Genomic DNA, 57,182 nt, shown 5'->3' with positions numbered 1-57,182 from the left:
CGCGTTCATCGGCTTCATCGGCGCGTATGTCGTCCTGTTCGCGGTCACCTTCCTCGTCTACTTCCGCAAGAACGCGTCACTCGCCGGCCAACGACTGTGAGCCGTCGCTCCACCCGCTCCTGACCGAAGGACCACGCATGCCTCGTCCCACCGCCCCGGTGACCGACACCCACTGCCCGTACTGCGCGTTGCAGTGCGCGATGTCCCTCACCCGAACGACGGCGGTGGACGGGGTCGCTCCGAGGCTCCCGGTCGACGTCGCCGGGCGGGACTTCCCGACGAACCGGGGCGGCCTCTGCAAGAAGGGGTGGACGTCGGCCGAGCTCCTCGCGCGGGGCGATCGCCTCACGACCCCCTTGGTGCGCGACGCCACCGGTGAGCTGGTCGAGACGAGCTGGGATGCGGCCCTCGACCTCGTCGCATCGACCATCCTCCGCATCCGTGGTGAGCGCGGGGCGGACGCGATCGGAGTCTTCGGAGGCGGTGGCCTCACGAACGAGAAGGCCTACCAGCTGGGCAAGTTCGCCAGGATCGCGATCGGGACGAGCCGGATCGACTACAACGGCCGGTTCTGCATGTCCTCCGCCGCGGCAGCGGGCAACCGTGCGTTCGGGATCGACCGGGGGCTGCCGTTCCCACTGGAGGACCTCGACGGTGCGTCGACCGTCCTCCTCCTCGGATCCAACGTCGCGGAGACGATGCCCCCGTTCATCGGTCATCTCGTCGGTGCTCAGGCCTCCGGTGGCCTCATCGTGGTCGATCCGCGCCGCTCGGCCACCGCGCGACTCACCGAGACCGGTCGTGGACTCCACGTGCAGCCCGCGCCCGGGACGGATCTGGTCCTGCTCCTGGGGCTCACGCACATCGTCCTCGCCGAAGGGCTCGCAGACGAGGCCTACCTGGCCGAGCGCACGACCGGGCTGGACGGCCTGCGCCGCAGCGTGAGCGCGTGGTGGCCGGAACGCGTCCAATCCGTGACCGGCGTGCCGGCGCCGGTCCTCCGAGACGTGGCTCGTCGGCTCGCCGCCTCGGACGGCACCTACATCCTCACCGGTCGCGGCGTCGAGCAGCATGTCGACGGCACCGACACGGCCACCGCCGCCATCAACCTCGCACTCGTGCTCGGACTACCGGGCCGGCCGGGATCGGGCTACGGCACGCTCACCGGCCAGGGCAACGGCCAGGGCGGTCGCGAACACGGTCAGAAGTGCGACCAACTGCCCGGGTACCGCAAGATCACCGATCCGGAAGCCCGCCGTCACGTCGCCGAGGTATGGGGTGTGCCGGTCGAATCGATCCCCGGTCCCGGGCTGCCGGCCGTCGCCCTCCTCAACCGCCTCGGTGAACCGGAGGGCGTGCACGCCCTCCTGGTCCACGGCTCGAACGTCGTCGTATCCGCTCCGAACGTGCAGACGGTCCGGGACGGACTCGGCCGCCTCGAGCTGCTCGTCGTCTGCGACTTCTTCCTGTCGGAGACCGCCGCGCTCGCAGACGTCGTCCTCCCGACGACGCAGTGGGCGGAGGAGGAGGGCACCATGACCTCGCTGGAGGGGCGCGTGATCCGCCGCCGGCGGGCGCTCGATGCTCCGGTCGGCGTCCGCAGCGAGCTCTGGATCATGCACGAACTCGCCCGTCGTCTCGATGCTCCGGGCCGATTCGAGCTGGACCCGTCGATCGTGTTCGACGAGTTGGCGGCCGCATCCGCCGGAGGCCTCGCCGACTACTCGGGACTGAGCCACGCCCTCCTCGACACCGGGCTCGCCGCGTACTGGCCGTTCCCCGTCGGCAGCGGCGGCACGCCCCGGCTGTTCACGGAACGGTTCGCACACGACGACGGTCTCGCCCGGATCATCCCGGTCCGCCCCGCGACGGTCTCGGAGTCACCGGAGACCGGGGAGGAACTCACCCTGACGACCGGACGCCTCCTCGAGCACTACCAGTCGGGCACCCAGACCCGCCGCGTCCCCGAGCTCGACGACGCCCGTCCCGAAGTCTTCGTCCAGGTCCACCCCGCGACGGCGGCACGACTCGGGATCGTCGAAGGCGGACTGGTCGAGGTCTCGAACCGTCGGGGCACGCTGACGGCTCGAGCCAGTGTCGACGGCGACATCCGTCACGACACCGTCTTCCTGCCGTTCCACTACCCGGGCGACGCGTCGGCGAACCTCCTGACGCAGGACGCGGTCGATCCGATCTCGGGGATGCCGGACTTCAAGCGCGCGGCGGTGCGGCTGCGCCCGGCCGCTGGCACACCGCTGCCGGAAGCCACAGCGACCGGAGCCCTCCGATGAGTCCGCGACCAGGTCGCGCACTCCGCATCGTCGTGGTCGGATTCGGCCCGGTCGGTGCGCGATTCGCCGAGGAGGTCGCCCCTGGCGTGCGGAACGGCTCGATCGACGTGACCGTGGTCGGGCAGGAACCGGTCGACGCGTACAACCGGGTGCTGGTCGCCGATCACGCGGTCGGCTCGACCGGACTCGCCGACATGACGCTCGTCAGTGCCGAGGACCTCGCCCTGGACGGTATCCGTGTCCTGCGCGGCACGACCGCGATGCAGATCGATCGCGAGACGCGGACCGTCGAACTCGACACCGGGGAGACGCTCCCCTACGACCGCCTCGTCTTGGCGACGGGTGCGCGCGCGAACGTTCCGACACTCGACGGCGTCGATCGACGGAAGCGGGACCTCCCGGCGCTCGAGAAGTATGGACGGTCGTTGCTGCTGTCCGACCACGACCTCCCCCGCGGCGTCTGCACCCTGCGTGACCTCGCGGACGCCGACACCGTCGCCGGGGTCGTCCGATCCGGCGGCCGGATCGTCGTCCTGGGTGCCGGTGTCCTGGGACTGGAGCTCGCGCTCTCCGCCGCGCGCGCCGGCGCCGACGTGGTCGTCGTCCACCACGGCCCCACCCCGATGCCGCGGAACCTCGACCGCGGCGGCGGCTCCGTGCTCGCCGCGGCGCTGCGGGCAGCAGGCGTGGAGGTCATCGCACACAGCCGCGCCGAGGCGATCGGTCATCGGGACGACCCCGCGGGCGGGAGGCACTTCGATGCGCTGATCACCGCTGACGGGAAACGGATCACCGGCGATCTGCTCGTCCTGTCGTGCGGGGTGAGCGCACGCGCCGATCTGGCGATCCTCGCCGGGGTCCGTGTCGGCTCCGGCGTGCTCGTCGGCGAAGACCTCAGCAGCTGGTCGGACGAACGGATCTTCGCCATCGGCGACTGCGCGCACGTGCTGGCGCCGACACCGGAGCTGCGCAGCGAGCGCATCGTCCCCGGCGGCCCGTCGGGGCTCATCGGCCCAGGATGGCGGCAGGCCGAGTGGCTCGCCGCTCGATTCCTGATCGAGGCCGCGGCCGGCGGACCACCGCTCGAGCTGGGTCCACCACCGGTCGAGCGGGCGAGCACCGTCGCACTCAAGGCCGAGCGGGTCGACGTCGTCGCGGTCGGCGACGTCCAGGCCGAGCCCTGGGACGTCGAGTCGACGACCGCTGACGGGTGCAGCGTGCATCCGGCCGCTCCGCGCAGCGTCTCGGTGTGGGCGGACCCCGACCACGGCCGCTACGTCAAGATGATCACCCGCGCCGGGGTCCTGACCGCCTTCGTCTGCATCGGTATGCCGCGAACTGCGGCCGAGCTGACGCTCCTGTACGACGGGGGCGGCGAACTGCCGGCGGATCGCTCGGTCCTCCTCCGGCTCGACGGGCCGGACGCGATCGGTGGTGCCTCCGCCGATGCGTTCGCCCCCTCGACGACCGTCTGTACGTGCAACGGCGTGACGGTCGGCAGGATCATGGATGCCGCGCAATCGGGCAGTACCACGGTTGCCTGCATCGGCAAGGCGACCCGCGCCGGTACCGGCTGCGGTGGGTGCACCGGCCGGATCGCCGCGGTCCTCGAGCGGGTCGCGGACGGTGATCGTCAGAGCGAGCCGGTACCGGCGTGATCTGCCGGAGACGACGACGGAGGCGCCGGTTGCACGCAACCGACGCCTCCGTCGTGGGTGTTCCGAGCCGGGAGAACCGACTCGGAACGCGATCTACTGCTCCGGCTGCGACGCTCCGGTGTCGTCCTGAGCCTCGTCGGAGGCCTCGGATTCGGCTGGGCCGGCCGTCGTCGTCTCGGGGGCGTCGTCGGCCTCCGGGAGTTCCTCGAACAGGCCGGTGGGCGGCGTGACCGTGACGATCCCGGCGGCGATGTCGACCGTGGGGACGATCGCCTTGACGAACGGGACCATGACCTCGCCGTCGCCGGTCTTCACGATCAGGAGGTCCTGAGCCGGGAAGTGGTCGACGCGAGCGACGGTACCGACGGCGACGCCGTCGCGGTGCACGGCCAACCCGACGAGCTGGTGGTCGTACCACGCGTCGTCGTCGACCGGTAGCTCGGTGGGGTCCTGCTCGACCCAGAGGATCGCCTTCACGAGGGTCTCCGCCTCACTGCGATCGGAGATGCCGACGAAGAAGGCGACCGGCTGGCTGTTGTACCAGCGCAGTTCGATGAGCTCGAGCGTCTTGCCGCGCCACTTCGATCCTGCGGGGACCTGGAGCGTGAACGTCGCGCCCGGGGTGAACCGGTGCTCCGGCTCATCCGTGTAGAGCTCGACCTTCAGGGCGCCCTTCAGGCCATGGGCTTTCGTGAGCCGACCGACCCGCAACTGGGTCTTCGGCTCCGTCTCGTCCGCCACCTACGCGCTGGCGCCGGAGGCGTCCGTGTCGACCACGTCGACCCGGACCCGCCGACCGTCTGCCAGCGCTGCCACGAGGGTGCGCAGGGCTTTGGCCGTCCGGCCGGCACGACCGATGACCCGGCCGAGGTCCTCGGGGTTCACACGAACCTCGAGGACCTCGCCACGGGCGGAGTTCTGTGCCGTGACGCGAACGTCATCCGGGTGATCGACGATCCCCTTGACGAGATGTTCGAGCGCGGGAGCGAGCAAGACTACGCCTGCTCTGCTTCAGCGGCGTCGGCAGCGGGCGCCTCGGCCTCGGCCGGAGCAGCCTTGGCCGCGGGGGCCTCAGCCTTCGGCTTGAGGACGGGCTTCTTCTTCTCGTCGGCGACGAAGGCGGCCTTCGGCTCCTTGACGCGGACGGTGCTCACGGCGTCCTTGTCGCCCTTGAACTTGCCCCAGTCACCGGTGAGCTTGAGGAGTGCTGCGACCTGCTCGGTCGGCTGGGCGCCGACGCTGAGCCAGTACTGCGCACGCTCGGAGTCGACCTCGATGAACGAGGGCTCCTCGGTGGGGTGGTACTTGCCGATCTCCTCGATGACACGACCGTCGCGCTTCGTGCGCGAGTCTGCGACGACGATGCGGTAGTACGGCGCACGGATCTTGCCGAGACGCTTGAGACGGATTTTGACAGCCACGATTCTCCTGAATGATGTGATGTTTGATGTGCTCGCTGCCGAAAGGTGGGGCCACACGCTCGACGCGAAAACTGTGGTTGCTGCGGGCGTCGGATAGAGGGTCGAACTCCGCGCAGACTCAACTCTCTATTCTGCCAGACATCGGGCGATCTGGGTAATCCGGCGACACCGATACCGGATGACCCCTCCACCCCGTGTGAAGATGGGCTGGCGCGTGGCATCCGGCCGCGCCCTGCGGGAGGTCGACGCCAATGCCCATCGAGTTCGCCAGATCCGAGCGTTCGACCGTCGGCCTCGAATGGGAGGTCGCCCTCGTCGACCGCGACACCGGCGATCTCGTCGGCGCAGCGGACACCGTCCTGTCGGAACTCCGCACGAGCGACGGTTCCGATCATCCGCAGATCACCAACGAGCTGCTGCTCAACACCGTCGAACTCGTCTCGGGTGTGCACCACACGGTCCCCGAGGCGATCGCGGACCTCGAGGGCCAGCTGGCCGAGGTGCGGGCGATCACGGATCCGATGGGCGTCGAACTCATCTGCAGCGGTTCGCACCCGTTCGGCCAGTGGTACGACCAGCAGGTCACCGACAAGCCCCGCTACCACAAGCTCATCGACCGCACCCAGTGGTGGGGTCGCAACATGATGATCTGGGGCGTGCACGCGCACGTCGGCGTCGAGACGGTCGACAAGGTCCTCCCGATCATGAACGGGCTGCTGACCTATCTGCCCCACCTCCAGGCGCTGTCGGCGTCCAGCCCCTACTGGGGCGGGGTCGACACCGGGTACGCGTCGAACCGCGCGCTCATGTTCCAGCAGCTCCCGACGGCGGGCCTCCCCTACCAGCTCTCGGACTGGGAGCAGTTCGAGGCCTACGTCGACGACATGACGGTGACCGGCATCATCGAGGACCACACCGAGGTCCGCTGGGACGTTCGACCGTCGCCGCAGTGGGGCACGGTGGAGATGCGCGCGTGCGACGGAGCGTCGACCGTCGCGGAGTTCGGCGCCCTCGCCTCGCTCATCCACTGCCTCACCGAACACCTGTCCGACCGCCTCGACGCCGGAGAGCGCCTGCAGACCCTGCAGCCGTGGTACGTCCGCGAGAACAAGTGGCGTGCGGCGCGGTACGGCCTGGACGCCGAGATCATCCTCGACTCCTCGGGCCACGAGCGCCTCGTGACCGACGACCTGCACGACCTGCTCGACACCCTCGCGCCGGTCGCTCGCCGGCTCGGCTGTGCGGACGAACTGGCGAGCATCGCCACGATCATCGAGCACGGCGCGAGCTACCAGCGACAGCTCGCCGTCGCCCACGCGAACGGCGGCAGCCTGCAGGCGGTCGTGAGCTCGCTCGCGAAGGAGCTGCGACACGGGGTCCAGCCCTCCGCCTGACGAGGCGGCGTCACTCAGCGCGGTCGAGCGTCCCGATCCGCGTGCCGGCGTCGTCGGTCACGGTCAGGCGCCCGCCGTCGTCCGAGAGCGTCGCCTGTGCGATCCCCCGCAGCCAGGTGTCGACGCCCGGGCACGCCATCAGGGTGCTCGCGACGTCGGAGACGACGACCGCGTCGTCCTCGGCGCGCCAGGAGCCGGAGAGGCTGTTGCAGCCGTCCGAACCACTCACGCGACCGTCGTCGGTGAACACCAGGTGCGGGTCGGCCGCGCCGGTCCCCTCACCCCAGGTGCCCAGGACGCGTTCGCCCGGAGACGGAGCGGAGCACCCGGCGAGCATGCCCGCGGCCAGGACGACTGCGACGACCGAAGCCGCTGTCCTCAGCGCGCGCATACCACCTCCGCTCGACTCAGCGACCCAGGAACTTCTGCAGCTCGGCGAGCTCCGCCTCGGTCGGGGCTGCCGATCCCGACGACGAACCGCCGCCGAGGCCGAATCCAGCGCCCGTAGCGGCAGCCTGCGTCTCGACGGCACCGGCGTTCTCCGCCGCGCGCTTGGCCGGGTTGCCTGAGCGGGAACCCTTCTTCTTGGCCTGCGGCTTCGGTCGGTTCGTCCGCGCACCGGGGACCGGACCCATCCCGGGGATGTTCGGCACGCCACCCTTGGCGACGGTCTTCATCATCTTGGCCGCCTGCTCGAAGCGGTTGACGAGGGCGTTGACCTCGGTGACGGTCATGCCGGAACCCTTGGCGATGCGCAGGCGCCGGGATCCGTTGAGGATCTTCGGGTTCGTGCGCTCGGCCGTGGTCATCGACTGGATGATGGCCTCGGTGCGGACGATCTCGCGCTCGTCGAAGTTCTGGAGCTGCTCCTTCATCTGCCCCATGCCGGGGAGCATGCCCATCATCTTCTTGATGGAACCCATGCCGCGCAGCTGCTGCATCTGCTTGAGGAAGTCGTCGAGCGTGAAGGAGTCGGTCGCGAACTTCTCCGCGACCTTGCGCGCCTCCTCCTCGTCGAAGTTCTGCTGCGCCTGCTCGATGAGGGTGAGGATGTCACCGAGGTCGAGGATCCGGCTCGCCATGCGGTCGGGGTGGAACGGCTCGAAGTCGTCGAGACCCTCACCGGTCGACGCGAACATGATGGGGCGTCCGGTGACCGAGGCGATCGAGAGTGCCGCACCACCGCGGGCGTCGCCGTCGAGCTTCGAGAGCACCACACCGGTGAAGTCGACGCCGTCGAGGAAGGCCTTGGCCGTCGCGACCGCGTCCTGACCGATCATCGCGTCGATGACGAAGAGGACCTCGTCGGGATCGACCGCCTTGCGGATGTTCGACGCCTGCTTCATGAGCTCGGCGTCGACGCCGAGTCGTCCGGCGGTGTCGACGATGACGGTGTCGTAGAGCTTCTGCTCGGCGAACCGGACGCCGTCGCGGGCGACCTTGACCGGGTCGCCGACCCCGTTGCCGGGCTCGGGAGCGTAGACGGGGACGCCCGCCTGCTCTCCGACGACCTGGAGCTGGTTGACGGCGTTGGGGCGCTGGAGGTCGGACGCGACGAGGAGCGGCGTGTGGCCGTCCTTCTTGAGCCACTTGGCGAGCTTGCCCGCGAGTGTCGTCTTTCCGGCGCCCTGGAGCCCGGCGAGCATGATGACGGTCGGCGGCTTCTTCGCGAACTCGAGACGGCGCTGCTGTCCGCCGAGGATCGTGACGAGCTCGTCGTTGACGATCTGGACGACCTGCTGCGCCGGGTTGAGGGCCTTGCTCACCTCGTCGCCGAGGGCGCGCTCGCGCACGCGACCCGTGAAGTCCTTGACGACGTCGAGTGCGACGTCCGCGTCGAGGAGGGCGCGACGGATCTCGCGGACGGTGCCGTCGACATCGGCCGCGGAGAGCTTGCCCTTGGTGCGGAGGTTCTTGAACGTGTCCGCGAGGCGGTCAGAGAGTGTGCCGAACGTTGCCATGATCCCTCCAGTTTAGGGCAGACCGCGGCGCGACCCGGTCGATCGCCGCCACGGCTGGAAGATGAGTATTTGGACGGCGTCCAACAATGCTATCGTGGCGGCCATGACACAGCTCCTCATCGCCGGGCTCGCGCCCGCATTCGTCCCGTACCGCGAGGGTTGGGCGCTGCAGCGTCGGGTCCATGAGGCGGTCGTCAGCGGAGCAGGGCCGGAGCACCTCATCCTGTGCGAACACGAGCCCGTGTACACGGCGGGCAAGCTGACCCGGCCGCATGAGCGTCCCGACGACGGCACACCGGTCGTCGAGGTCGACCGCGGCGGCCGCATCACCTGGCACGGACCCGGACAGCTCACCGGCTATCCGATCGTCCGCCTCCCGGAGCCGGTCGACGTCGTCGCGCACGTCCGCCTGCTCGAGGAGGTCATGCTGCAGACGATCACCGAGCTCGGCGTCATCGGCCGCCGCATCGACGGACGGTCGGGTGTCTGGGTCGACCCCGTCGCCGGCGGACCGGCCGCGAAGATCGGCGCCGTCGGTGTCCGGGTGCAGGCGGGGGTCACGCTGCACGGCTTCGCGCTCAACTGCGACAACTCCCTCGAGCCCTTCGGCCACATCGTCGCGTGCGGTATCGCCGATGCCGGGGTCACCACGATCAGCGCCGAGCTCGGTCGACGGATCACGCCGAGCGACGTCGCCGAGCGCGTCTCCGAGATCTTCGAAGCGCTCCGGCCCGGTTGGACGGCCGCGTCCGTGACCACGATCGGAGCGGCCGCGTGAGCGGCTGCGGCGCACCGGCACCCGTTCCCACGGCGGACACCGGCGGACGGAAGCTCCTGCGACTCGAGGTCCGGAACGCCCAGACCCCCATCGAGCGGAAGCCCGACTGGATCAAGACCCGCGCGACGATGGGACCCGAGTACCGGCAGCTCCAGGCGCTCGTGCAGGAGGAGGGCCTCCACACGGTCTGCCAGGAAGCCGGCTGCCCGAACATCTTCGAGTGCTGGGAGGACCGCGAGGCGACCTTCCTCATCGGAGGGTCGCAGTGCACGAGGCGCTGCGACTTCTGCCAGATCGACACCGGCAAGCCGGCCGACTACGACCGTGACGAGCCACGGCGGGTGGCCGACTCGGTGCAGCGGATGCGGCTGCGTTACGCGACCGTCACCGGTGTGGCGCGCGACGACCTCCCCGACGAGGGGGCGTGGCTGCACGCCGAGACCGTCCGGCGCATCCACGAGACGAACCCGGGGACGGGGGTCGAGATCCTCGCGACCGACTTCTCCGGCAACCCCGACCTCCTCGGCGAGGTGTTCGCCTCCCGACCGGAGGTGTTCGCACACAACGTCGAGACGGTCCCACGCATCTTCAAGCGGATCAGGCCCGCCTTCCGCTACGAGCGCTCCCTCGACGTCCTGACCCAGGCGCGTGCCGCCGGCCTCATCACGAAGTCCAACCTCATCCTCGGGATGGGCGAGGACCGGAGCGAGATCAGTCAGGCGCTCGAGGATCTGCACGAGGCCGGCACCGACATCATCACCGTCACCCAGTACCTCCGGCCGACGCCTCGACACCTCCCGGTCGACCGCTGGGTCAAGCCGCAGGAGTTCCTGGAGATCAAGGAGGAGGCCGAGGAGATCGGGTTCCTCGGTGTGCTCGCGGGACCGCTCGTCAGATCGTCCTATCGCGCCGGACGCCTCTGGGCGCAGTCGATGACGGCGAAGGGCCGCGAGGTCCCCGAGGGACTGCAGCACCTCGCAGACGCCTCACTCGGCTTCGCCCAGGCGGTCTGAGGCCGACGCCTCGACCTGTCGGGCTCAGTCCTCGCTCGTGACCCCGGTGACCTCGCCGTCGGAGCTGTACGCGACCATGAGCACGCCGTCGAGCTGGTCCGCGTCGAGCGAGTACTCGAAGATCGCGAACGCCTCGTCGCCGTTGTGCTGGTGCGGCGCGAACCCGACGCTCAGCAGCGTCATCGACCGGATGACGTCGACGTCGCGGTCTCCGGACTCGTCGACCAGGACGTCCGGCAGGGACTCCCCCAGCTCCTCGACGGCTTGGATGATGTACTCGGTCACCTCGGAGGTGCGGTCGTCGACCTCGCTCAGCATCGCCTCACGCGAGCGCAGGTCGAAGCCCTCCAGGGCGAGGATCATCGCCGCCGCCAGGTCGAGTGCGTCGGCCGGGATGTCGTCCTCGTCGGGGGCGCTCAACGAGATGGAGACGGACTGCTCCCCGACGTCGATGTTGTCGGACCAGTAGACGCCACCGCCAGGCTCGGTCGCGATGATGCCGAAGTAGTCGTGTTCGATCGCCATCAGCTGCCCACCAGGTTCTGTGCGAAGACGTGCGGCGTGAAGCCGGTGAGGTCGCCGATGCCCTCGCCCTGACCGACGAGCTTGATCGGGATGCCGGTCTTCTCCTGCACGGCGAGGACGAACCCGCCCTTCGCGGAGCCGTCGAGCTTCGTCAGGACGAGCCCGGTCACCCCGGCGTGCTCGATGAACGCCTGCGCCTGCGACAGACCGTTCTGACCGGTCGTCGCGTCGAGCACGAGGAGGACCTCGGCGATGGGCGCCTGCTTCTCGACGACGCGACGGATCTTGGACAGCTCGTCCATGAGCCCGCCCTTCGTCTGCAGCCGACCGGCGGTGTCGATGATGACGATCTCGGTGCCGGTCTGCTTGGCGTACTCGATCGTCTGGAAGGCGACGGAGGCCGGGTCCTGCCCCTGCTGCTGGGGGCGGACGATCTGTGCGCCCGCGCGCTCAGCCCACGTCGCCAGCTGCTCGACGGCAGCGGCGCGGAAGGTGTCCGCTGCCCCCACGACGACGGTGCGGTCGTAGTTGCGGAGGAACTTCGCGAACTTGCCGATGGTGGTCGTCTTGCCGACCCCGTTGACGCCGACGACGAGGACGACCGCCGGACGCTCGCTGAGCTTCAGCGTCGTGTCGAACTTCGACAGCCGCTCCTCGACCTCCTCGCGCAGCATGCGCTGGAGGTCGCGCGGGTCGGTGGTCCGGTAGCGGTCCACGGAGGCGTGCAGGCCCGTGACGATCGACTCGGTGACGTCGGGGCCGAAGTCGGCGCCGATGAGCGCGTCCTCGAGGTCCTCCCAGGTGGTCTCGTCGATCGTCGGACGTTGGAACATGCCTTTGAGGGCACCGGAGAGTGACCAGGGTGTGCGTGCAGCCATGGTCTCAGCGTAGCCGTCGGCGACGCGGTCCCGTCGCGTGGGGACGAGACCGGATCAGCTCGCGCGTTCCGCTGCCACGCGCTGACCGACGACGGCCGACACCCCGTCCTGGCGCATCGAGACGCCGTAGAGGGCGTCGGCGATCTCCATGGTGCGCTTCTGGTGCGTGATGACGATGAGCTGGCTCGTCTGACGGAGGTCCTCGAAGATGGTGAGGAGCCGCCCGAGGTTCGCGTCGTCGAGGGCCGCCTCCACCTCGTCCATGATGTAGAACGGGCTCGGTCGGGCTTTGAAGATGGCGATGAGGAGGGCGACCGCGGCGAGCGAGCGCTCCCCGCCCGACAGGAGCGACAGGCGCTCGATCTTCTTGCCGGCGGGCTTGACCGACACCTCGATGCCCGTGGTGAGCATGTGCTCGGGGTCGGTGAGCGAGATGCTGCCCGTGCCGCCCGGGAACAGGATCGGGAACACCTCGGTGAAGGCGGCTTCGGTGTCGGCGAACGCCGAGGCGAAGATGACCTCCATCTTCCCGTCGATGTCCTCGATGATCGACAGCAGGTCGGCGCGGGTGCTGGTGAGGTCGGCGAGCTGTTCGGTGAGGAAGCGGTGGCGCTGTTCGAGTGCCGCGAACTCCTCGAGCGCGAGCGGGTTGACCCGCCCGAGTTGGGCGTAGGTGCGCTCCGCTGCTGCGAGACGCTTCTGCTGCTCGGCGCGGACGTAGGGCGTCGTCGGCACGTCGTCCGACTCCTCGGTGGGTTCCTCCTCCGGCTCGGCGTCCGGCGTCACGGAACCGTCGGCAAGCGCCTCGGGCGCCTCGTCCGAGTCGGGCGTCGCCGTCTCGGGTGAGACCTCCGGACCGGTGTCGTCGGCCGTTCGCACAGCCGAGCGGGCGGTCGCGCGGGGTGTCGGAGGGTCGACGGGCACCGGAACCTCGGGCCCGTACTCGGCGACGAGCACGTCCTCGACGAGCCCCAGCTCCGACCCGGCTCGCTCGAGCAGACCGGACAAGTGGAGCTTCTTCTCGTAGATCTGGAGTTCGAGGCCGTGGACGCTCTCGGTGACGACCTGCAGCCGCTGCCGGAGCGTGTGCTCCTCGCCGCGCAGTCGCACGAGCTCGGCGTTCCGGCTGGACCGCGTCGCCTCGGCTGCCGCGAGCGCGACGCGGGCCTCGGTGACCGACCGGTCGACCGAGTCGAGGACGGGCGGGAGCGCCTCCGTCACGGCGGTGGCGGCCGCGGCCTGGCGCGCACGGATGACGGCACGCCGAGCCGCTTCCTCCGCTGCCGCCTGGTCGGCCTGCCGCTGCCGCTCGAGGTTCGCGACCGCGAGCTCCTCAGCCCGCACGCGTTCGCGCGCGGTCTCGAGGAGGAGGCGGTGCTGCACTTCGGCCTCGCGCGCCGCGTCCAGTTCGGCGGAGAGCCCATCGCGTGCCGAGACGTCGAGGAGCGGTCGTGGACGCGCGCGAGCGGTGTCGTGGTCCAGCTTGGCCCGCTCCACGGCGGCAGCGGCGTCGGCGACGGCCGCCTCCGCCGTCCCGGCAGCGGCGAGCAGGCGGTCGTGTTCGGCCTGCGCGGATTCGTATCGGACCGTGACCCGGTTCACGCGCTCGGCCTGTGAGGCACGGTTGGCGTCGAACTCGCGGAGGGCGCTGAGCGCAGCCTGCGCGGTCTGCTTCGCCTCCTGCAGGATCGTGCGCTGCTCGGCCAGTGCGAAGCGCGCCCGTTCGATGAGCGACTCGACCTCGCCGTGTCGATCGGCTGCCGCATCACGTTCGGCCAGCAGTTCGATGCGGCTCTGCGCTCCGCCGCTCCCCCCGCGGACGATGCTGTCCGTGACGACCGCGCCGTCACGGGTCACGAGGGTGAACGCGCTGAGCGACGAGCCGAGTCGGTCGTACGCCGCGATCGCGTCGTCGAGCGAGTCGACGACGAGGACCGAGGCGAGGATCCCCAGCACGCCAGGAGGGGCCTCCACCAGCTCGGCAGCCGAGGTGAACCCGGCGGGCACGTCCGGGACGTCTCGCGCACCGTCGGCGATGACGATCTCGACCCGGCCGAGATCCTGATCGGCCGCGTGATCGAGCGCCCGCCGGGCAGCGTGCCGGTCGACGGCGACGGCGGCCTCCGCGAGCGTGCCGAGCGCTGCGGCCACAGCCGACTCGTGGCCGGGTCGGACCTGCACCCGGTCCGCGACGATCCCGTCGATCCCGTCGAGACCGCTCGATGCGAGTTCGGCCGAGCCGGTCTTGAGGTCGAGGGCGCGCGAGAGTGCACTGGTCTTGGCACCGAGCGAATCGCGTTCACGTTCGAGGGTGTGGAGCTGCTCGCGCAGGCCCTCGATCTCCCCTTCGGCCTCCGCCGCGCCGCGTTGGGCCGCCTCGTAGGCGTCGTCGAGTCCGGAGTCGGCGGCGTCCGCCAGGGTCGGGTCGTCCTCGAGCGCCTCGTACTCCAGCCGTGCCGCGTCCAGACGGAGGGCAGCGGCGTCGATCGCGTTCTGCTGGCGCAACGCCTCGCCACGGACCGCGGCGAGTTTGGACCCGGCGGCGTCGACGGCGCCCGCGAGCTTGGAGAGCTCCAGGTCGTGTCGTGACACGAGCGCGCTCTGCGCTGCGATCTCGACGTCCACCGCGTCGAGTGCGGCACGCTTCGCGCGGGTGTCCGCCTGCGCCTCCTGCAACGCGCGCTCCGCGTCGGCGACCGCCACCCGCAGTCCGTCGATCTCCGCGGTCGCGTCGGCGACCATCTGCTTCGTGATCCGCGGTTCGGCGGCCGTCGTGTCCGTCGATGATCCGAGGAGCGCGAGCCGCTGGTTGGCGAGCGTGTACAGGTTCCGGAGGCGCTCCTGCACGCTCTCGAGCTCGAAGGTGATCCGGCGGGCGTCGTCGACCGCGTCGCCGAGTTGCGCCTGCTCGATCCGGTTGATCCGCAGTTCCGCCTGTTCCAGCTGCTCCTGGAGGACGAGGCGCTCGCTGTGGCGCTCGCTCTCCGAGCGGTTGTGCTCATCGAGGGAACGCCGGAGGCCCACGACGTCGTCCGCGAGGATCCGAGCGCGGGCGTCGCGGACGACCGCGGCGATCGTCTGCGCCTCCCGGGCGATCTCCGCCTGACGACCGAGCGGCTTCAGCTGCCGGCGGATCTCGCCGGCGAGGTCGCTCAACCGCGTGAGGTTGGTCTGCATCGCCTCGAGCTTCCGGAGCGTCTTCTCCTTGCGTCGGCGGTGCTTCAGGATGCCGGCCGCCTCCTCGATGAAGCCGCGGCGCTCCTCGGGCGTCGCCCGCAGCACCGCGTCGAGCTGTCCTTGCCCGACGATGACGTGCATCTCGCGGCCCAGCCCGGAGTCGCTCAGGAGCTCCTGGACGTCGAGCAACCGGCACGTGTCGCCGTTGATGGCGTACTCGCTCCCGCCGTTGCGGAACAGGGTGCGGCTGATCGTCACCTCGGTGTACTCGATGGGCAGTGCGCCGTCGCTGTTGTCGATGGTGAGCGTGACCTCGGCTCGACCGAGCGGGCCCCTGGTCGACGTGCCGGCGAAGATGACGTCCTCCATCTTGCCGCCGCGGAGGGTCTTCGCCCCCTGCTCGCCCATCACCCAGGCGAGCGCGTCGACGACGTTCGACTTGCCGGAACCGTTGGGACCCACGACGCAGGTGACGCCCTGCTCGAACGCGAAGGTGGTGGGGTGCGCGAAGGACTTGAACCCTTTGAGCGTCAGGCTCTTCAGGTACACGCGCACCTCCTCTCCCGCGTCGCGGATGCTGTGCACTACGGTAGCGAATCCGCGGACGGACGAGGGACACCACGCTGTGCCGGCCCGCCGGGGCGGTCGTAGCATGGACCGCATCACCCAGGACGGTCTGGTGTGGGAGGGAGGCGACGATGCGCGTCACGATCGACGAGGTCGAGATCCCGGCGTCCGGGAGCTCAGCCGTGTTCGACGCGGTCCAGGAGGTCGCGAACACGCTCGAAGCGGAGATCTGGTCCACCGACGACTTCGCTCTGACCTCCGCAATGACCCTGCCCGAGTACCGCGACCAGCGGTTCCAGCGACGCGTCCTGCTCGCCGCCGCCCTCGACGGCCGTGTGGTCGGTCGCGGCTGGCTCGGGTACGGCACCGAGGCCGACGCGGTGACGGCCTCCCTGGACGTCGGTGTCCTCCCCGACGCGCGTCGTCGTGGGATCGGCACAGCGCTCCTGTCGGAGCTGGAGCGACGGGCCCTCGCGGCCGGTCGCCCGACGGTGACCGCCTTCACCCAGCACGCCGTCGACGACATCCCGGCCGGCGAACCGCTCCTCGGTGCGAGCGTCGGCGAACGGGCGATCCCCGCGAACGCCGCGGCCAGCCGGTTCATGCTCGATCGTGGATACGCCCTCGCCCAGGTCGAGCGGACCAACCGCTGCGACCTCGCCTCGATGCTCGGGGAGCTGCCGGACATCGTCGCGACGTCGACCGCCCGAGCCGGGCACGCAGTACCGCCTCGTGCACTGGGTGGACCGCACCCCCGACGAGCTGCTCGGCTCGCTCGCCACGGCCCGCGAACACATGGCGACCGACATCCCGGCCGCCGATCTGGAACTCGACCCCGAGGTCTGGACGCCCGAGCGGGTCCGCGCCCGCGAGGCACAGCTGGCGGCGTCTGGCGACCACGCGATCGTCGTCGCCGCCGTCCACCGCGACAGCGGCGCGGTCGCCGGGTACAGCGAGCTCGTCCTCGGCGAGGGCAAGGAACACGCGGAGCAGTGGGACACGCTCGTGCTCGCCGACCACCGGGGACACGGCCTCGGACTCTGGATGAAGGCGGCGAACCTCCTCGCACTCGCCGATCAGGCACCCGAGCGGTCCCGGATCTACACCTGGAACGCCGACGAGAACGCGCACATGCTCGCGATCAACGACCGACTCGGGTTCCGCATCGTCGGCTACTCCGGAGAGTGGCAGCGCCGACTCCCCCGCAGACGACTGATCGTCAGGTGCGGCGCTGGCACACGGGACAGCGGTGCGAGCCCCGGTTCATGAACTGCTCGCGGACGATGAGCGTGCCGCAGCGCGCGCACGGTTTGCCCTGCCTGTCCGTAGGCGTTCAGGCTGTGGGCGAAGTACCCCGCCTGACCGTTGACGTTCACGTACTGGGCGTCGAAGCTCGTCCCGCCCTCGGCCAGGGCCTTGGCGAGCACGGCACGGACCTCCTCGAGCAGCCGGCCGGCGCGTCCGAGCCCGAGACGGGCGGTCTCCTGCTCGGGGTGGATGCGCGCCGCCCAGAGCGACTCGTCCGCGTAGATGTTGCCGATCCCGCTGACCAGGGTCTGATCGAGGAGCGCCCGCTTCACACCGGTGCGTTTCTCGCGCAGTCGTCGGAGGAAGCCGGCGTCGTCGAAGGCCGGGTCCATCGGGTCGCGGGCGATGTGCGCGACCTGGTCGGGCACCATCGCGACCTCGTCGCCGAACCCACCTGCGGCTCCGTCCGTCGTCGGGACGAGCGCGGTCACCGCCATGGAGCCGAAGATCCGCTGGTCCACGAAGTGCAGCCAGAGCTCGCCGTGCTCGGGATGCTCCAACTGCAAGCGGATGCGCAGGAGTCGGTCGGCGTCATCGCCAGGTGACCGGAGCAGCATCTGCCCGCTCATGCCCAGGTGACCGACGATCGCCTCATCGTCGTCGAGGGGGAACCAGAGGAACTTCCCGCGTCGGACGGCAGATCGGATGGTCCGCCCCGTCAGCCGTGCGGTGAAGTCGGCGACACCACTCGCGTGGCGGCGCAGGGAGCGTTCGTCGAAGACCTCGACGCCGGCGATCGTCGCGCCGCTGACGGCGGGCTCCAAGCCGGCGCGGACGACCTCGACCTCAGGGAGTTCCGGCACTGATCCTCGACCAGGCTTCCAGGGCCGCCGCCATCTCGGCGTGCTTCTTGCTCGTGCCGGAGCCCGTCGCCGTGACCGCGGTGCCCACGGTGACCGTCGCGACGAACCGTCGGTTGTGGTCGGGGCCGGAGCTGGCGATCTCGTAGACGGGCGCCGGCGCACCGATGGCCGCGGCGGCCTCCTGGAGGCTCGTCTTCGGGTCCATCGCCGCGCCGAAGCGCTCAGGGTTCTCGAGGAGGGGGTTCACCAGGCGCAGGACGAGTGCCGTCGCGGCGTCGGGTCCGGCCGACAGGTACGTCGCGCCGATGACGGCCTCCATCGTGTCGGCCAGGATGGACGCCTTGTCGCGGCCTCCGGTCTGGTCCTCGCCCTTGCCGAGCTTGATCCGCTCGCCCAGACCGATCGAACGCGCGACCTCGGCGAGCGCGATCGTCGAGACGAGGCTCGCCCGACGCTTCGCCAGCTGCCCTTCGTCGAGGTGCGGGAAGTCGCGGTAGAGCATGACGGTGACGGCCTGCCCGAGGATCGAGTCGCCGAGGAACTCGAGGCGCTCGTTGTGCGGGAGTCCACCGTGCTCGTACGCGTACGAGCGGTGCGTCAGCGCCAGGTCGAGCAGCTCGTACGAGACGTCGACACCCAGTTGCCGTGCGAAAACGACCACACCGGGATCGGTCTCCGATGCGGAGCCGATTCCGGTGTGGTCGGAATGATTCGTGTTCACGCTGTTCGAACGCGGACGTTCAACGCGCGGATCAGACGTCTGCGACCTTGCGGCCCTTGTACTCGAGGTACAGGGCGGTGCCCTGCGAGTCCTCGACGACCTTGGCGCGGTGCGGCAGGCTGTACGTGACGCGGCCGTTCTCCACCGTCTTCACGAGCGTCGGCACGGCGGCCTTCCACTGCGAGCGACGCGAGCGGGTGTTCGAGCGCGAGACCTTCCGCTTCGGGGGGTTTCCAGCCATGATCTATCTCTCTTCTGTGTCTGCAGCGGCGCGCTGGGCGCTACTGGCGTCTGTGTCAAGTACGGAGTCTGAGGACAAGCCCGCGAGCGCAGACCAGCGAGGATCTGCGACGTCGTGAGGGTGTCGTTCCGGACGTTCGGCCAGCCGCTCACCGGTCTCGGGGTCGAGTCCGGGGCAATCCGGCTGGCACACCGGCTGAAACGGTAATGCGAGAACTACCGCATCTCTGACCAGAGGTTCAAGATCCACGTGGTCGTCGTGAACCTCGAAGTCAGACGCTTCCGAATTAGGATACGCGAAAAGTTCCTGAATCTCGACTTCGACAGGCAGTTCGATGTCGCGGAGGCAACGGCCGCACTCGCCGGTCGCCAGTGCGTCGACGTCGACGGTCACGAGGATCCCCTCGTGCACGGACTCGAGACGCACCTGCTCGGAGAGCGTCGTGCCCTCCTGGACGGCGACCAGACCCTCGCCCCAGCGCTCGGCGAGCACCACCTCGAGGTCGTGCTCGCGCATCTCCCCGGGACGGTTCACCAGATCGCGCACATTGACGCTGAACGGCGAATTGTTCGTTCTCTTCCTAGTCACGATCGACGATTCTACGCCGAACCCGACCGGGAGGACGCCCTAGCCCTCCTGGAGGAAGGTCGCCACCACCTGCGGGACGTACGGGCTGACATCGCCACCGAGCGCGGCCACCTGCCGGACGAGTGAACTGGAGACGTGCGCGTGCGCGGGATCAGGCAGGAGGAAGACCGTCTCCACGCCGGCGAGGCTGCGGTTCATGATGGCCATGGGCGTCTCGTACGCGACGTCGACCTGCGAGCGGATGCCCTTCACGAGCACGCTCGCGCCGACGTCCGTGCAGTAGTCGACGAGCAGGCCGACGTTCCACTGCGCGACGACGATGTTGTCGGGCAATCCGCCGTCGGCGATGGAGCGCTCGAGCAAGGACACCCGCTGCGGCATCGGCAGCAGCGCGGACTTGTCGGGGTTGTGCACGACCAGCACGTGCAGTTCGTCGAAGATGCGCGCCGCCCGCTCGATGACATCCAGGTGACCGAGGGTGACTGGGTCGAACGATCCGGGGACGACGGCGATCCGCTTCATGCCGCCAGCCTATCGGTGCTCAGTTCTTGGCGAGCGCGGCGCGGTCGGATTCGTCGAGGCGTCGGCGGAGCGCTTCGGCCAGCACCGGGTGGTCGGCGAGGTCGGGATCGGTGTCGAGGAGCTCGGCGGCATCCGCCCGCGCCTCGATGATGACCTCGCTGTCGTGCACGACCCGGAGCAGCTTGAGCGAGGACCGCCCGCCCGACTGCATGCTGCCGAGGACGTCGCCCTCGCGCCGCAGCTCGAGGTCGACCTGCGCGAGGTCGAAGCCGTCGAGCGTCGCGGCCACCGCGTCGACGCGCTCGCGTGCGGTGCTCTCCGCCTCCGCCGCGGTGACGAGCAGACACAGCCCCGGGACGCCGCCTCGACCGACGCGTCCGCGGAGCTGGTGGAGCTGCGACACCCCGAAGCGCTCCGCGTCGAGCACGACCATCGTCGAGGCGTTGGGGACGTCGACGCCCACCTCGATGACCGTCGTCGCCACGAGCACGTCGATCTCACCGGCGGCGAAGGCCCGCATCGTCCGGTCCTTCTCCTCCGCGCTCATCCGGCCGTGGAGGACGTCGATGCGTCGCGACGCGAGCAGCGGGTGGGTACGCAGCTGCTCCACCGTGGTGAGCACGGACGCGATCGGGCGCGCCGGGTCGGCGTCCTCCTCGAGTTCCTCACCGGGCTCGACCTCCTTGGCGTCGATCGCCGGGCACACCACGAACCCCTGCCGCCCCTGCGCGAGTTCCTCGGCGAGGCGCTCCCAGACGCGGGAGATCCACCGCGGGTGATCGGCCAGGGCGACCACGAAGCTCTCGATCCCCTGCCGCCCGCGTGGCAGCTCCTTGATGATGCTGACGTCGAGGTCGCCGAAGACGGTCATGGCCACGGTCCGTGGGATCGGCGTCGCGGTCAGCACGAGGACGTGCGGCGGTGTGCGTCCCTTCTGGCGGAGCTGGTCGCGCTGCTCCACGCCGAAGCGGTGCTGTTCGTCGACGACGACCATCCCCAGATCGGCGAAGGTCACGGCGTCACCCAGCAGAGCGTGCGTCCCGATCACGATCCGGGCCTGGCCGGCGACGATCCGCAGCAGCGCCCGTTTGCGATCGGACGTCGGCAGCTGGCCGGTGAGCAGCGTCGGCATGAGTTCGGCCGAGAGGTCGGGGCCGAGCGAACGGACGATCGACCGCAGGTGCTGCGCCGCGAGGACCTCGGTGGGCGCCAGCAGCACCGACTGTCCCCCGCTGTCGGCGACGGCCGCCATGGCCCGGAGGGCGACGAGCGTCTTGCCCGAGCCGACCTCGCCCTGGACGAGCCGGTTCATCGGATTGGGCTGCGCGAGATCGGCCGCGATCTCCGTGCCGACCGTCTGCTGGTCGCCGGTCAGCTCGAACGGGAGCGCGGCATCGAGGCGCTCGAGGTAGCCGCCGGCTTTCGGCACGCGGGGTTCGGCCGCCAGCGCACGGGTGGCGGCGCGCTGCTGGAGCAGGGCCGTCTGGAGGAGGTACGCCTCCTGGTACCGCAGGCTGCGGCGACCGCGCTGCCAGTCACGATCGACCGTCGGGCGGTGGACGGCACGGATGGCGGCGTCGAAGGAGAGCTCACCCCTCGCCGCCCGGACCGACCGCGGGACGGGGTCCTCCTGCGGCGGCAGGGCGTCCAGAACCAGCTCGACGGATTGTCTGAGGTTCCAGCTCGTGATCGTGCTCGTCGCCGGGTAGATCGGGATGGGGGCCTCCGACCACGCCTTCGCCTGGGCGTCGGCGAGCGCCGGGGCTTCAGCGTCGTCGGGGAAGATCTGGTACTGCGGGTGGGCGAGCTGATAACTGCCGCGGTAGTCGCCGACCTTGCCTGCGAAGATGCCGCGGAGTCCCGGCCGGAGTTCGTTCGCGCGCCAGGGCTGGTTGAAGAAGGTGAGGTTGAGCCGACCCTGACCGTCGGAGATGACGACCTCGAGGATGGAACCCTTGCGTTGCTTCATCTGGCGGTCGCGGACCTCGAGGACGTCGGCGACGATCGTCACGTCCTCGCCGAGCGGCAGCAGGCCGATGACCGTCAGCTCGCCGCGCTTCGCGTAGCGACGCGGGTAGTGCTCGAGGAGGTCGCCGACGGTCTCGACGCCGAACGCCTTCTGGAGTGCCGTCGCGGTTCGGCCGCCGAGGACACCGCCGAGCTTCGTGCCCAGCTCGATCCCCGTCATGCCGTCGATTCTATTCCGGACCTCGGACACCGCGGTTCGCTCGGCTTCGCGCAGCCTGCGAGGATGGGACCATGGCCGGCATCAGGATCATCTCGGGTTTCGCCGGATCACGCACGATCCGGGTCCCGGGCAGCGGGACACGACCGACGAGCGATCGCGTCCGCGAGGCGCTCTTCTCCGCGCTGGAGGCCCGCGACGTGCTCGCCGGAGCCGAAGTGCTCGACCTGTACGCAGGGTCGGGGTCGCTGGGGCTCGAGTGCGCCAGCCGGGGTGCCGCCGTGGTCACCCTCGTCGACCGCGGGTCTGAGGCCGCGAAGCTGTGTCGGGACAACGCGAGGATCGTGACCTCGGCAGCACCTCGCGGTGCGGCACCACGCATCACGGTGCACGCCAAGTCGGTCGGCGCCTACCTGTCCGGGGCGACGGTCCCGTCCGACCTCGTCTTCATCGATCCCCCGTACGACCTCCCCGAGGCGGAGCTCACGGCCAACCTCGCCGCGCTCGTCGGTCTGGTCACCGACGACGGGCTCGTGCTCGTCGAGCGGAGCTCCCGCTCGCCCGAACCGACCCTTCCCCCAGCGCTCGAGGTCCTGCGGAAGAGCACCTACGGCGAGACCGTCGTCTGGTGGATCACGCCGGTCTGAGTCACCGCGTCACCGTCACCGCGTCACCGCACGGTCCTCGCGCCACGGCGGCCGGGCACACCGCTCAACCGGACGCGTCGTCCCAGTCGCGGTAGGGGTCCCAGCCGGCGCGGCCGTCGTAGGCCACACCGTCGACGAGGACTCCGGCACCGGTCCGGGCCGTGCCGATGGTCCGGAAGCCGGCGGGGATCGTGGTGGCGGCCGGGAACGTCGCCAGGAGGGAGTGGTCCTCGCCGCCGGCGAGGGCGAGCGCCACGTCGGCACCCAGGTCCTCGGCCCGGAGGTCGATCGCGACCCCACTCGCCCGCGCGAGGCGACCGGCGTCGAGCGCGAGCCCGTCCGACAGGTCGAGCATCGCCGTGGCACCGGCGACGGCGGCGACGACACCGGCGGCGATCGGTGGCCGTGGTGCGAGTTGTGCCTCCACCTCGACCCGGTGATCGCGTCGCAGGCCGGCCGCTGCCTCGGCCGAGGGCACGCCGTCGGCGTCGACCCCACGTGAGAAGAGGAGTCGCAGGCCTGCCGCAGCCGAACCCAACTCCCCCGCGACCGCGACCACGTCGCCGGGTCGCGCTCCGTCACGTCGGACGGGGGCACGACCCTCCAGGTCGCCGAACGCCGTCACCGCGATCATGAAGACGTCGGACACGGCCAGATCGCCGCCGACGACACCGCAGCCGGGCGCGAGCTCGGCACAGGCGTCGCGCAAGTCCGTCTGCGAACCCGTCGAGCACGGCGACCGGCAGGTGCTTGGGCATGGCGAGTGCGACGACGAGTGCCGTCGGACGCGCCCCCATCGCCGCGACGTCCGCCAGGTTGCTGGCCGCAGCCTTCCACCCCAGGTCGTGGGCGCTCGACCACGCCAGCCGGAAGTCCGGCCCGTGGATCATCGTGTCCGTCGTGACGACGAACCGACCGTCCGGCGCCAGGACGACCGCGGCATCGTCACCCGGCCCGAGGAGTTCGGCGTCGGCGTGCGGCAGGCGAGGGAAGATGCGCTCGAGCAGCTCCCCCTCGGCGAGGTCCCCGACACAGGGCCCGACCGTTCCGTGATCGTCGGACGCGCTCCCAGACTCGTTCATGGGATCAACGGTAGCCTGGTGGGCGATGTCCCCGATTCGTGTGCTCCTCGCCACCGCCCTCGCCGCAGCCGCAACCCTGGCCCTCGCCGGCTGCGCGCCCGCCGTCGCGCTCGAACCCGCCGCCGATGCGAACAACCCGCAGTGCGCTGAGGTCACGGTGCGTCTGCCCGACGTCGTCGCCGAACTGCCCGAGCGAGGGACCGACGCCCAGGCCACCGGCGCCTGGGGCGATCCCGCGACGGTCCTCCTGCACTGCGGCGTCGCGATCCCCGGCCCGACCACGCAGCAGTGCCAGTCGGTGAACGGCGTCGACTGGATCATCGACGACGCCGACGCGCCGAACTACCGGTTCACCACCTTCGGGCGCACGCCCGCGGTCGAGATCGTGCTCGACGGCGACGCCGTCGCCAGCAGCACCGTCCTGGCCGATCTGGCGCCTGCCGTGTCCGTGCTCCCCGTCACCGGGAAGTGCACCGCCCTCGGCGACGCCGAGCTCCCGATCCCCACCGACGGCTGACCGTTCCCGGCGCCGCTGCCGTTCAGGAGCGGGCGCGCGCGACCTCGATCAGCTCGGTGATGAGCTCGGGGTAGCTGAGCCCCGAGGCCAACCAGCAGCTCGGGAACATCGAGATCGGGGTGAACCCCGGCATGGTGTTGACCTCGTTGACGACGAAGCCGTCCGCGGTCAGGAAGAAGTCGACCCGGGCGAGCCCCGCGCAGCCCAACGCCTCGAACGCCCGACGCGAGAGGTCCTGCATCTCCGACAACTGCTCGGGACGAAGGTCGGCGGGGCAGACGAGCTCGATACCGGGTGCGTCGAGGTATTTCGCCTCGAAATCGTAGAAGTCGCGTCCGGTCACGACGACCTCGCCGGCCACCGAGACCCGAGGTGCCTCGCCGGGGAGGGACTCGAGGACCGCACATTCGACCTCTCGGCCCACCAGACCGGTCTCGACGAGCACGGTCGAGTCCTCGGCGAGGGCCAGTTCGATCGCTGCACGGAACGCGTCCGGCGTCGACACCTTCGACACGCCGACGCTCGAACCGGCTCGCGCCGGCTTCACGAACGCCGGTGACCCGAGCGATCCGAGCGATGCGAGCACCTCCTCGGGTGCCGTGGCCCACTCGTGGGCGGTGAACCGCACCCACGGCGCGACGGCGATCCCGGCGGCCTGGAGCACCGTCTTCGTGAAGTGCTTGTCCATACCGAGGGAGGACGCGAGGACGCCGGAGCCGACGTACGGGAGGTCGACGAGCTCGAGCATGCCCTGCACGGTGCCGTCCTCGCCGAACCGACCGTGGAGGATCGGGAAGACGATGTCGATGGGACCGAGGGTGAACGGGACGCCGTCCTCCCCGACCACGGTCAGCTCACGGCTGCCGACGCGCTCAGGCCAGCGCACGGCCGGCCGCGAGGGGTCGACCTCCGGCAAGTGCGCGGGGTCGAGCGCGTACCGGCTCGGGTCGTCGACCTCGAGGACGTACGAGCCGTCGTGGGCGATCCCGACCGGGTAGACGTCGTACCGTTCGCGGTCAATCGCGGCGAGGACGCCGCCCGCCGTTGCGCAGCTGATCGAGTGCTCGCTTGAACGGCCTCCAAAGAGCACCACCACTCCGGTCTTGTGCGTCATCGTTGCTTCTCTCCCCCTGGGGTTCGTCGTCGTCGGTCGTGAGGTGCGGTGCGATGTCCTTCGGGTCGAGCGTGCCGTCGAGCACCTGCTTGACCTGTTCGACGATGGGCATCGCGACCCCCTTCGCCTTGGCCAGCTCGAGCACCGGTGCAACGGACGCGAGCCCCTCCGCGGTCTGCTGCATCTGTTTGACGACGTCGTCGAACTGATACCCCTGGCCGAGCAGACGCCCCGCCGTGTTGTTCCGGGACAGCGGCGACTGGCACGTCGCGATGAGGTCGCCGAGCCCGGCCAGGCCTGAGAGGGTCTCCGGCTGCGCGCCGTGGGCCACCGCGAAGTCGGTCATCTCGACCAGCCCGCGGGTGATGATGGAGGCCTTCGTGTTCTCGCCGTAGCCGACACCGTCGACGATGCCGATCGCGACGGCGATGAGGTTCTTGAGCACACCACCGAACTCGGTACCGATGACGTCGGTGTTCACGAAGCTGCGGAAGTACCGGTTGCGCGCGAGGAGCGCGACCGTCTGCGCCGTCTCGAGGCTCTCCGAGGAGATCACGGCGGCCGTCGGCTGCTCGCGGGCGATCTCGAGCGCGAGGTTGGGGCCGGAGGCGACGGCGATGCGTGACGGGTCGATGTCGAGGGTCTCGCGGATGACCTCGCTCATCCGGGATCCGCTGCGACGCTCGACGCCCTTCATGAGCGAGACGACGATGGTGCCGTCCTCGAGGTGCGGGCGGAGCGCGATGAGGTTGTCGCGCAGGGACTGGCTCGGGACGGACAGGAACACGACCGAGGCACCGCGCACGGCGTCGACCATGCTCGCGGTCGCCGTCATCCGCATCGGCAGGTTGATCCCGGGCAGGTAGTCACTGTTGCGCTTGGCTTCGGTGATCTCGCGAGCGAGCTCGGGCCGTCTGGCCCACATGACCACGTCGGAGCCACCGTCCGCGAGGATCTTGCCGAACGTCGTGCCCCAGCTGCCCGCTCCGAGCACGGCGACCCTCGTGGCGGCCGGTGGTTGCGGAACGTTCCTAGGACTCAAAGCGGCCTGTCTCCTTCTGCTGGTGTTTCGAGGGATCCCAACGCTCCGTGGGAGCTTGAGCACCGCGGAGTTCCTCGCAGAGGGCGGTGATGGCCTGCATGACGACCTCGGTCGCCTCGTTCAGCGTCTTCGAGTCTAGCTGCCGCCCGGCGAAGGCCGAGAGGTCCACCGGCTCGCCGATGGCGACCTCGACGCGCTTCCGCAAGGGGAACACCCGCAGCCTGCCGTACCGTGGCATGACCTCCTGCGTGCCCCAGTGCGCAGCGGGGATGATCGGCAGGCCGTGCGTGAGGGCGATCCGGACCGCGCCGGTGCGCCCGCGCATCGGCCACAGGCCCGGGTCGCGGGTGAGCGAACCCTCGGGGTACACGACGACGCCCTGCCCGCGTTCGGTCAGGTGTGCTGCGGCGCTGACCGGGTCCATCCCGCGGGCGGAGCCCTCGCGCTCGACGGGGATCTGTCCGGACTTCCGCAACAACCACCCGACCACCGGGACCGTGAACAGACTGCCCTTCGCCATGAAGCGGGGCTGTCGCCCGAGCCGCCAGACGGCCACGCCCATGATCAGCGGGTCGAACTCGCTGTCGTGGTTGGGCGACAGGATGAACGGCCCCTCCTGCGGCAGGCGTTCGCCGTGCCGGACGCGGAGCTTGACGAGAGCACTGAACGGCGGGATCGCGATCGACGACAGCAACCAGTAGATCGACGGCCTCGACCGTTCCACCCCCACGGCGGACTACTTCGTTTCGAGGACGAAGTCAGCACCGAGCTGCTGGAGCTTCACGATGAAGTTCTCGTACCCACGGCTGATGATGCCGACGTTGCTGACCGTCGACTTGCCCTCGGCGGTGAGCGCCGCGATGAGGTGGCTGAAGCCACCGCGGAGGTCGGGGACCTCGATGTCGGCACCGTGCAGCGGCGTCGGGCCGTTGATCACGGCGGCCTGCTCGAGGTTGCGCCGCGGCACGCGACGAGGCGTACCCGACAGCCCGTTGGGGTGCACGACGATGTTCGCGCCCATGGTGTTGAGCGCGTCCGTGAAGCCGAACCGGTTCTCGTAGACGGTCTCGTGGACGATCGACTCGCCCGTCGCCTGCGTCAGCGCGACGATGAGGGGCTGCTGCCAGTCCGTCATGAAGCCGGGGTGCACGTCGGTCTCGATGACCACGGGCTTCAGCTCCTCCTTGCGGTAGAACCGGATGCCGTCGTCGGTGATGTCGAACCCGCCACCGGCCTTGCGGAAGATGTTGAGGAACGTCATCATGTCCTGCTGCTTCGCGCCGCCGACGAAGACGTCGCCGTCGGTCGCGAGCGCGGCCGACGCCCAGCTCGCTGCCTCGTTGCGGTCGCCGATGGCCGTGTGGTCGTACCCCTCGAGCTTGTCCACGCCCTCGATGAGGATCACGCGGTTGGGCTCGTAGGAGATGATCGCGCCCATCTTCTGGAGGACGGCGATGAGATCCATGATCTCCGGCTCGATCGCCGCACCCTTGAGCTCCGTGGTGCCCTTGGCGCGGACCGCCGTGAGCAGGACCTGCTCCGTGGCGCCGACGCTCGGGTACGGGAGATGCACCGTCGTCCCGTGCAGACCGTTCGGGGCCGAGAGACGGATGCCCTGCGGGAGCTTCTCCACGACCGCGCCGAACTTGCGGAGCGCGTCGAGGTGGAAGTCGATGGGGCGGTCGCCGATGCGGCAGCCTCCGAGGTCGGGGATGAACGCCGCCCCGAGGCGGTGGAGCAGCGGCCCGCAGAACAGGATCGGGATCCGGGAGAAGCCGGCGTGTGCGTCGATCTCCTCCATGTGGGCGGACTCGACGTTGGTCGGGTCGAGGCGGAGCTCGTTCGGGTTCTCGCCCTCCGTCACGTCCACGCCGTGGATCTCGAGCAGGGAGCGGACGACCCGGACGTCGCTGATGTTCGGCACGTTGCGCAGGACGCTGACGTTCTCGCCGAGCAGCGACGCGACCATCGCCTTGGTCACGAGGTTCTTGGCACCCTTGACCTCGATGCGGCCTCTGAGCGGGATACCGCCGTTGATCGTGATGCGGTCGACATCGAGTCCGACCGACGAGCCTGCCGCCTGTGACGCCTGGACGAGTGAATTCAAACCGGTACCTACTGCCTTGCTACTTGACGGGAATGGTGCGGGGCAGCCAGTTCGGCCGCCGGGCCTCGAACGCGGTGATCTGCTCTTCGCTACGGAGCGTCAGCCCGATGTCATCGAGTCCTTCGATGAGCCGCCACCGAGTGTAATCGTCGACCTGGAACGAAACCGTGAGATCGCCGACCGTGATGGTGCGGGCGATGAGGTCGACGACGGAATCGGACGCCGGGAGCGGCCTCGATCGCAGCCCAGAGCTGCTCGAGCTCCTCCTCGCTGACCTGGGCGGCGAGGAGACCCTGCTTCCCGGAGTTCCCGCGGAAGATGTCGCCGAAGCGGGACGACACGACGACCTTGAACCCGAAGTCGCGCAAGGCCCACACGGCGTGCTCACGCGACGAGCCGGTGCCGAAGTCGTGCCCCGCGACGAGGATGCTGGCACCCTGGTAGACGGGCTGGTTCAGGACGAAATCGGGGTCCTGACGCCACCCCGCGAAGAGCGCGTCCTCGAAGCCGGTCTTCGTGACCCGCTTCAGGTAGACGGCGGGGATGATCTGGTCGGTGTCGACGTTGGAACGCCGCATCGGAGCGGCGACGCCGGTGACGGTCGTGAACTTGTCCATCAGGCGTGCACGCCTTCCTGCTCGGTGGCGGCGTGTCTGCCGGGCTCGACCTCGAGATCGGCAGGGCTGGAGAGTGTTCCGCGGATGGCGGTCGCCGCGGCGACGAGCGGCGAGACGAGGTGCGTGCGGCCGCCCTTGCCCTGGCGACCCTCGAAGTTGCGGTTCGACGTCGAGGCGCAGCGCTCCCCCGGAGCGAGCTGATCGGGGTTCATCCCGAGGCACATGGAGCATCCGGCGAACCGCCACTCCGCACCGAAGTCGGTGATGATCTTGTCGAGCCCCTCGGCCTCAGCCTCGATCCGAACCCGGGCGGAACCCGGGACGACCATGACCCGCACACCCTCGGCCTTCGTGCGGCCCTCGATGACGGATGCGAACGCCCGCAGGTCTTCGATGCGGCTGTTCGTGCAGGAGCCCATGAAGACCGCGTCCACCGGGATCTCCTTCATCGGGGTGCCGGCTTCGAGCGCCATGTACTCCAGGGCGCGCTCGGCGGCGGACCGCTCGTTCGGGTCGGCGATGGCCGCGGGGTCGGGCACGTTCTCGCTGAGCGAGACGCCCTGGCCCGGGTTGGTGCCCCAGGTGACGAAGGGTTCCAGCGTGTCGGCGTCGAGGAAGACCTCGGCGTCGAAGGCGGCGCCTTCATCGGTCGCGAGGGTGTCCCAGTAGGCGACGGCCTCGTCCCAGTCGGCTCCGGTCGGAGCGTGCGGGCGGCCCTGCAGGTAGTCGTAGGTGATCTGGTCCGGGGCGACCATGCCGGCCCGGGCCCCGGCCTCGATCGACATGTTGCAGATCGTCATGCGGCCCTCCATGGAGAGCGCACGGATCGCCGAGCCGCGGTATTCGAGGACGTAGCCCTGCCCACCGCCGGTGCCGATCTTCGCGATGACGGCGAGGATGATGTCCTTCGCGGTCACGCCCGGCCGCAACGTGCCCTCGACGGTGATCGCCATGGTCTTGAACGGCTTCAACGGCAGCGTCTGCGTGGCCATGACGTGCTCGACCTCGCTGGTGCCGATGCCGAAGGCCATGGCCCCGAAGGCGCCGTGGGTCGAGGTGTGCGAGTCGCCGCAGACGACCGTGATCCCGGGCATCGTGAGGCCGAGCTGCGGACCGACGACGTGGACGATCCCCTGGTCGAGGTCGCCGAGGGAGTGGATCCGCACCCCGAACTCCGCGGCGTTGCGACGGAGGGTCTCGATCTGTGTGCGGCTCGTGAGGTCGGCGATCGGCTTGTCGATCGCGAGCGTCGGGGTGTTGTGGTCCTCGGTCGCGATCGTCAGGTCGACGCGACGCAGCGGCCGGTCGGCCAGGCGCAGACCGTCGAAGGCCTGCGGGCTCGTCACCTCGTGGACGAGGTGCAGGTCGATGTAGATGAGGTCGGGCGTGCCGTCCTCGCCCTTGACGACGAGGTGGTCGTCCCAGACCTTCTCGGCGAGCGTGCGCGGGTGCTCGGGAATGCTCGGGACGGACGGATCGGCGTTCAGCTGCGACATGTCGTGGAATTCCTTCAAACGATGAGTGGTCAGGCGTCAGCGACCTCCGCGACGAGGGAGCCTGGAACTAGGCCTCGTCGCGGCTGGGAAGGAGGAGCAGCCCGGACAACATTCGCCCAGCGTACCACCCGGTCCGTGGCGAAGCCGTCGGCACCGTCGTCGCTCGAGGGGACGCCGGTGCCGACACCGTGCTACTTCGGCGCGTCGATCCCGACGCGGTACTGCCCCTGGTCGTTGATGACCTCGACGGCCACCGGGTAGCTCTTCGCGTTGTACGAGAAGGTGCACTCGAACTGTGTCCCGGTCGTGGCCGGCTGATCACTCGGGCACTCGACCTTCTCGACGTCTGCGAGGCCGAAGTCCTGCTTGAGCACCTCGGCCACACCGGTCTGCACCGAGCCGCGGTCGAGCATCGGCGTGAACAGGCGACCGACCGAGAGGAGGGTGAGCGGGACGGCGATGAGCGATGCGGCGACCGCACCGATGAGCACGCCGATCCAGAGCTTGCGCCCGAGCGGCTTGCGGGCGGCCTTCGGCTCCGAAGCAGGCTGCTGGCCGGTCGCCGCCGTACTCGGGGCCGGGACGGAACGGACCGGTCTGCTGTGGGCCGGACTGCGATCCATGCTGCTGTGGACCTGGCTGGAACGGGCCGTTCGGGTGCTGCGCCTGTCCCGGACCGAAGGGCTGTGGCCCGGTCGGGCGTGCCTGACCGTAGGGCGGCTGACCCTGCGGCCCCTGAGGCTGGCTCTGAGGCTGGCCCTGCGGCGCGCCGAGCGGACGTCCCTGTGGAGCCTGGCCGGGGGCCCGACCCTGCTGAGGACCCCCGGGCGCGTGACCGGGCTGACCAGTTCGATGTCGGGGGCCGGAACCCGTCCGGACCGCCTGGCCGCCCCTGCTGCTGCGGCTGCTGGTTCGGAGCCTGCGTTCGAGGGCCGCTGCTGCTGCACCCACGGCTGCCCACCGGGCGCGCCGGCGAACGGCGCTCCGGGCTGGGCGGGCGGTTGCGGCGCAGGACCGTTGGGCTGCTGCCCTGGGGCGCCTCCCTGCGGACGGGGCCCTCCGCCGGTCTGACCAGGTGCGGACGGCTGAGACGGGCCGTTCTGCGACGGGACGCCCTGCGGTGGTCCGTTCTGACCCTGCGGCGCGCCGTTCTGGGGTGCACCGTTCTGCGGCGGCGTCTGACGCTGCGGGCTTCCCGGTCCGAACTCCAGGCGGGGTGCGTTCGGGTCGGGGAATCCCGGCGGCTGCTGGTCGGGGCGCAGGGGGCCGCCGACCGGGGGCTTTCCGAGGTCCTCGGGTTTCTGGTCGTCGGTCATTTCCTCAACTCCTCGATCCGATCCCAGAACGCGGCCTGATCGGCCGCCGGGATCACCGTCACGTCGAATCCTGATGGTGCGGTCGGCAGGTCTTCGAGCGTCGACGTACCCGACACCTCGAAGCCGGCCTGCAACTGCAGCTTGGTCTCGCTCTCGACCGTCCCGCTCAACTCCATCTTCACGAGGCCGCCCTCGGCGTTCTGGAAGATCGTCACCGGCAGGAGGGTCGCCAGGTCGTCCTCGCTGAACGACGACACGAGGTCGTCCGGGAGGTCGAAGAGCGTCCCGACGGCCAGCACGCTCTCGAGGCTCGCGCTCGTCGAGATCTGTGAGGAGCCGTCGTTCCGCATCGAGACCACGACGCTGCTGAGCGACGCCGTCCCCCGAGCTGCGGGTCGTTTCGACCGCGGAGTAGATGTCGCAGGCGATGGAGATGCCCGGGTAGACGCAGGCGGGTCCGAGTGACCCCTCCGCGTCCTCCTCGGCCACGTACTGCGTCTGGACGGCCACCCACTCCGTCGGCGCGAGCTCCTTGAGTTCACCGCCGAGCAGCAGGAGGTCGTAGTCGACTCCCGCCTGGTGATAGATGTCGACGGTGTCGCCGTCGGCGGAGCCCTTGTCCTGGCTGAACGAGGCGGTCGGGTCGCCGAAGAGGACCACCGAGTCGTTCTCGTGCGACTCGAGGTCTCCCGAGACGGCGTGGACGTATGCCGACCCGATCACGTCCGGCGCCTGGCCGATCTGGGCTGACAGCAGCTCGAACCTCGCCTCGGCGAGATCCTGCATGTAGCCTCTGCTGGGCGGCGGCGTCGGGGAACGCCGATCCGGGCGTCGTGCAGGCGCTCAAGGCGAGTGCGGCGCTCCCGGCCAAAGCCAGGACACCGATCCGCCGACGGTGTCGCGTCATGCTCGTGCGGGCGGTCATGACCCCTCCGCCAGAGCGTCGTTGTACAGGGTGAGCGCCCGCTGTCCGAGGACGGGGCCCTCGAGCCAGGAACCGTCGCCGCGCGAGGTGACCGAGGTGACGTACCCGGCGCCGGTGGCTGGATCCAGCCGGGTGAGCCAGCCGCCGCCCGAGCAACCCGGGGTCATGAGGCAGTCGACCCGGTAGCCGGCATAGCCCTTGGTGGCGGCCTGGCTCGCGCAGTAGCGCTGCGACTGACCGTCGAACGGGGCGGCCGACGGGTAACCGATCACGGTGATGCCCTCTGGCGGGGTACCGAAGGAGATGCCCTGACCGCCGGTCACCTCCTGGATCTTCTGACCCGCACGCGTTCGGGGCGAGTCGGATGAAGGCGAAGTCGTAGGCCCAGCCGTTGCCGCTCGTCGCACCACTGGCGTCCGACGTCGCCTCACTGGTGAACTCGTCGGGGACGTAGGTGCTGACCCCGGCCCACTGCCCGTAGGGCTGGGTCTGGCCGTTGGCCGCGTCGGCCGGGATGAAGATGATGTTCTCGGCGAGCTGTTTGCCGTACGTGTCCCAGACGCAGTGGCCCGCCGTCAGGACGAGGTCCATGGTCGGGGCGTTGACGACGCTCGCGGAACAGACGTAGGTGGCGCCACCGATGGAGAAGTAGAGACGTCCCTGCGTGGCCGCCGCCAGTCCGGTCGCCGGGTACGGGTCGCCGGCTGCTGTCGGGGCGATGGCCTTGACGTCGACGTCGGGACCGACACCGGTACTGGGGTGCACGACCACGCCGGTGGCCTGGTCACCCGTGAGCGTGTCCTCCCCCGGCTTCAGGTCCGGTGCCGTCGCTCCCCCGAACTTGTCGTCGGTCCAGTAGTCGTTGACCTCCTGGGGACTCGCGTCGAAGTCCTTGCGCAGGGTGTCGTCGGTGCCGCCGGCGACGTCGACGACGGGGCCTGCACCGCCGGCTACGGGCTCCCCCGTCACCGGGATGGAGCACCCCGTCAGCAGGGCGGCGAGGATCAGGACTGCGGCTGTCGCCGGAGCGCGGCGCTTCTGCTTCACGGTCACCCGGCCAAGCTAGCACGCAGCGGCACTCGGCGAGATCGGTGCGGGCCCTGCCTTCCGCGCACCCCGGAGGGCCTGCGTGGACATCCCGGGGCACGTTCGAGCCGCCAAATGAACGAAGCCCCGCTCCCTGATGACTCAGGAAAGCGAGGCTTCGTTCGGTGTTGTGACCCCAACGGGATTTGAACCCGTGCTGCCGCCGTGAGAGGGCGGTGTCCTAGGCCGCTAAACGATGGGGCCGTAAGCAACGGATATGAGTATGCCATACGATTTCGAGCCGTACAAATCGAGGCCACCAGCGGCATCCGACGGGCGTGTCGCGCGGTGGTCGCGGTCGGCCGGACAGGCTCAGGCGAGCACGCGGAGGGCACCGGGGACCACATCGATCGTGACCGGCAGCGGACCGATGCGCTCCCCGTCGGCATAGGCCGTGACGCCGTCCGCGGCGATCGAGACCGAACGGACCCGCGACAGTCGCACGATGTCGAGATCCGTGTGGGCACCCGAGAAGACCTTGGGGAACAGCCGGAGGAACCGGAACCGTGACACGGGTGCGACGACGAAGAGGTCGAATCGGCCGTCGGCAAGGTCCGCCTGTGGCGCGATGAGCATGCCGCCACCGATCGAGGTGTTGTTCGCGACGGCGAGGAGGACGGCGTCGACCGTCTCCGGCGCCCCGTCCACGGTCAGCTCGTATCGACGCGCGCGGAGGGCGAGGAGCTCACGGAGGATCGCGATCGTGTACCGACTGCGCCCGCGCGGCCGTCGCATGCGGTTCGCCCGTTCGTTGACGAGGGCGTCGAAGCCTGCGGACACCGCACCGACGAACCAGGTCGTCCGCTCGCCGTCGGTCACCGTGCCGGCGTCGATCACGCGCGGCTCGCCCTCGAGCGCACGGAGCAGGGACGCGATCGCGGCTGTGGGATCCCCCAGCGGGATCCCGAGTCCCCTGGCGATGTCGTTGCCCGTACCGGACGGGACCACGCCGAACGGCAGGCCCGAGTCACGTACCGCCTCGACGGCCAGACTCACCATGCCGTCGCCACCGACGACGACGAGCGCGTCCAACCCGGCCTCGATCGCAGTCTGCACCGCACTCCGGAGCTGTCCGACGGTCTGCTCCTGCAGGCGGACGGCGCGATGCCCGGCTTGCTCGAGGGCGTCGAGCACCATCGGGCCCACGGCTCGGGTCGAGCCGAACGACGCGGTCGGGTTGATGGCGACGCCGATGCGTCGGGGCTGCGTGGTCACCTGCCGATTCTGACAGGCCCACGGCGGGTGGATACCCGGACGACCGGGTTGCCCCCGGCGCTCCCACGGTATTCACTCGTCCTATGAGACTCACGAAGTTCGAACATGCAGCATTCCTCCTCGAGACGGACGGCGCCAAGCTGATCGTCGACCCGGGCGCGTTCACGTCCCCGATCGCCGATGTGGAGCACACCGCGGCGGTCCTGATCACGCACCTGCACCCCGACCACTGGACCGCGGAGCACCTCGACCGCATCCTCGCCGCGAGCCCGGAGGCCGTCCTCTACGGACCGGCCGGTGTGGCCGCCGCCGCGGACGGGTACGACATCACCGTCGTCGCCCCGGGAGACGTGGTCGAAGCGGGGCCCTTCACGCTCCGCTTCTTCGGCGGGACCCACGCGGTCATCCATTCGTCGATCCCGGTGATCGACAACGTGGGCGTCCTCATCAACGACCTCGTGTACTACCCCGGCGATTCCTTCGCCGTCCCCGAGGGCGTCGAGGTCGACGTCCTGGCCGCCCCGGCGGGTGCACCGTGGATGAAGATCTCCGAGGGCATGGACTTCGTCACCGCCGTCGCGCCGAAGCGCGCGTTCGGGACGCACGAGATGGTGCTCTCGGGGCCGGGACAGAGCATGTCGCACGACCGCCTGCAGTGGGCGACCGAACAGGGCGGCGGGACCTACTACCCGCTCGCCCCGCTCGACACGCTCGAGGTCTGAGACCGGTCGACTACCGGCGGCGGAAGTTCGCCGCCGCCGGGCAGTCGAACGGGTCGCGGGCCGAGAGGCCGACCCGGTTGAGGTACTCGATGACGATGGCGTAGGACTGCAGCAGGGTCGTCTCGGTGTACGGCACCTGCTGGGTCTCGCAGTGCTCCCGCACGATGACGCGAGCACGAGCCAGAGCCGGGCGAGGCATGCTCGGGAACAGGTGGTGCTCGATCTGGTAGTTCAGGCCGCCCATGAAGGTGGCCATGCCGAAGCCGCGGACGTTGCGCGAGGTCAGCACCTGCTTGCGGAGGAAGTCGAGCTTCATGTCGGCCGGGATGATCGGCATGCCCTTGTGGTTCGGCGCGAAGGACGCACCCATGTAGACGCCGAAGACCGCGAGCTGGACGCCGAGGAACGCGAACGCCATGCCGACGGGCAGGAAGAGGAAGATCGCGGCCAGGTACAGACCGACGCGGGCGACGATCATGCTGATCTCGGCGGCGCGGCCGTCGACCTTGCCCGGACCGAAGAGGGTCTTGAAGGACAGCGCGTGGAGGTTGATGCCCTCCAACATGAGGAGGGGGAAGAAGAGGTAGCCCTGCTTGCGGGTGATGAGGGCCTGCAGGCCCTTGGCCTTGGCAGCGTCCTCCTCGATGAAGGAGATCGTGTCGATCTCGATGTCGGGGTCCTTCGTGACCTGGTTCGGGTTCGCGTGGTGGCGCGTGTGCTTCGTCATCCACCACGAGTAGCTGATGCCGACGATGCCCGCCGCGAGGAACCGGCCGGCGCGGTCGTTCGCGCGGCCCGACTCGAAGACCTGGCGGTGCGAGGCCTCGTGGGCGAGGAAGGCGAACTGGGTGAGGATGATGCCGAGCGCGCCGGCGATGAGCAGCTGGAACCAGGACTCGCGGAGCAGGACGAACCCGGTGACGCAGCCGAGGAGCGCGATCACGAGGAACGAGAACGTGAGGATGTAGAACGTGCGGTGGCGGCGGAGGAGTCCCGCTTCGCGAACCGTCTTCAACAGCGACGAGTAGGAGCTGGTGACGTTCGCAGCGCCGGGCTTGCGGGGGCTCGTGGCACGAACCGGGCCGAGGATGGCTTCAGTTGACATGGGCACTCCGGAGGAATCGTGTCGACTTCCCAGCCGGGGCGATGAGCGGATGCTCGGACGAGCGCGAGCTCTGCAGATGGCCACAGCCTACGGTCGGTGTCTGAAGAATCACCCCACATCACGACATCCGACCCCAGATCAGGCCACTCACCCGCCAGTTGTCGAGAAAAGACGCAGAATTGGCCAATCCGTTACGTGTTCGGCTGCCGTTTCGAGCCGAGATGGGCTAACGTGGATCGAAGTTGTTGTGTTGCGCAGGTATTTCAAGCCGCGTTTCCACCGATGGATACGCTGCTTTTCTGAGGAGCGAGCAAAGAACACCGCGACGAACGGGCCCGAAAGTCGGGAACGGTCACTCATGAAAGAGGAAATACATGTCAACTGGAACTGTGAAGTGGTTCAACGCCGAAAAGGGCTTCGGATTCATCACTCCTGACGACGGCAGCGCCGACGTCTTCGCACACTTCTCCGCCATCGCGACGAGCGGCTACCGCTCGCTCGAGGAGAACCAGAAGGTCGAGTTCGAGACCAACCAGGGCCCCAAGGGCCTGCAGGCCGAGAACATCCGCCCCCTCTGATTCTCTGATCAGTCGGAGCTGACGATCCGAGCGGCCGGTCATTCCAGCCCTCGCGTCTGAGACACCGAGAACCGCCCCTGACGTTCGCGTCAGGGGCGGTTCTGTGTGTCCGGGGTGGGTTTCGTGTTTCCGGGGCGGTTCCGTTCCGCGCCTCCGGGCGACTCTCCTGCGGCTACTCCTGGACGGGGAGGATGAGCTCAGGACCATCGCCCTGCAACGGCGCCACCCGGTGGAAGACGAGCTGCTCCGCGACGTCGGTCGCTGCGGACACCATCTCGTCGACCTCGTCCTGGTCGGCCTCGTGGTGCGGATCGAGCCAGGCGTCCCAGCATTCCGGAGGCAGCGTCACGGGCGTCCGTGGGTGCAGCTCCTGCAAGGGACCGACCGCCGGCCGCGTGAGGATGGTCGCGCTCAGCACCCAACGCCGTGGGTCGTCGTCCGGTAGCGAGCGGTCGCGCCACCACGAGTAGAGGGCCGCGAAGACGATCGGTTCACCACCAGCGGTCTGCACGTAGTACGGGGTCTTCGTCGCACCCTCGGTGTGCCACTCGTAGTACCCGGCGGCAGGGACCAACGCGCGCTTCTGCTTGACCGATGGCGCGAACGTGGGCTTGGTGGTGACCTCCTCCGCGCGAGCGTTGAAGGTCGGGTACTGACTCTTCAACTCGGTGGCGAACGACGGCACGAGTGACCACCGCGCCGATTCGAGCCGGCGGACCACCGGCCCCGTCTTCACCGAGTCGAGGATGATCGGGATCTGCTCGGTCGGGCGCACGTTGTACGAGGGCCCGGGCAGCTCGGCAGCCGCGTGGTCGATGTCGAAGAGCTCGATGAGTTCCTCGGTGGATTCGGTCACGACGAAACGTCCGCACATGGGCCCAGCGTACCGGGCGCTGCTGACACCGCGGACCGCGTGTCGGTGGGATGCAGGACCATGGTCGAGTCATCCGTCAGTCGTCGTCGAGACCGGATCGAGCCGGTTGACTTGTTCGAAGATATGTTCGAATATTGAGCCATGGCCCTCCGCGCACTCGTCGACTCCCCCGTCAGGGCGGACACCGCGACCGAGCTGCACGAACTCCAGGGGCGCATCAAGCGGATGCAGGGGACGCGCCTCGACACCCGATCCCTGCCGACCGCTCCTGAGCTCTCCCGGCTCCTGCCCGGTGGCGCCCTCCAGGCCGGAGGCAGCTACTCCGTGCTCGGCTCCACGGCACTCGCCATGTCGCTCATGGCCGGACCGTCCGCAGCCGGGACCTGGTGCGCCGTCATCGGTCTCCCGTCGTTCGGCGTGGAGGCGGCGGCCTCCATGGGCATCGACCTCGAACGACTCGTCCTCGTCCCCCAGCCCGGTCCGGACTGGCTCACGGTCACCGCGGCCATGGCCGACGTCGCCGGCGTGCTCATCACAGCGCCTCCCGGACGGATCGCCCCGAGCGACGCCGCCAGACTCGCGGCTCGCCTCCGGCAGCGCGAGGCCGCACTGATCGTCCTCGGTTCCTGGCCGCAGAGCGATGCGACGTTGCGCGTGACCGAGAGCTCCTGGAGCGGCCTCGGGGCGGGGCACGGACATCTCCGGCATCGGCGGCTCACCGTCAGCTCGATGCTCGGCCAGGGGGCTGCGGGCCGGCCCAGGACCGCACACCTGACGCTGCCCCTGGGATCGACCGAGGGTCGCACCGCGCCGCTCGCCGGCTCCGGCCTCCTCGACGACGACACGGTCGTCCGGCTCCCGATGGTCGTGAACCGATGACGACCGAACCGCCTGCGGGACCGGTCGAGCGCACCATGGTCCTCTGGTGCCCCGACTGGCCGATCGTGGCGGCACGACTCTCCGGGACGCTGTCCGAGGACACGACCGACGCTCCGCTGGCCCTGGTCGAGCATGGTGAGGTCCTGGCCTGCGACGCCACCGCACGTCGAGCAGGAGTGCGGCGAGGACTCCGTGTCCGCGAGGCTGAGGCCCGCTGTCCGGAACTGGCGACCGCCGACTACGACCCGGTCGTCGACACCCGCGCCTTCGAGCCGATCCTCCTCGGCATCGAGGAGCTCATGCCGGGCGTCCAGCCCTTCCGGGCCGGGCTCTGCGCCATCCGATCCCGAGGACCGAGCAGATACTACGGCGGCGAGTCGGCTGCGGCGGAGGTCCTCCTGGCCCGCCTCGACGAGCTCGGTGTCCCCGATGCACGGATCGGCATCGCCGACGGCCCCTTCGCCGCGGAGCAGGCCGCGAGGTCCACCGCGTTCCAGCAGGACGGTTCCCGGATCATCGTCATCCCCTCCGGAGCCTCTCCCGCCTTCCTGGCCCCACTCCCCCTGTCCACACTCGGGCGCCCCGAACTCAGCTCACTGCTGCACCGGCTCGGGATCAGCACCCTGGGGGCGTTCGGCGCACTGCCCGCGACCGAGGTCCGCGACCGCTTCGGCCCCGACGGCGCCCGAGCGCACCGCCTCGCAGCCGGCGCGGACGCCCGAAGCGTCGTCCCTCGCGTGCCGCCGACGGAGCTGGCCGTGTCGATCGCCTTCGAGCCCCCGCTCGACCGCATCGACCAGCTGACCTTCGGGTTCCGGCAGTCCGCGGAACGGTTCATCACCGGCCTGGCCGAGGCCGGCCTCGTGACCACCGCGATCACGATCAGCATGCGGAGCGAGCGCGGGGAGCGCTCCACCCGCACCTGGCTCCACCCACGCTGGTTCACCGCCGGCGACGTCCTCGATCGCGTGCGCTGGCAGTTGCAGGGCGCGTCCAACATCGATCACGGACTCGCCTCCCCCGTCGAACTCGTCGAGGTCGTCCCGGAGACCCTCGACGACGCCGCGGAACACGAGGAAGGGCTCTGGGGCAGCGGACCGGATGAACGCATCCACAGCGGACTCGCCCGCGTCCAGAGCATGCTCGGTCACGACGGCGTCGTGACCGCGGTGCCGTCCGGCGGACGCCTCCTCCTCGACCGCCGCATCCTGGTCCCCTGGGGCAGTGTTCCACCGGGTGGTGAGGCGGCCGTGGCCGAACGCAGGAACCGGCCCTGGCCCGGGACCATCCCGGGAGCGGCTCCGTCGACCGTCTTCGACACCGCCGTGCCGGTCGAGGTCGTCGACGCGACGGGACTGGCCGTGGCGGTCGACGAGCGCAGCACCGTGAGTGCAGCGCCCGCACGGTTCTTCGCCCTCTCGGACTGGCACGTCATCGACGGCTGGGCCGGCCCCTGGAGCATCGACGAACGCTGGTGGGACGACGACGGCCACCATCGCGTCCACCGTCTCCAGGTCCTCGACGACTCGGGTGAGGCCTGGCTCCTCCTGCTGGAGGAGCAGCACTGGAGGGCCGAGGCCCGCTACGACTGAACCGCATCACGTCCGCACCGCACCGCATGACGAAGGAGCCCAGCATGGGATGGAACAACCCCCCGGTCTCATGGTCGGAGTTCGAGCGCCGTCTGTCCGACGCGAGCCGACCGGCCACCCTGCCGCTGGGAGCCGACGGCGGGGACAGCCCGGCCTGGTCGCGGAAGCGTCAACCGTACGTCCCCGAACCACCGGAGCAGCGCCCGACGACGACGCGGGTCCCCTATGCGGAACTCCACGCGCACTCGAGCTTCAGCTTCCTCGACGGCGCGAGCCCGCCGGAGCGGCTCGTCGAAGAGGCTGCGGCACTCGGCCTGCACGCGCTCGCGCTCACCGACCACGACGGTTTCTACGGCGTCGTCCGGATGGCCGAGGCGGCGGAACGGTTCCCCGACCTCCGGACGGTCTACGGTGCCGAACTGTCCATCGGCTTGGACCGGCCGCAGAACGGCGTCCCCGACCCCGTCGGGCATCATCTACTCCTGCTCGCCCGTCGAGCAGAGGGGTATCACCGCCTGGCCGGCGCGATCACGGACGCACAACTCGCCGACGGAGCCGAGAAGGGCCACCCGATCTACGACCTCGAGCGGCTCGCCGCCTCCGTCGCCGGCCACGTGACCGTGCTCACCGGGTGCCGCAAGGGGTTCGTCCGCACCGCGCTCCGTGAGCACGGTCTGGAGGCCGCCGCCGCCGCGGTCGACCGACTCGTCGCCCTGTTCGGTCCGGAGCACGTCGTCGTCGAGTTGAGCGACCACGGCCACCCGGAGGACTCGGCGGAGAACGATGCACTCGCCGAGATCGCGGCGTTGCTCGACCTCACCGTCGTCGCCACGGGCAACGTCCATTACGCCACGCCCGAGCAGCATCGACTCCAGACCGCGCTGGCGGCCGTCCGAGCACGACGCAGCCTCGACGAGCTCGACGGATGGCTTCCCGCGGCCGGAACCGCGCACCTGCGGAGCGGAGCCGAGATGGCGGACCGGTTCGCCAGATATCCCGGAGCGGTGGCACGGAGCGTCGAGCTGGCCGACGAACTCGCCTTCAGCCTGCGGGCGGTCCGCCCGAAGCTCCCGCGACAGCGCGTCCCGGAGGGCCATACGCCCATGAGCTGGCTTCGGCACCTCGTGCTCGAAGCCGTCCCCGTCAAGTACCCCGACGCCACTCCCGAACACCTCCGACGCATCGAACGGGAGCTCGAGGTCATCGAGCAGAAGGACTTCCCCGGGTACTTCCTGATCGTGCACGACATCGTCAGTTTCGCCCGCGGCCGGGGCATCCTCTGCCAGGGACGCGGTTCCGCCGCGAACTCGGCCGTCTGCTACCTGCTCGGGATCACCGCCGTCGACTCGATCTTCTACGAGCTGCCGTTCGAACGGTTCCTCTCCAGCATGCGGGAGGAGGAGCCCGACATCGACGTCGACTTCGACTCCGACCGGCGCGAGGAGGCCATCCAGTACGTCTACGAGACCTACGGGCGCCGCAACGCCGCTCAGGTCGCGAACATCATCAGCTATCGGCCGAAGTTCGCCGTCCGCGACACCGCCAAGGCGCTCGGGTACAGCCCCGGTCAGCAGGACGCCTGGTCGAAACAGGTCGAGCGTTGGGGCGGGGTCATGTCGAGCGCCGACCACGACATCCCCGAGCGCGTCGTCGGTCTTGCGCAGCAGATGCTCACCCTGCCCCGGCACCTGGGCATCCACTCGGGTGGCATGGTGCTGACCGATCGGCCGGTCGGCGAGGTCTGCCCGATCGAGCACGGGCGCATGGACGGTCGCACGGTCCTCCAGTGGGACAAGGACGACTGCGCCTGGATGGGTCTCGTCAAGTTCGACCTCCTGGGTCTCGGCATGCTCTCGGCCATCCAGTACTGCTTCGACCTCGTGGCCGAGCACACCGGGGAGCGCTGGACCCTGGAGACCATCCCGAAGGACGAAGCAGGGGTCTACGACCAGCTCTGCCGGGCCGACACCATCGGGGTCTTCCAGGTGGAGAGCCGCGCGCAGATGGGCATGCTGCCGCGCTTGCTCCCCCGCCGGTTCTACGATCTCGTCATCGAGGTCGCCATGATCCGCCCTGGGCCCATCCAGGGCGGCGCGGTGCACCCCTACCTGCGCCGGAAGACCGGCCAGGAGCCCATCACCTACCTCCACCCGAGCCTCGAACCGGTCCTCGAACGCACGCTCGGCGTGCCGTTGTTCCAGGAGCAGCTCATGCAGATGGCGATGGCCGTCGGTGGGTGCTCGGCCGAGGATGCTGACCTCCTGCGCCGGGCGATGGGATCGAAGCGCGGCGAGGAGAAGATCGAGAGCCTCAAGGACACGCTGTACCTCGGCATGGCCGGTAACGGCATCGTCGGTGCGGACGCCGATGCCGTGTACGCCAAGATCCAGGCCTTCGCCAACTTCGGCTTCGCCGAGAGCCACTCCCTGAGCTTCGCCCTCCTCGTCTACGTGAGCGCCTGGCTGCGCCTGCACTACCCGGGGGCCTTCCTCGCGGCCCTGCTCCGCGCGCAGCCCATGGGGTTCTACTCGCCGATGACCCTCGTCGCCGACGCCCGCCGACACGGCGTCTCCGTCCTGCGTCCCGATCTGCATCGCTCCGGCGCACAGGCCGGCCTCGAAGCGCTCGACCCGGAGGCCACCCCCGGCGCCCCGGTCGCTCCCGGCGGGCGCACGCGCTGCCTCGAACACGAACAGGGGCCGACCGGGCTCTTCGATCCGCTCCTTCCCGACGATTCGGCAGGACACCGGCGCGACGGCGCACTCGCCGTCCGGCTGGGACTCTCCTCCGTCCAGGGGATCGGTGAGGAGCTCGCGAAGCGGATCGTCGCCGAACGGGAGTCCGGAGGGCTGTTCACCAGCCAGGCCGACCTGGCCAGGCGGATCGGCCTGAGCTCCTCGCAGTTGGAGTCGCTGTCGGCGGCAGGCGCCTTCGACGGATTCGGCCTCACCCGTCGTGAGGCGATGTGGGGCGCAGCGCAGGCCAGTCGGCATCGTCCCGACCAGCTCGAGGGGACGTTCACGACCGTGCAGCCGCCGTTGCTCCCGGTTCCGACGGCCGCCGAACAACTCATCTCCGACATCTGGTCGACCGGGATGTCGACCGACGACCACCCCATCCGCCACGTCCGTGCCGAACTCACACGACGAGGTGCGCTGCGGTCCGACGAACTCCTGACGGCGCAGACGGACCGTCGCGTGGAGGTCGGGGGTGTCGTGACGCATCGGCAACGGCCGGCGACGGCGAGCGGCATCACCTTCATGAACCTCGAGGACGAAGCGGGACTCGTCAACGTGATCTGCAGTGTCGGCGTCTGGAACCGGTATCGCCGCGTGGCCAGGGAAGCCCCGGCGATGGTGGTCCGCGGCATGCTGGAGCGATCACCGGAAGGCATCGTCAATCTGGTGGCGGATCGGTTGGAAGCGCTCCGGATCGGGGCGAACACCCGTTCGCGCGACTTCCAATGACCCGTCACGACCAAACCGCGGCGGGCTCCTCCTCCGAACACCCTCTACAGCACAGCACGAGACTCATGGGATTCCCAGGCAGGCCCCGGGAAGGAATGACCGGGAGCCACCCGGCGTTGTCCCCAGTGTTGAGTAGACCAGAAGGGGGTCACCCATGGCGAGAGTGTACGAAGAGATCGAAGGCCGGACCGGCGAGGTGGAACGGTACCGTCACCACCCGAACGGCAAGGGCATGGTCGCAGCTCGTGCACTGATCGATCCGTCGGCGTTCATCGAACGCACCACCTTCGTGGAGGCTGACGCGGACATCCGTGCCAACGCCTGGATCGGTGCCGGAACCTGGATCGACCGGTCCGCGGTGATCGGCGAAGGCGCCTTCATCGGCGCGAACGTCCACATCGGGGAGCGCTGTGTCATCGGACGCGGAGCGCGGGTCGGAAGCGACGCCCGTCTCGGCGCCGACGTCCAGGTCGCCCACGGCGCGAGCGTCGATCGGGATGCCAGGGTCGCAGACCGCACCGTGGTCGGCAGTGAACGACCGGTCATGACCGAACCGACGGTCCGTCAGACGAACCGCGCCCCGCGCCGACCTCGTGCGAACGGCACCGACCGGTTCGGGAAGGCCGCCTGACCGGCAGACCGCTCCACCACCGTCATGCAGGGCCCGGACTCGTGAGTCCGGGCCCTGCGTCGTCTCCGCCGGACGCGACGCACATGTCAGACGACTAACATATCAGGATGGACCTGAAGGACTACCTGCGCATCCTCCGCCATCGCTGGCTGCTCATCGTCGCGATCACCGCGGGAGCAGCGGCGCTCGCCCACGGGTACACCCTCATCACCCAACCCGTGTACCAGTCGACGGGCCAGCTGTTCGTCGCCGTCACCGGCGGCGACTCCGTCGGCGACCTCAATCAGGGCAACGCCTTCGCCCAGAGCCGCGTCGCCTCGTACGTGATCCTCGCCACCGGTTCGACCGTGCGGTCCACGGTGGCCGACCGCCTCGACCTCGACCCCGCGTCGCTCATCGGGACGATCTCAGCGTCCAATCCCGCGCAGTCGGTCCTGATCGACATCTCCGCCGTCGACAGCGATCCGGTTGCGGCAGCCCGCATCGCGAACACCGCAGCCCAGGTGCTCGTCGACCTCGTCGACGACGTCGAGAGCGCCAACGAGGTGGACTCCGCCGGTGCGCTGGGCGATCCGACCCCGGTCGGGCTGACGATCGTGGAAGAGGCGTCTCCACCCCGGTCCCCCGTCGCGCCGAACGTGCTGCAGAACCTCGCGGTGGGCATCCTCGCCGGCCTCGCCCTGGGCGTCGGGATCACGCTGCTCATCGAGGTCCTCGACACCCGACTCCGCGGTCGCTCGGCGATCGAGAAGCTCACGGACACGAGCATCCTCGGCGCCTTCCACACGGAACCCACCGACGCGGCCCAACTCATCCTCGGATCGACGGAGAGCTACAGCCGGCGCGCCGAGAGCTTCCGGCAGCTTCGGACACACCTCCAGTTCGCCTCCATCGACGGCGGACTCCGCAGTGTGATGGTCACGTCCTCGGTCCCGGGCGAGGGGAAGAGCACCACCGCGGCGAACCTCGCGCTCGTCCTCGCAGAGGCGGGGAACTCCGTCCTCCTCGTCGATGCGGACCTGCGCCGACCCCGCCAGCACGAGATGTTCGGTCTCGAGGGTGCGGTCGGGCTCACGACCGTGCTCACCGGCAGGATCAGCCTCGGCGATGCCTCGCAAGCGGTCGACGGGGCGGGGCGTCTCGCCGTCCTCACCTCCGGCGAGCTGCCGCCGAATCCGAGCGAACTCCTCGGATCAGCGGCGATGGAGCGTGCGCTCTCCGAGATGGAACGCGCGTACGACGTGGTGGTCATCGACACGCCCCCGCTCATCAACGTCTCGGACCCGACAGCACTGTCGACCCTTGCGAGCGGCGTCCTGCTCGTGGCGTCGGCCGACGGCCGACTGCACCGCGACCAGCTCCGGCAGTCCCTCGAGAACCTCAGCTTCGTCCAGGCGAAGCTCCTCGGGGTCGTCCTCAACCGCATCGAGGTGGCTCGAGGAGAGCAGTCGTCGTCCTACGCGTACTACCACCGGACCGCCCCGACGCGTCGACCACGGCGGACCACGGCATGAACACCCCGCTCGATCCGCCTCCGACCCGGATCCTGATCGTCTGCACCGGCAACATCTGTCGATCCCCGTATGCCGAGTTCCTCCTCGGCGGCGGGCTGTCGGAGGTCGACGCGTCCGGCTTCGAGGTGCGGAGCGCCGGGACGGGCGCGCTGCGCGGACACCCGATCGACGCCTCGAGCGCGGCGTTGCTCGGTCCACTCGCCGCGACGGCAGCCGGCTTCACCGCGACGCAGCTCACCGCCGGCCTCGTGGCTCGACAGGACGTCGTCCTCACCATGACGCGGGAGCATCGCAGCGCCGTCCTCAGGCTGTGCCCGGAGGCGCTGCGTCGGACCTTCTCCCTGCGTGAGTTCGCCCGGCTCCTCGACACCGTCGACTCGGGACGACTCCCCCGCGCGCGAGCAGCGCGCTGGATGCGTCTTGCCCCCGAGCTGGCGGCCAACCGGACGAGCGCACGACTCCCGGATCCGGCCCAGGACGACGTCGTCGACCCGTTCGGTCAGGGCCCGGAGGTCTTCCGTCGGATGGCGTCGCAGATCGCCCCGGCGGTCGAGCGCATCATCGCGTTCGAGCGCACTGCCGTCGAGGAGGATTCGGGGCCTCGTTGAGGACGTCGGTGTGCCACTGCGCCCACCGGCCCACGGACGGGCCGAGCACGCCGCAAACGACGAAGGCCCGCGAGGTGATCGCGGGCCTTCGTCGTGATGTTGCCGTCTGGCTGGGGTACCTGGACTCGAACCAAGAACAACTGAACCAGAATCAGTCGTGTTGCCAATTACACCATACCCCACTGTCAGAACCGAAGCCCCGACCGAAGAACAACACTAGCCTACGGAGGCGGCCGTCTCAAATCGAAGCGTCCCGGGCGCGTCGCGGGTCGCTCAGCCGGGGACGCCCGCGAGGTCCCGGTTGAGTGCTCTGGACACCCGAGCGCCGTTCCCGGCCGCGACGATGAGCTGCTGCGGACCGGGAGGCGTGATGTCCCCGGCGGCGTACACGCCCGGCACGGACGTGCGACCCCAGGCGTCGACCACGACGTACCCGTCGGTGTCGCGATCGAGTGAGAGCTGTTCCAGATATCCGAGGGGCGCGGCCCACTGCGGCCGCACGAAGCCCCCGGAGCGCGGGATGAGCGCACCGTCGGCGAGGCGGACACCGGTGAAGCCGTCGCGACCGCCGTCGAGCTCCGCGATCGCTCCGCGCTCGACCCGGATGCCCGCGGAAGCGAGCGCGGCCTCCTCGGGGCCGGTGACGGTGTCGGTGCCGTTCGTGAAGACGATGAGGTCCGACGACCACTGTGCGATGAGGATCGCCCATTCCGCCAGGTCCGTCGTCTCGCCGATGAGCGCGAGCGGCGCGTCGGCCTTCTCGTACCCGTCGCACTCGACGCAGCTGTGCAGATCCGTTCCGTAGAAGGCCCGCAGGTTCGCGACCTTCGGCAGCGTCTCCGTGAGACCGCTCGCGACGACGACCGTCCGGGTCACGACGTCGCGATCCGGTTCGCCGCGGACCCCCTGGGCGACGACGTGGAAGCCGTCAGCGGTCGCCTCGATCGACTGCACGGACGCGAACTGGACCTCCGCGTTCGCGTACGCGGCGACCTCCTCGCGCCCCATTCGCCGGAGATCCAGCGGAGCGATGCCGTCGCGGGTGAGGAAGCCGTGCGAGCGCAGCGTCGCAGCGTGCCGTGGGCGATTGCCGTCGAGCACGAGGATGCGCCGACGCGCGCGCGCCAGGTTCAGCGCGGCCGAGAGTCCCGCGGGTCCCGCGCCGACGACGACGACGTCGTACGAGTCGCTCATGACGCGAGGTGCGCGGAGAGCCGATCGAGTCGCGTGATCGATTCCGTCTTCCCGAGGATCTCGAGCGACTCGAAGAGCGGCGGGGAGATCCGACGCCCGGACGCCGCGACGCGCAGCGGGCCGTAGGCGATACGGGGCTTCAGTCCGAGGCCCTCGATGAGCGCACCGGCGAGCGCGTCCTGGATCGATCCGGCCGTCCACTCCGACTCGGGGACGAGCTCGAGCGCGCCGATGGACGCGGCGAGCACCTCGCCGGCGTTCGCCGGAAGACCCTTGAGCGCGTCGTCCTGGTACTCGAGCTCCGCGGCACCGCGGAACAGGAAGCCGAGGAGCGCGGGGACCTCGCCGAGCAGCGCGATGCGCTCCTGGACGAGCGGGGCGGCCTGCTCGAGCACGGCCTGCTGCGCCTCGGTGACGGGCTCGCTCACCACACCGGCCTCGACGAGATACGGCGTGATGCGGCCGAGGAAGTCGGCCGGCTCCAGCAGTCGGATGTGGTCGCCGTTGATGGACTCCGCCTTCTTGAGGTCGAAGCGCGCCGGGTTCGGGTTGACGTCGACGACGTCGAACGCGGCGATCATCTCGTCGATCGAGAAGACGTCGCGGTCGCCGCTCAGCGACCATCCGAGCAGCGCGAGGTAGTTGATGAGCCCCTCCGGCACGAAGCCGCGGTCGCGGTGGTGGAAGAGGTTCGCCTCCGGGTCGCGCTTGGAGAGCTTCTTGTTGCCTTCGCCCATGACGTACGGCAGGTGACCGAACCGTGGGACGAAGGTCGTGAGGCCGATGTCGATGAGCGCGTGGTACAGCGCGATCTGCCGCGGCGTCGACGGCAGCAGGTCCTCGCCGCGGAGGACGTGGGTGATCTGCATGATGGCGTCGTCGACGGGGTTCACGAGCGTGTAGAGCGGCTTGCCGTTCGGGCGCACGAGGACGAAGTCCGTGAACGACCCGGCCGGGAAGGTGATCTCACCGCGCACGAGGTCGTCGAAGCTGAGGTCGTCGTCCGGGACCCGCAGACGGAGCGCCGGCTCGCGGCCCTCGGCTCGGAACGCGGCGCGCTGCTCGTCGGTGAGGTCGCGGTCGAAGTTGTCGTACCCGAACTGCTTCGGCCGGCCGGCCGCCTCGTTGCGCGCGTCGATCTCGTCGGCGTTCGAGAAGCTCTCGTAGAGGTGCCCGGCAGCCGTCAGCCGTGCGATCACGTCGGCGTAGATGTCGCTCCGCTCGGACTGCCGGTACGGCGCGTGGGGTCCGCCGACGCCGACGCCCTCGTCCCAGTCGAGCCGCAGCCACGTGAGCGCGTCGACGAGCTGCTCGTAGCTCTCCTCGCTGTCGCGAGCGGCATCGGTGTCCTCGATCCGGAAGACGAGCTTGCCCCCCGTGTGCCGGGCGTACGCCCAGTTGAACAGCGCCGTGCGGACGAGACCGACGTGGGGCGTGCCGGTCGGCGACGGGCAGAACCGGACGCGGACGTCGGTGCCGGAAGCCGTGGAGAAGGGGTGCGTAATCGTGTCAGACATCGCCTGTCATCTTAGTCGCGCCGCCCACGGACGCGGCGATCCGCAGGAGTGCAGCGACGGCGGGGATACGGTCCGCGTGCTCGGCGCTGACGAGGTGGAGCGCCCGGTCGTCGTCGTTGCGCGTCGGCAGCACGACCACCTCGGTCGGCAGCTGTGCGGCCGCGAGCGCGAGGGTGGGTAGCAGGGCGACGCCGAGCCCGGCCGCCACCAGGGCGGTGACCGCGATCGCATTGTCGGTCTCGTGCGCGATGACGGGCTCGAAGCCGCTCGACCGGCAGAGACCGAGGAGATGACCTCGGCAACGCGGACAACCCGCGATCCAACGCTCACCGGCGAGGGCCGCGAGGTCGACCTGCCGATCACCGGCTCGAGCGTGGCCGACCGGGAGCACGAGACGCATCGGGTCGGTGCCGAACCGGCGCACGCGGAGTCCGGCCGCGCTCTCCCGATGCGGGTCGTCCGGATCGTCCGGGTAGCTGAAGGTGATCGCGACGTCGGCTTCACCGGCACGGACCGCGGCGACGGCCTCCGGCGGTTCGGCCTCGACGAAGGAGACCCCGATCCCCGGATGCTCGTCGGCCAGGCGAGCGAGGAGCTGCGGCACGAGCATCGACGACGCCGAAGGGAAGGCGACGAGGCGCACCCGCCCACTCCGCAACCCCGCGAGTGCCGCGACCTCCTCGGACGCCGCGCGCACCGCTCGGTCCACCGCCACCGCGTGTCCGGCGAGGATCGCACCGGCCTCGGTGAGGCGGACGCCCCGACCGACGCGCTCGACGACCGGCATGCCGAGCCGACGCTCGAGCCGGCGGAGATGCTGGCTCACCGCCGGTTGACTCGAGCCGAGCGCGTGCGCGGCGGCCGTGATCGACCCGGTCGAGGCGATGGCGCCGACGACGAGGAGGGAACCGGCGTCGAGGGCCGATGACGAGGGCTGCGGTGAGAGGGTGGACACCCTCGAAGCATAATCCCTCGTTATGGTTCTCATCGAGAGTCGGTCCTTGTCGTATGGATACCCGGCGAAGAGACTGGATGCATGAGCACCCTCAGCCTCCAGGAAGCCAGCGGATCCTTCCCATCCGCACCCGGCTACCTGGCCGCCTGCACGCTGGGACTGCCGACGATCGGCACGACGGACGCCATCATGGCCGACCTCTCCGCCTGGCAGGCGGCTCGAACCGATGCAGCCGCCTACGGCGCCGTCGTCGAGCGGGTGCGCGGCTCCTTCGCCGAGCTGGTCCACGTACCGGTCCGCTCGGTCGCGATCGGATCCCAGACCTCCGCCATGGTCGCCATGGTCGCGGCGTCCGTGCCGGACGGCGCCGAGGTCCTGTGCGTCGAGGGCGACTTCAGCTCGCTCGTCGCCCCGTTCCTCATGCAGGCGCACCGCGGCGTCCGTGTCCGCCACGCGCCGCTCACCGAACTCGCCGCCCATATCGACGCCTCGACCTGGCTCGTCGCCTACTCCGCGGTGCAGTCCGCGACCGGCGCGGTCGCCGACGTGGTCGCGATCCGTGAGGCGGCGGCCGTCCACGGCACGCTGACGCTCAACGACCTCACCCAGGCGGCCGGGTGGCTCCCCGTCGACGCCTCGGCCGACGACATCACCGTGTGCCACGCCTACAAGTGGCTCTGCGCGCCACGAGGTGTGGCGTTCATGACGGTGCGCGACGAGGTGATGGACCGCCTCCGGCCGAGCCAGGCCGGTTGGTACTCGGGTGACGACGTCTGGTCGTCCTGTTACGGCCCGTCGTTGCATCTCGCCGAGAGCGCACGACGGTTCGACGTCTCCCCCGCCTGGCAGGCCTGGGTCGGCGCCGAGCCCGCCATCGCCCTCTTCGCGGCGGTCGACGCCGTCGCCGTGTACGAGCACGACACCCGGCTCGCAGCAGCGCTCCGGGCGGGCATCGGCGAGAGCCGGTCGCTCCTCACCGGGACGGCCTCGGCCATCGTCACGTGGACGGATCCCGATGGACACGACCTCCGGGCGCTGCAGTCGGCCGGGATCACGGCATCGGGTCGCGCCGGCCGGGCGAGGGTCGCGTTCCACCTCTGGAACACCGACGACGACGTCGCAGCTGCGCTGACCGCTCTCGGTCAGCGCAGCTGACGCGGGTCAGGGTCGGCGGCCGGTGTTCCGGAGGATGCCGATGCCCGAGACCTCGACCTCGACGACCTGGCCGTCGGTGAAGGGTCCGACGCCGGCCGGCGTCCCGGTCAGGATGACGTCGCCCGGGCAGGAGCGTCCAGACGGCGGACGCGTACTCGACGATCGCGCCGATGGAGTGCACCATGTCGGAGAGTCGGGGCGTGCTGGCGGACCTCACCGTCGACGCGGGTCTCGATCGTCGCGCCGTCGAAGGAGAACTCCGTCTCGATGTAGGGGCCGAGCGGGCAGAACGTGTCGAAGCCCTTCGCGCGGGCCCACTGGCCGTCGGACTCCTGGAGGTCGCGGGCCGTGACGTCGTTGGCGATCGTGTAGCCGAAGATGACCTCGTCGGCACGCTCCGCGCTGACGTTCTTGGCGACGCCAGCCGATCACGATGGCGAGTTCGCCCTCGAAGTCGATGCGCTCGGACTGCTTCGGGAAGACGACGGCGTCCCCCGGCCCGACCACGGAGGTGTTGGGCTTCAGGAAGAGCAGCGGCTCGGTGGGAGCCTCCCCGCCCATCTCGGCGGCGTGGTCGCGGTAGTTCTTGCCGACGGCGACGACCTTGGAGCGAGGGATGACCGGCGCGAGCAGGACCGCATCCGCGAGCGGGACGCGCTCCCCCGTCGGTTCGAAGCCCGAGTAGAGCGGATCGCCGTCGAGGACGACGAGATCCGCATCGTCGATGATGCCGTAGCGGATGGCCTGATCGTGACTGAAGCGAGCGATTTTCACCAGGCCAGCCTATCCCGAGGTGCCGCCGGCGACACGGAAGCCCCGCACGAGGTGCGGGGCTTCCCAGGCTGCTCGGAGGCTACTCGGCGTCGAGACGCGTCATCCACCCGTGACGGTCGGGCAGGCGGCCGTACTGGATGTCGGTCAGTTCCTGACGCAGCGACATCGTGAGTTCGCCCGCCGGAGCGTCGGCGTCGCCCACGGTGAAGTCCTTGGCCTTCAGCTGCGCGATCGGCGTGACGACCGCAGCCGTCCCGCAGGCGAACACCTCGACGATGTCGCCGCTCTCGACGCCTTCGCGCCACTCGTCGATCGTGACCCGGCGGCGCTCCACCCGGTGTCCGCGGTCCTCCGCGAGCTGCAGGATGCTGTCGCGGGTGATGCCCTCGAGGATCGAGTCCGACTCCGGCGTGACGAGCGTGCCGTCGCGCTTGACGAGGACGACGTTCATCCCGCCGAGCTCTTCGATGTAGGTCGCCTCCTGTGCGTCCAGGAAGAGCACCTGGGCGCAGCCGTGCTCGTACGCCTCGGCCTGCGGGAGCAGGGAGGACGCGTAGTTGCCGCCGGTCTTCGCCGCCCCGGTGCCGCCCTTGCCCGCACGGCTGTAGTCGGTGGACAGCCAGATGGACACGGGGGTGACGCCGCCGGTGAAGTACGCGCCGGCCGGGCTGGCGATGACGTAGTAGTTGACCTTCTTCGCCGGGCGGACGCCGAGGAAGGCCTCCTTGGCGAACATGAACGGCCGCAGGTACAGGCTGGTCTCCGGCGCGGACGGCACCCAGGAGCCGTCGACGGCGATGAGCTGCTTGATCGACTCGACGAAGTACTCGACCGGGAGCTCCGGCAGCGCGAGCCGCTTGGCCGAGCGCTGCAAGCGGCGGCCGTTGGCGTCGGGGCGGAACGACCAGATGGAGCCGTCGGCGTGACGGTACGCCTTCAGGCCCTCGAAGATCTCCTGGGCGTAGTGGAGGACGGCGGCAGCCGGGTCGAGCGAGATCGGACCGTACGGCCTGGACCCGTGGGCGGTGCCATCCACCGCGCTCGGACCAGCAGATGTCGACCATGTGGTCGGTGAAGTGCTGCCCGAAGCCCGGGTCGGCGAGGATCGCGTCGCGCTCTGCGGCGGGGACGGGCTGCTCGTTGGGGGTCACGGTGAAGGCGAGTTCGCGCTGCGCCATGGGGAGGTTGATCGTCATGATGGTGTCTTCCGTCGTGATCTGCGTGTCTGGTGGGCGTCTACCGGTTCGCCGCGAGGGCCGCGATCGCATCGCCGACCTCGGTCGTCGTGCGTGCTGCGCCGGTGCGGGCGGCGATGTCGGCGGTGACGGCAGTGGCGACTCGCGCCGCCTCCGTCTCGAGGCCGAGATGCGACAGCATCAGGGAGACGGAGAGGATGGCGGCGGTCGGGTCGGCCAGCTGCTTCCCGGCGATGTCGGGCGCCGATCCGTGGACGGGCTCGAACATGCTCGGGTACGTGCCGTCCGGGTTGATGTTTCCCGAGGCCGCGAGTCCGATGCCGCCGCTGATCGCGCCGGCCAGATCGGTGAGGATGTCGCCGAAGAGGTTGTCCGTGACGATGACGTCAAATCTAGCAGGATCCGTGACGAGGAAGATGGTGGCCGCGTCGACGTGCAGGTAGTCGACCGCGACGTCGGGGAACTCCGCGGACACCGCGTCGACGACGCGCTTCCAGAGCGACCCGGCGAAGACGAGGACGTTGGTCTTGTGGACGAGGGTCAGCTTCCCCCGACGCGCGGCCGCAGCGGCGAACGCGTAGCGCACCACCCGCTCCACCCCGTAGGCGGTGTTGACCGAGACCTCGTTCGCGATCTCGTGCGGCGTGCCCTGGCGGATCGCTCCGCCGTTGCCGACGTACGGCCCCTCCGTGCCCTCACGGACGACGACGAAGTCCACGTCGCCGGGCTCGCTCAGCGGGCTCGGGACGCCCGGGTACACCACGGTCGGGCGCAGGTTGACGTAGTGGTCGAGGCTGAACCGGAGCTTGAGGAGCAGCCCACGCTCGATGTTCGCGTTCGCGAGCCGGGGGTCGCCGGGCACGCCGCCGACCGCTCCGAGGAGGATGGCGTCGTGCGAGGCGATCGCGGCGAGGTCCGCGTCGGTCAGCACGTCGCCGGTCTCGAGGAACCGCGCGGCGCCGAGCGAGAAGGGCGTCTGCTCGAACCGGACGTCGCCACCCTGCACCGCCGCATCGAGGACCTTGAGCGCCTCGCCGACGACCTCGGGACCGATCCCGTCGCCGGGGATGACTGCGAGCTTGACGGTGCGGGACATGCGACTCCTGAGGATGCGACGACGGTGTGCGCCCAGCTTAACGCCTCCGACCTCGGGCGGATCGTGCCACCCGTCTCCGGGTGGCACGATCGACGGAGCCCTACCGGACCCGGCGCAGACCGATCGCCGCGACGAGCATGGCGGCCACGATGAGGCCGACGCCGATCCACGCTGCGACACCGACACCGCTGTCGAAGGCGTGCCGCGCGGAGTCCATGAGTGCACCCGCGAGGTCACCGGGCAGCTGCTCGGCGACCGTTCGCCGCACCACCCAGGGTCTCCCCCGCCGCCTGCTGCTGCGCAGCGGTCAGTCCGTCCGGCAGGACGACCGAGGAACGGTAGGACGCGGTGAGCACCGTACCGAGCGTCGCCGTGCCGAGCACCGCGCCCAGCTCGTAGGCGGTCTCGGAGACACCGGACGCCGCACCGGCCTTCTCCGGCGGCGCACTCGCGATCACGAGCTCGTTCGACACCGTCTCGGCGGAGCCGATGCCGAGCCCGAGCGCGACGAACGCGAGGCCGATCCCGAGGGCCGACACGTCTCCCCCGGTGATCGCGATGGAGGCGTAGCCGACGGCGGAGACGACGAGTGCGATCGGGACCACGATGCCCGGACGGACCCGCTTGGAGATGGGCACGATCACGAGGCCGGCGATGATCATCACGATGAGGCCGGGGAGCAGGACGAGCCCGGCGTCGAGCGGCTGCAGGCCCAGCACCAGCTGCAGGTGCTGCGACACGAAGAACAGCCCACCGACGAGCGCCGTCACGCTCAGCAGGTTGATGACCACGGCGCCGCTGAACGAGGCCCGCCGGAACAGGCTCAGGTCGAGCAGCGGATGCTCGAGGCGGAGCTGACGGCGGATGAACAGGACGCCACTGACCACGCCGACGACCATCGAGACGACCGTGAGCAGGTCGAAGCCGGCTTCCGCCAGGTGCTTGATGCTGAACACGAGCGGCGTCATCGTCAGGAGGATGAGCAGGATGCTCGGGACGTCGATGCGTCCGGGGTTCGGGTCCTTCGACTCCGGGATGAGGAAGGGCGCGAGGACGACGAGCGGCAGGAGCACCGGGACGGCGAGCAGGAACACCGCGCCCCAGGCGAAGTGCTCGAGGATGATCCCACCGACGATCGGCCCGAGCGCGCTGCCGGCGGCGAACCCGCTGGCCCAGACGGCGATGGCGAACCGTCGCTGGTCGCGGTCGAGGAAGATGTTCCGCAGCAGCGAGAGCGTCGACGGCATGAGCATCGCTCCGAAGAACCCGAGCGCCGCCCGAGCCGCGATCAGGAGCTCGGCGCTGGGCGCGAACGCCGCGGCGACGGAGACGACACCGAATCCGATGGAGCCGATGAGCAGGAGGCGACGACGACCGATGCGGTCGCCGAGGCTGCCCATCGACACGAGCAGGCCGGCGAGGACCAGCGGGTAGATGTCGACGATCCAGAGCAGCTGCGTCCCGGTCGGGGTGAGCGCGCTCGAGATCGCGGGCAGCGCGAAGTTGAGGACCGTGTTGTCGACCGACACCAGCAGGACGGGGAGCATGAGGACGGCGAGCGCGAACCAGGCTCGCCGACCGGCACGGGGAGCGGCGACGGCGGTGGGTTCGGTGGCGGTGGACACGGTGACCTCTTTCAAAGCGTGGAGAACGGCGCCGGTCGGGCGCCGCCCGCTCGACTATACCGTCCAGCCGGTATAGTATCAATCCGAATCCGACGAGCCGAATACGATGGAGCCATGGCGAAGCAGACCGCAGCCCGAGAACGCGTCCTCGACGCCTTCGCCGAACTCCTCATCGAGCAGGGCGAACGCGCCGCCACCCTCGACGCCGTCGCCGCGGCGGCCGGCGTCTCCAAGGGCGGACTGCTCTACCACTTCGGCAGCAAGGAGGCCCTCGTCGACGGCCTCATCGAGCGGCTCTCGGACATGAGCGAGGCCGACACGGCGCGGATGCTCGCGGCCCCGGAGGGCGTCGTCGAGTACTTCGTGCGCACCTCCGTCGACTGCGGCACCCCGTTCGACCGGACGATCATCGCCGTCGCGCGGCTGGCGCAGGGACAGCACGCCCAGGCGAGCGACGCGATGGCGGACATCCGCCGGAGCTGGTTGCGCACGGTGGAGGACGCCG

47 protein-coding genes, 2 tRNA genes and 7 pseudogenes (2 of these 56 only partly in view) are annotated in these 57,182 nt (G+C 69.9%); 20 read left to right on the top strand and 36 right to left on the bottom strand.

From position 1 onward, the window contains the following. The 3 genes in view from AC5JOC_RS18100 to AC5JOC_RS18090 are tightly spaced (at most 37 nt apart) and all read left to right on the top strand, a layout consistent with a single transcriptional unit that may run on beyond the window. Window positions 1–100, top strand: the final stretch of a protein-coding gene (locus tag AC5JOC_RS18100) for an MFS transporter (protein ID WP_124769098.1). The gene continues 1,319 nt to the left of window position 1, outside the view; only the last 100 of its 1,419 coding nucleotides appear in the window; its start codon lies off the left edge, out of view; it ends in the stop codon at window positions 98–100. Between the two features lie 37 nt (window positions 101–137). Beyond that, window positions 138–2,291 carry a molybdopterin oxidoreductase family protein gene (locus tag AC5JOC_RS18095; RefSeq protein WP_494246951.1) on the top strand — a complete coding sequence of 718 codons (2,154 nt, stop codon included), beginning with the start codon at window positions 138–140 and terminating at the stop codon, window positions 2,289–2,291. Further along, window positions 2,288–3,949: an FAD-dependent oxidoreductase gene (locus AC5JOC_RS18090; protein ID WP_494246950.1), complete on the top strand. Its 1,662-nt coding sequence runs from the start codon at window positions 2,288–2,290 to the stop codon at window positions 3,947–3,949. Before AC5JOC_RS18095 ends, AC5JOC_RS18090 begins: the two co-directional genes overlap by 4 nt. A gap of 93 nt (window positions 3,950–4,042) precedes the next feature. Here the strand turns inward: AC5JOC_RS18090 and rimM are convergent, their stop codons facing one another. Genes rimM through rpsP form a run of 3 tightly spaced genes read right to left on the bottom strand, consistent with a single transcriptional unit; the run spans window position 4,043 to window position 5,370 of the window. Further along, the gene (rimM, locus tag AC5JOC_RS18085) at window positions 4,043–4,690 is read right to left on the bottom strand and encodes a ribosome maturation factor RimM (protein ID WP_236555410.1); all 648 of its coding nucleotides are present in this window, start codon (window positions 4,688–4,690) and stop codon (window positions 4,043–4,045) included. Further along, complete coding sequence (locus AC5JOC_RS18080; RefSeq protein WP_064296312.1) at window positions 4,691–4,942, bottom strand: RNA-binding protein; 252 nt, start codon at window positions 4,940–4,942, stop codon at window positions 4,691–4,693. It abuts the gene before it with no gap. Between the two features lie 2 nt (window positions 4,943–4,944). Beyond that, window positions 4,945–5,370 (bottom strand): 30S ribosomal protein S16, encoded by a 426-nt coding sequence (gene rpsP / locus AC5JOC_RS18075; RefSeq protein ID WP_064296311.1) that lies wholly within the window; start codon window positions 5,368–5,370, stop codon window positions 4,945–4,947. 251 nt (window positions 5,371–5,621) lie between these two features. Between rpsP and AC5JOC_RS18070 the strand changes: the two genes are divergently transcribed. Next, the gene (locus tag AC5JOC_RS18070) at window positions 5,622–6,764 is read left to right on the top strand and encodes a glutamate--cysteine ligase (protein WP_430891333.1); all 1,143 of its coding nucleotides are present in this window, start codon (window positions 5,622–5,624) and stop codon (window positions 6,762–6,764) included. Between the two features lie 10 nt (window positions 6,765–6,774). Here the strand turns inward: AC5JOC_RS18070 and AC5JOC_RS18065 are convergent, their stop codons facing one another. Continuing rightward, complete coding sequence (locus AC5JOC_RS18065; protein WP_079705647.1) at window positions 6,775–7,155, bottom strand: META domain-containing protein; 381 nt, start codon at window positions 7,153–7,155, stop codon at window positions 6,775–6,777. 16 nt (window positions 7,156–7,171) lie between these two features. Then, window positions 7,172–8,725 (bottom strand): signal recognition particle protein, encoded by a 1,554-nt coding sequence (gene ffh / locus AC5JOC_RS18060; RefSeq protein ID WP_064296308.1) that lies wholly within the window; start codon window positions 8,723–8,725, stop codon window positions 7,172–7,174. Window positions 8,726–8,828: 103 nt separating this feature from the next. Between ffh and lipB the strand changes: the two genes are divergently transcribed. Both lipB and lipA read left to right on the top strand, forming a co-directional pair. Then, entirely contained in the window at window positions 8,829–9,503 is a 675-nt protein-coding gene (gene lipB, locus AC5JOC_RS18055) for a lipoyl(octanoyl) transferase LipB (RefSeq protein WP_085510617.1), read from the top strand. Beyond that, window positions 9,500–10,516, top strand: coding sequence for a lipoyl synthase (gene lipA, locus AC5JOC_RS18050; protein WP_274499737.1), 1,017 nt, complete (start codon window positions 9,500–9,502; stop codon window positions 10,514–10,516). Before lipB ends, lipA begins: the two co-directional genes overlap by 4 nt. Before the next feature lie 24 nt (window positions 10,517–10,540). Here lipA and AC5JOC_RS18045 read toward each other — a convergent pair whose 3' ends face one another. From AC5JOC_RS18045 to AC5JOC_RS18035, 3 genes are read right to left on the bottom strand one after another with little or no spacing between them, the layout of a single operon-like run. Then, window positions 10,541–11,041 (bottom strand): DUF2004 domain-containing protein, encoded by a 501-nt coding sequence (locus AC5JOC_RS18045; RefSeq protein WP_192005129.1) that lies wholly within the window; start codon window positions 11,039–11,041, stop codon window positions 10,541–10,543. Further along, complete coding sequence (gene ftsY / locus AC5JOC_RS18040) at window positions 11,041–11,919, bottom strand: signal recognition particle-docking protein FtsY (protein ID WP_064296361.1); 879 nt, start codon at window positions 11,917–11,919, stop codon at window positions 11,041–11,043. Before ftsY ends, AC5JOC_RS18045 begins: the two co-directional genes overlap by 1 nt. A 54-nt stretch (window positions 11,920–11,973) precedes the next feature. Then, window positions 11,974–15,645 (bottom strand): AAA family ATPase, encoded by a 3,672-nt coding sequence (locus AC5JOC_RS18035; RefSeq protein ID WP_494246949.1) that lies wholly within the window; start codon window positions 15,643–15,645, stop codon window positions 11,974–11,976. 149 nt (window positions 15,646–15,794) lie between these two features. Here AC5JOC_RS18035 and AC5JOC_RS18030 point away from each other — a divergent pair. Together AC5JOC_RS18030 and AC5JOC_RS18025 are read left to right on the top strand one after the other, a co-directional pair. Continuing rightward, window positions 15,795–16,109 (top strand): annotated as a pseudogene (locus AC5JOC_RS18030) (GNAT family N-acetyltransferase); the annotation flags it as partial. Between the two features lie 295 nt (window positions 16,110–16,404). After that, window positions 16,405–16,932: a GNAT family N-acetyltransferase gene (locus AC5JOC_RS18025; RefSeq protein WP_494246948.1), complete on the top strand. Its 528-nt coding sequence runs from the start codon at window positions 16,405–16,407 to the stop codon at window positions 16,930–16,932. Here the strand turns inward: AC5JOC_RS18025 and mutM are convergent. The 6 genes and pseudogenes from mutM to AC5JOC_RS17995 form a co-directional block, all read right to left on the bottom strand. After that, window positions 16,883–17,774 (bottom strand): annotated as a pseudogene (gene mutM / locus AC5JOC_RS18020) (bifunctional DNA-formamidopyrimidine glycosylase/DNA-(apurinic or apyrimidinic site) lyase). The gene AC5JOC_RS18025 and the pseudogene mutM sit on opposite strands and share 50 nt — an antisense overlap. Beyond that, window positions 17,758–18,435, bottom strand: coding sequence for a ribonuclease III (gene rnc / locus AC5JOC_RS18015; protein WP_086473824.1), 678 nt, complete (start codon window positions 18,433–18,435; stop codon window positions 17,758–17,760). Before rnc ends, mutM begins: the two are co-directional and overlap by 17 nt. Before the next feature lie 91 nt (window positions 18,436–18,526). After that, window positions 18,527–18,736: a 50S ribosomal protein L32 gene (gene rpmF / locus AC5JOC_RS18010; protein ID WP_056006932.1), complete on the bottom strand. Its 210-nt coding sequence runs from the start codon at window positions 18,734–18,736 to the stop codon at window positions 18,527–18,529. Between the two features lie 3 nt (window positions 18,737–18,739). Continuing rightward, on the bottom strand, window positions 18,740–19,252 hold the full coding sequence (locus AC5JOC_RS18005) for a YceD family protein (RefSeq protein WP_079706272.1): 513 nt from the start codon (window positions 19,250–19,252) through the stop codon (window positions 18,740–18,742). Window positions 19,253–19,363: 111 nt separating this feature from the next. Beyond that, complete coding sequence (coaD, locus tag AC5JOC_RS18000; protein WP_064296302.1) at window positions 19,364–19,846, bottom strand: pantetheine-phosphate adenylyltransferase; 483 nt, start codon at window positions 19,844–19,846, stop codon at window positions 19,364–19,366. 19 nt (window positions 19,847–19,865) lie between these two features. Further along, window positions 19,866–22,034 (bottom strand): ATP-dependent DNA helicase RecG, encoded by a 2,169-nt coding sequence (locus tag AC5JOC_RS17995; RefSeq protein ID WP_079705642.1) that lies wholly within the window; start codon window positions 22,032–22,034, stop codon window positions 19,866–19,868. 71 nt (window positions 22,035–22,105) lie between these two features. Between AC5JOC_RS17995 and AC5JOC_RS17990 the strand changes: the two genes are divergently transcribed. Next, window positions 22,106–22,678 (top strand): RsmD family RNA methyltransferase, encoded by a 573-nt coding sequence (locus AC5JOC_RS17990; protein WP_124769089.1) that lies wholly within the window; start codon window positions 22,106–22,108, stop codon window positions 22,676–22,678. Between the two features lie 64 nt (window positions 22,679–22,742). On the opposite strand, the pseudogene thiL reads toward AC5JOC_RS17990, so the two are convergent. Then, window positions 22,743–23,760, bottom strand: a pseudogene (thiL, locus tag AC5JOC_RS17985) (thiamine-phosphate kinase). A 25-nt stretch (window positions 23,761–23,785) separates the two neighbouring features. Here thiL and AC5JOC_RS17980 point away from each other — a divergent pair. Further along, a complete protein-coding gene (locus AC5JOC_RS17980) occupies window positions 23,786–24,277 on the top strand; it encodes a DUF3515 family protein (protein ID WP_086473578.1) in 492 nt (163 codons plus the stop codon). Window positions 24,278–24,299: 22 nt separating this feature from the next. Here the strand turns inward: AC5JOC_RS17980 and AC5JOC_RS17975 are convergent, their stop codons facing one another. The 11 genes and pseudogenes from AC5JOC_RS17975 to AC5JOC_RS17925 form a co-directional block, all read right to left on the bottom strand. Then, window positions 24,300–25,391, bottom strand: coding sequence for a D-alanine--D-alanine ligase family protein (locus tag AC5JOC_RS17975; protein WP_192005136.1), 1,092 nt, complete (start codon window positions 25,389–25,391; stop codon window positions 24,300–24,302). Continuing rightward, window positions 25,294–26,385 carry an NAD(P)H-dependent glycerol-3-phosphate dehydrogenase gene (locus AC5JOC_RS17970; RefSeq protein ID WP_229938610.1) on the bottom strand — a complete coding sequence of 364 codons (1,092 nt, stop codon included), beginning with the start codon at window positions 26,383–26,385 and terminating at the stop codon, window positions 25,294–25,296. The genes AC5JOC_RS17975 and AC5JOC_RS17970 overlap by 98 nt, the downstream gene beginning before the upstream one ends. Before the next feature lie 37 nt (window positions 26,386–26,422). After that, window positions 26,423–27,157 (bottom strand): lysophospholipid acyltransferase family protein, encoded by a 735-nt coding sequence (locus AC5JOC_RS17965; protein ID WP_494246947.1) that lies wholly within the window; start codon window positions 27,155–27,157, stop codon window positions 26,423–26,425. 12 nt (window positions 27,158–27,169) lie between these two features. Continuing rightward, complete coding sequence (gene murA, locus AC5JOC_RS17960) at window positions 27,170–28,540, bottom strand: UDP-N-acetylglucosamine 1-carboxyvinyltransferase (RefSeq protein WP_064296294.1); 1,371 nt, start codon at window positions 28,538–28,540, stop codon at window positions 27,170–27,172. 19 nt (window positions 28,541–28,559) lie between these two features. Beyond that, window positions 28,560–29,157, bottom strand: a pseudogene (gene leuD, locus AC5JOC_RS17955) (3-isopropylmalate dehydratase small subunit). Further along, window positions 29,157–30,653, bottom strand: a complete 1,497-nt coding sequence (leuC, locus tag AC5JOC_RS17950) for a 3-isopropylmalate dehydratase large subunit (protein ID WP_079705635.1) — start codon at window positions 30,651–30,653, stop codon at window positions 29,157–29,159. The pseudogene leuD and the gene leuC overlap by 1 nt, the downstream one beginning before the upstream one ends. A gap of 191 nt (window positions 30,654–30,844) precedes the next feature. Beyond that, on the bottom strand, window positions 30,845–31,276 hold the full coding sequence (locus AC5JOC_RS17945) for a DUF4333 domain-containing protein (RefSeq protein WP_494246946.1): 432 nt from the start codon (window positions 31,274–31,276) through the stop codon (window positions 30,845–30,847). A gap of 689 nt (window positions 31,277–31,965) precedes the next feature. Beyond that, window positions 31,966–32,319 carry a hypothetical protein gene (locus AC5JOC_RS17940; RefSeq protein WP_494246945.1) on the bottom strand — a complete coding sequence of 118 codons (354 nt, stop codon included), beginning with the start codon at window positions 32,317–32,319 and terminating at the stop codon, window positions 31,966–31,968. Window positions 32,320–32,890: 571 nt separating this feature from the next. Beyond that, window positions 32,891–33,217 (bottom strand): trypsin-like serine peptidase, encoded by a 327-nt coding sequence (locus AC5JOC_RS17935; RefSeq protein ID WP_494246944.1) that lies wholly within the window; start codon window positions 33,215–33,217, stop codon window positions 32,891–32,893. 894 nt (window positions 33,218–34,111) lie between these two features. After that, window positions 34,112–34,184: transfer RNA gene (locus AC5JOC_RS17930), tRNA-Glu, on the bottom strand. Between the two features lie 108 nt (window positions 34,185–34,292). Further along, on the bottom strand, window positions 34,293–35,195 hold the full coding sequence (locus tag AC5JOC_RS17925) for a diacylglycerol/lipid kinase family protein (RefSeq protein WP_411558183.1): 903 nt from the start codon (window positions 35,193–35,195) through the stop codon (window positions 34,293–34,295). 83 nt (window positions 35,196–35,278) lie between these two features. Here AC5JOC_RS17925 and AC5JOC_RS17920 point away from each other — a divergent pair, with 83 nt between their 5' ends. Further along, window positions 35,279–35,917, top strand: a complete 639-nt coding sequence (locus AC5JOC_RS17920) for an MBL fold metallo-hydrolase (RefSeq protein ID WP_124769078.1) — start codon at window positions 35,279–35,281, stop codon at window positions 35,915–35,917. 10 nt (window positions 35,918–35,927) lie between these two features. On the opposite strand, the gene AC5JOC_RS17915 is transcribed toward AC5JOC_RS17920, so the two are convergent. Then, window positions 35,928–37,022 carry a fatty acid desaturase family protein gene (locus AC5JOC_RS17915; RefSeq protein WP_085510601.1) on the bottom strand — a complete coding sequence of 365 codons (1,095 nt, stop codon included), beginning with the start codon at window positions 37,020–37,022 and terminating at the stop codon, window positions 35,928–35,930. Between the two features lie 374 nt (window positions 37,023–37,396). On the opposite strand from AC5JOC_RS17915, the gene AC5JOC_RS17910 reads away from it, so the two are divergent. Continuing rightward, window positions 37,397–37,600 (top strand): cold-shock protein, encoded by a 204-nt coding sequence (locus AC5JOC_RS17910; RefSeq protein WP_056006986.1) that lies wholly within the window; start codon window positions 37,397–37,399, stop codon window positions 37,598–37,600. 172 nt (window positions 37,601–37,772) lie between these two features. Here AC5JOC_RS17910 and AC5JOC_RS17905 read toward each other — a convergent pair whose 3' ends face one another. Continuing rightward, the gene (locus AC5JOC_RS17905) at window positions 37,773–38,474 is read right to left on the bottom strand and encodes an SOS response-associated peptidase (protein ID WP_079705628.1); all 702 of its coding nucleotides are present in this window, start codon (window positions 38,472–38,474) and stop codon (window positions 37,773–37,775) included. Between the two features lie 141 nt (window positions 38,475–38,615). Between AC5JOC_RS17905 and imuA' the strand changes: the two genes are divergently transcribed. The 6 genes from imuA' to AC5JOC_RS17875 all read left to right on the top strand — a co-directional run bounded on the left by imuA' (window position 38,616) and on the right by AC5JOC_RS17875 (window position 47,165). Further along, window positions 38,616–39,353 carry a DnaE2-dependent mutagenesis accessory factor ImuA' gene (gene imuA', locus AC5JOC_RS17900; protein WP_193555816.1) on the top strand — a complete coding sequence of 246 codons (738 nt, stop codon included), beginning with the start codon at window positions 38,616–38,618 and terminating at the stop codon, window positions 39,351–39,353. Next, on the top strand, window positions 39,350–40,945 hold the full coding sequence (locus AC5JOC_RS17895) for a DNA polymerase Y family protein (RefSeq protein ID WP_137241895.1): 1,596 nt from the start codon (window positions 39,350–39,352) through the stop codon (window positions 40,943–40,945). The genes imuA' and AC5JOC_RS17895 overlap by 4 nt, the downstream gene beginning before the upstream one ends. 44 nt (window positions 40,946–40,989) lie before the next feature. Next, entirely contained in the window at window positions 40,990–44,412 is a 3,423-nt protein-coding gene (locus AC5JOC_RS17890; RefSeq protein WP_274499724.1) for an error-prone DNA polymerase, read from the top strand. Window positions 44,413–44,566: 154 nt separating this feature from the next. Further along, entirely contained in the window at window positions 44,567–45,043 is a 477-nt protein-coding gene (locus tag AC5JOC_RS17885) for a DapH/DapD/GlmU-related protein (RefSeq protein WP_079002213.1), read from the top strand. A gap of 107 nt (window positions 45,044–45,150) precedes the next feature. Then, entirely contained in the window at window positions 45,151–46,557 is a 1,407-nt protein-coding gene (locus AC5JOC_RS17880) for a tyrosine-protein kinase domain-containing protein (RefSeq protein WP_494246943.1), read from the top strand. Further along, window positions 46,554–47,165 (top strand): arsenate reductase/protein-tyrosine-phosphatase family protein, encoded by a 612-nt coding sequence (locus AC5JOC_RS17875; RefSeq protein ID WP_494246942.1) that lies wholly within the window; start codon window positions 46,554–46,556, stop codon window positions 47,163–47,165. Before AC5JOC_RS17880 ends, AC5JOC_RS17875 begins: the two co-directional genes overlap by 4 nt. Before the next feature lie 107 nt (window positions 47,166–47,272). Here the strand turns inward: AC5JOC_RS17875 and AC5JOC_RS17870 are convergent. From AC5JOC_RS17870 to AC5JOC_RS17855, 4 genes are all read right to left on the bottom strand, one after another. Further along, a tRNA-Gln gene (locus tag AC5JOC_RS17870) sits at window positions 47,273–47,347 on the bottom strand. Between the two features lie 91 nt (window positions 47,348–47,438). Further along, window positions 47,439–48,359, bottom strand: a complete 921-nt coding sequence (locus AC5JOC_RS17865; RefSeq protein ID WP_494246941.1) for an NAD(P)/FAD-dependent oxidoreductase — start codon at window positions 48,357–48,359, stop codon at window positions 47,439–47,441. After that, complete coding sequence (gene gltX / locus AC5JOC_RS17860) at window positions 48,356–49,876, bottom strand: glutamate--tRNA ligase (protein WP_124769071.1); 1,521 nt, start codon at window positions 49,874–49,876, stop codon at window positions 48,356–48,358. The genes AC5JOC_RS17865 and gltX overlap by 4 nt, the downstream gene beginning before the upstream one ends. Continuing rightward, complete coding sequence (locus tag AC5JOC_RS17855; RefSeq protein WP_494246940.1) at window positions 49,869–50,831, bottom strand: LysR family transcriptional regulator; 963 nt, start codon at window positions 50,829–50,831, stop codon at window positions 49,869–49,871. Before AC5JOC_RS17855 ends, gltX begins: the two co-directional genes overlap by 8 nt. Window positions 50,832–50,912: 81 nt before the next feature. On the opposite strand from AC5JOC_RS17855, the gene AC5JOC_RS17850 reads away from it, so the two are divergent. Further along, on the top strand, window positions 50,913–51,986 hold the full coding sequence (locus tag AC5JOC_RS17850) for an aminotransferase class V-fold PLP-dependent enzyme (protein WP_494246939.1): 1,074 nt from the start codon (window positions 50,913–50,915) through the stop codon (window positions 51,984–51,986). A gap of 6 nt (window positions 51,987–51,992) precedes the next feature. Here the strand turns inward: AC5JOC_RS17850 and AC5JOC_RS17845 are convergent. From AC5JOC_RS17845 to AC5JOC_RS17830, 4 genes and pseudogenes are all read right to left on the bottom strand, one after another. Next, a pseudogene (locus AC5JOC_RS17845) lies at window positions 51,993–52,760 on the bottom strand (fumarylacetoacetate hydrolase family protein). A gap of 79 nt (window positions 52,761–52,839) precedes the next feature. Beyond that, window positions 52,840–53,938, bottom strand: a pseudogene (locus tag AC5JOC_RS17840) (branched-chain amino acid aminotransferase). 58 nt (window positions 53,939–53,996) lie between these two features. Beyond that, window positions 53,997–55,052, bottom strand: a complete 1,056-nt coding sequence (locus AC5JOC_RS17835; RefSeq protein ID WP_138946787.1) for a 3-isopropylmalate dehydrogenase — start codon at window positions 55,050–55,052, stop codon at window positions 53,997–53,999. A gap of 100 nt (window positions 55,053–55,152) precedes the next feature. Beyond that, window positions 55,153–56,677, bottom strand: a pseudogene (locus AC5JOC_RS17830) (MFS transporter). 114 nt (window positions 56,678–56,791) lie between these two features. On the opposite strand from AC5JOC_RS17830, the gene AC5JOC_RS17825 reads away from it, so the two are divergent. Then, window positions 56,792–57,182, top strand: the 5' portion of a protein-coding gene (locus AC5JOC_RS17825) for a TetR/AcrR family transcriptional regulator (RefSeq protein WP_079705616.1). Its footprint extends 167 nt past the window's final position; the window shows 391 of its 558 coding nt (coding positions 1–391); it begins with the start codon at window positions 56,792–56,794; its stop codon lies off the right edge, out of view.

The sequence above is a fragment of the Plantibacter sp. genome (genome assembly GCF_059073635.1).
The sequence above is the reverse complement of the archived record's forward strand: the minus strand, read 5'-3'. Positions and strand labels throughout refer to the sequence as shown.

Bases quoted from the DNA above. Each gene is read 5' to 3' on its own strand.
- AC5JOC_RS18095 (WP_494246951.1), top strand. From the start codon at position 138: ATGCCTCGTCCCACCGCCCCGGTGACCGACACCCACTGCCCGTACTGC.
- AC5JOC_RS18090 (WP_494246950.1), top strand. From the start codon at position 2,288: ATGAGTCCGCGACCAGGTCGCGCACTCCGCATCGTCGTGGTCGGATTC.
- AC5JOC_RS18070 (WP_430891333.1), top strand. From the start codon at position 5,622: ATGCCCATCGAGTTCGCCAGATCCGAGCGTTCGACCGTCGGCCTCGAA.
- AC5JOC_RS18065 (WP_079705647.1), bottom strand. From the start codon at position 7,155: ATGCGCGCGCTGAGGACAGCGGCTTCGGTCGTCGCAGTCGTCCTGGCC.
- ffh (WP_064296308.1), bottom strand. From the start codon at position 8,725: ATGGCAACGTTCGGCACACTCTCTGACCGCCTCGCGGACACGTTCAAG.
- lipB (WP_085510617.1), top strand. From the start codon at position 8,829: ATGACACAGCTCCTCATCGCCGGGCTCGCGCCCGCATTCGTCCCGTAC.
- AC5JOC_RS18045 (WP_192005129.1), bottom strand. From the start codon at position 11,041: ATGGCGATCGAACACGACTACTTCGGCATCATCGCGACCGAGCCTGGC.
- ftsY (WP_064296361.1), bottom strand. From the start codon at position 11,919: ATGGCTGCACGCACACCCTGGTCACTCTCCGGTGCCCTCAAAGGCATG.
- rpmF (WP_056006932.1), bottom strand. From the start codon at position 18,736: ATGGCTGGAAACCCCCCGAAGCGGAAGGTCTCGCGCTCGAACACCCGC.
- AC5JOC_RS18005 (WP_079706272.1), bottom strand. From the start codon at position 19,252: ATGCGCGAGCACGACCTCGAGGTGGTGCTCGCCGAGCGCTGGGGCGAG.
- coaD (WP_064296302.1), bottom strand. From the start codon at position 19,846: ATGAAGCGGATCGCCGTCGTCCCCGGATCGTTCGACCCAGTCACCCTC.
- AC5JOC_RS17995 (WP_079705642.1), bottom strand. From the start codon at position 22,034: ATGACGGGGATCGAGCTGGGCACGAAGCTCGGCGGTGTCCTCGGCGGC.
- AC5JOC_RS17990 (WP_124769089.1), top strand. From the start codon at position 22,106: ATGGCCGGCATCAGGATCATCTCGGGTTTCGCCGGATCACGCACGATC.
- AC5JOC_RS17980 (WP_086473578.1), top strand. From the start codon at position 23,786: ATGTCCCCGATTCGTGTGCTCCTCGCCACCGCCCTCGCCGCAGCCGCA.
- AC5JOC_RS17975 (WP_192005136.1), bottom strand. From the start codon at position 25,391: ATGACGCACAAGACCGGAGTGGTGGTGCTCTTTGGAGGCCGTTCAAGC.
- leuC (WP_079705635.1), bottom strand. From the start codon at position 30,653: ATGTCGCAGCTGAACGCCGATCCGTCCGTCCCGAGCATTCCCGAGCAC.
- AC5JOC_RS17945 (WP_494246946.1), bottom strand. From the start codon at position 31,276: ATGGATCGCAGTCCGGCCCACAGCAGACCGGTCCGTTCCGTCCCGGCC.
- AC5JOC_RS17940 (WP_494246945.1), bottom strand. From the start codon at position 32,319: ATGCGGAACGACGGCTCCTCACAGATCTCGACGAGCGCGAGCCTCGAG.
- AC5JOC_RS17920 (WP_124769078.1), top strand. From the start codon at position 35,279: ATGAGACTCACGAAGTTCGAACATGCAGCATTCCTCCTCGAGACGGAC.
- AC5JOC_RS17915 (WP_085510601.1), bottom strand. From the start codon at position 37,022: ATGTCAACTGAAGCCATCCTCGGCCCGGTTCGTGCCACGAGCCCCCGC.
- AC5JOC_RS17910 (WP_056006986.1), top strand. From the start codon at position 37,397: ATGTCAACTGGAACTGTGAAGTGGTTCAACGCCGAAAAGGGCTTCGGA.
- AC5JOC_RS17905 (WP_079705628.1), bottom strand. From the start codon at position 38,474: ATGTGCGGACGTTTCGTCGTGACCGAATCCACCGAGGAACTCATCGAG.
- imuA' (WP_193555816.1), top strand. From the start codon at position 38,616: ATGGCCCTCCGCGCACTCGTCGACTCCCCCGTCAGGGCGGACACCGCG.
- AC5JOC_RS17895 (WP_137241895.1), top strand. From the start codon at position 39,350: ATGACGACCGAACCGCCTGCGGGACCGGTCGAGCGCACCATGGTCCTC.
- AC5JOC_RS17890 (WP_274499724.1), top strand. From the start codon at position 40,990: ATGGGATGGAACAACCCCCCGGTCTCATGGTCGGAGTTCGAGCGCCGT.
- AC5JOC_RS17885 (WP_079002213.1), top strand. From the start codon at position 44,567: ATGGCGAGAGTGTACGAAGAGATCGAAGGCCGGACCGGCGAGGTGGAA.
- AC5JOC_RS17880 (WP_494246943.1), top strand. From the start codon at position 45,151: ATGGACCTGAAGGACTACCTGCGCATCCTCCGCCATCGCTGGCTGCTC.
- AC5JOC_RS17875 (WP_494246942.1), top strand. From the start codon at position 46,554: ATGAACACCCCGCTCGATCCGCCTCCGACCCGGATCCTGATCGTCTGC.
- AC5JOC_RS17865 (WP_494246941.1), bottom strand. From the start codon at position 48,359: ATGAGCGACTCGTACGACGTCGTCGTCGTCGGCGCGGGACCCGCGGGA.
- gltX (WP_124769071.1), bottom strand. From the start codon at position 49,876: ATGTCTGACACGATTACGCACCCCTTCTCCACGGCTTCCGGCACCGAC.
- AC5JOC_RS17850 (WP_494246939.1), top strand. From the start codon at position 50,913: ATGAGCACCCTCAGCCTCCAGGAAGCCAGCGGATCCTTCCCATCCGCA.
- AC5JOC_RS17835 (WP_138946787.1), bottom strand. From the start codon at position 55,052: ATGTCCCGCACCGTCAAGCTCGCAGTCATCCCCGGCGACGGGATCGGT.